Raw genomic sequence first — 57,671 nt, forward strand, 5'->3', positions numbered from 1 at the left:
GCAGGCGAGCAGGCGCCCTTGTGGCGCCGGGTGCTCTCCAGATCCTGGCATCTGGTTGCTGCGGTCTATTTTCTGGCTGCCTGGGCGGTTTCTTCGATCCGTATCCTGCTCGATCTTCCTGATGCGACCGGTCTTGTGGTCGCGCCTCTGCAGGCGCTGCTTATGGCGATCATCGCCTATGGTCTTCTGGTTCTTCTGATTGATCGCGTGTTGCTGCCGCGTCTCGACACGCCCAAGGTTCAGGCCTCACTCGCCGCCGACATCGAACGGGCGGAAGCCACGGAAGGCGAGGACGACCTGGATCCCCAGGTCACTCAGGCCCAAGCCCAAGCAGAAGCGGCCGACATGGAAGCGCATCGCTCGCCTTTCCGCCATCTGCTCGATCATGGTGCGTCCATCCTTGCCTGCTTTGGCGGTCTCGTGATCCTTGCCCGGCTTTGGGGCGTTTCGATCACCGATGGATCGACCTATGTCGGTGGGATGATTGAAATCCTGCTGATCATCTTCCTCGGCTACATGGCCTACAAGGCGGTCGAGGTGGCGATTGACGGGCGTATTGCCAAGGAAGGGCCCGGTGAGGAAAAGGATGAGGAAGCCGAAGTTGGCGGCGTGGGCGAAAGCCGGATCGCAACCCTTCTGCCGATCTTCCGCAACTTCCTGCTGATCACGATCGTGGCGATTGCGGCGATGGTGGTTCTGTCCGAGATGGGTGTGAACATTGCCCCGCTCTTCGCCGGTGCCGGCGTGGTCGGGCTTGCAATCGGTTTTGGCGCGCAGACGCTCATTCGCGATATCTTCTCAGGCGCCTTCTACCTGCTTGATGATGCCTTCCGGCGCGGTGAGTACATCGATATTGGCAGTGCAAAGGGCGTGGTCGAGAAGATCTCGATCCGTTCCATGCAGTTGCGGCATCACCGCGGCGCGCTGACGACCATTCCTTTCGGCGAGATCCAGCACGTTGAAAACTTCTCTCGCGACTGGGCGATGATGAAGCTGGCCTTCCGCGTCACCTATGACACGGACGTCGAAAAGATGCGCAAGATCATCAAGAAGTTCGGGCAGGAGCTTCTGGATGACGAATACTATGGCCCGATGTTCCTCCAGCCGCTGAAGTCCCAAGGCATTCTGGCGATGGAAGATTCTGCGATGATTGCGCGGGTCAAATTCATGACCAAGCCTGGCAAACAATTCGAACTTCGCAAGGTCGTTTATGCCGGGTTGCAGGACCTCTTTGAAAAGAACGGCATCAAGTTCGCGCACAAGCAGGTCACCGTGCGTGTGGCGACTGGTGATGAAGAAGAGGGGCCACAGCCGGGCGATGCTGCCGCCAGGGCTGCTGCTGCAGGCGCTGCGGCGGCCGGTGCTCTGGAAGAGGCAGTTCAGGACGGCGATGACCCCGCCGATCAGCTCTAGTCGATAGCATTTCGTTGAAACGTCAAGCCGTCGCCTGGGTCTTGCCAGGCGGCGGTTTTTTATTGCTAGCCCTGCCAGAACGGCTTTGCGAGTTCACGGCGCAGGCTTTGCCGATCATAACCGGCGTCCTTCAGGACGCTGTCTGGCTGCCCCTTGAGTTCGCGTTCCAGTTTTCTTCGGCTTTGCCAGCGTTGATGCCAAAGGGCCAAACGCGACCTGGGGGGCTGGGCTCTTCCAGCTTCTCTAGCGTCTTCTGGATTGCCGGTTGTGTGAGAAAAAGTTGACGGGTTGTCACTGCTGGCGACAAGCGTCAGGTGAGTTTGTGATTGGGGCTGAGCGTGCTTGAAGCTCAGATTTCTATCTGTTTTTATGGCTGTGAGTTGCATTTTCTTTTCCTCTCTGCACGTATCATGTCAGGAGAGCGGGTTTTGCAAAACCGAATTAATCTCGCCAATATGTGAGGAAAACGAACCGATGGGACGCAGGCTCCTGCCACCACTATCTGCTTTGCCTGCCTTTGAGGCCGTCGCGCGGCTTGGCTCGATGAAAGCTGCGGCTGATGAATTGGGCCGGACCCATGGCGCGGTCAGCAAGCAGGTAGCTCATCTGTCGGAGGACCTCGGCATTCCGCTTTTCGCCAAGGAGGGGGTTGGTGTCGTTCTCACCAAGGAAGGACGAGACTTCGCGGCCACTGTTGCTGACATCCTTGATACATTGGCCGAGAGCCGCTCACGGTTTCAGCGGCGTGCAGATGATGCGGTCATTGAGATTGGCATCAGTGCGACCTATGCGATGCGCTGGCTGATGCCGCGCATGCCGGATCTCTATCAGTCCGTGCCCGGCATCGAACTGAGCTTTCGCATGACTGGGCGCGAACAGGTTCCCAATCGCGAGCTCGATCTGATCCTGACCTGGGACCGGTTGAACTGGTCGGATGGGTTTTACGAGGACCCTCATATACGTACGCTAGGAGACGTTTCGTTCGGTCTTGTTCATGCGCCTGCGGTGGTGCTTGAAAAGACATCGGCCGGGTATCACTGCGACACGCGTTTTCTCCAGGAGATCGCACCGCACACCTGGGCGGGCTGGGAGGAAATGACAGGCATCCGCGTTTCGGCTGAGCACGACCAGGCCTTTCCGCATCTTTTCCTTGCGATCGAGGCGGCGGTGGCCGGCCTTGGGGTTGCGCTTGTGGAGAAGCGATTGGTGGCGGAGGAACTGTCCTCGGGACGCCTTGTCGCTCCTTTCGGGTTCCACCGTATCGAGCGCGGGTTTGGTGCGATCATAACGGGCCGAGGCCGGGATCGCAGCAAGGTTCAGGCACTTTTGGACTGGCTTGAGCGTCAAGACTGAGCGTGTTTTAGGTGCGTCTAACCTTTTCTAGAGCCTTTCCTGCTCAAATGATCCCGTGCTGCACCGAGGCGATGTAGGTGCTTTTCCGCGTGCCTTGCGATGAGCGCGGGCCATTGTTCCTGATGCATGCGCTTGAATTGAGTTATTTTATCGTATAAAGATATCTTTATATCAAAATTCGACTTAGCAGACTTGGACGGCTTGATGATCGATCAGGACACTTTATCGGTTGAGGCGACGCTGGCATCGCTGCGTGCAGTGGGGGAGGCGACGCGCCTGCGCCTTGTTGCTCTGCTCGGGCAGAGTGAGTTGACCGTCAAGGACGCGACCGCGATCCTCGGTCAAAGCCAGCCCCGCATCTCCCGACATTTGAAATTGCTGGCGGAAGCCGGGCTGATCCTGCGGTTTCCGGAAGGGTCTTGGGTCTACTACCGCCTGGCGGACGGACCTGCAGCGGATTTTGCCCGCGATCTGGTCAAAAGGATCTCGGCAACTGACCCCGTATTGACCGCAGACCGTGAGCGCTTCCAGGCAATTCGCAAAGCGAAGGCAGAAGAAGCTGCGGCCTATTTCGCGGCGAAGGCCGCGACCTGGGATACGGAGCGTTCTCTCCATGCCGCCGACAGCGACGTCGAAAAGGCTTTGCTCCGCGTTTTGGGCGAGCGCCCGTTTCAGAGCTTTCTGGATTTGGGAACCGGGACCGGACGGCTGCTGGAACTGCTTTCCGACCGCTATGTCTCTGCGCTTGGAATTGATGCTTCCCATGACATGCTTTCCGTCGCTCGCGCCAATCTGGCGCGCATCGGTCTGAGCAATGCTCAGGTTCGCCACGGCGATATCTATGCACTGAATGTTCCGCCGCGGTCCTTTGACGTGGTGGCGATCCATCAGGTGCTACACTTCCTTGACGACCCGGCGCGTGCGCTTGCGGAGGCAGCAAGAGCGCTGCGGCCTGGTGGCCGGCTGCTGATCATCGACTTTGCGCCGCACGAACTTGAGTTCCTGCGGGAAACCCATGCGCATCGACGTCTTGGCTTTGGCCATGACCAGATGAAGCGTTGGCTGGAAGCTCTGGATCTGGAGATGGAGCAGGTCACCGACCTGGCCCCCCAGTCCGACGAAAACACCAATTTGACTGTGACACTGTGGCTTGCCCGGGATCCGCGTATCGTGACGGACCTGCCGGTGGCCGAACCGACCCGAGAGGTTGCCTGAGCATGACACATACATTGACCAAACGGCGTTCGCGCCAGGCGAGCGTTGCGCCGATCACTGCGTCTTTCGAGTTCTTTCCGCCCAAGAGCGAAAAGATGGCCGAGTCGCTCTGGACGACAGTTGGGCGTCTTGCGCCCCTCGCGCCGTCCTTCGTTTCCGTGACCTATGGAGCGGGCGGGTCAACGCGGGAGCGGACTCATAAGACTGTCGAGCGCATTTTGAATGAAACGGACGTCCTGCCGGCGGCGCACCTGACTTGCGTCGGTGCCTCCAAGGCTGAGGTCGACGCCATCATTCAGGATTACTGGGACATGGGCGTGCGCCATCTGGTTGGTCTGCGCGGTGATCCGCTCGAGGGCATTGGTGCAATCTACCGTCCGCATCCGGAAGGCTACGCCTATGCGTCTGATCTGGTCGCGGGAATCAAGTCGATCGGCGACTTCGATGTTTCGGTGTCCGGCTACCCGGAACGCCATCCGGAAAGTGCGGGCTGGGACGTTGAAATCGACAATCTGAAGCGCAAGGTGGATGCAGGCGCAGACCGGATCATCACCCAGTATTTCTTCGACAACGACCTGTTCGAGACTTATCTGGAACGGATCGCGAAGGCCGGCATCAGCATTCCGGTTATTCCCGGTATCGTGCCGATCCATAATTTTGAGCAGACGATGGTGTTCTCGGCCAAATGCGGAACATCGATCCCTGACTGGCTGGCGCGGCGCTTTGCCGGCCTGCAGAATGATCCCGACACGCGCAAGCTCGTGGGAGCTGCCGTGGCTTGCGAACAGGTCATGGACCTGGTCGACCGGGGTATTTCCGACTTCCATTTCTACACCATGAACCGCGCCGATCTGACGTATGCGATCTGCCACATGCTCGGCATGGGCAATCATGCTCCTGAACAACAGGCCGCCTGATCGGACCGGAAGGGTATTCTCGTGAAAAAAACTGATGTGTTTGATCGCCTGACCGAGGCAGCGGCTTCTCGTATTCTGGTCCTTGACGGCGCCATGGGCACCGAGATCCAGCAGCTGAAATTCGATGAAGCGGCCTATCGCGGTGCGCGCTTTGCCGACTGGCCTTCGGATGTGAAGGGCAACAACGACCTGCTGAGCCTGACCCAACCGGACGCAATCCGGCAGATCCACGTTGATTACCTCAACGCGGGCGCCGATATCGTTGCCACCAACACGTTCTCCTCGACCACCATCGCCCAGGCCGACTACGGCATGGAGGAGCTGGCCTATGAACTGAACGAAGTCAGTGCGCGGCTCGCTCGTGAGGCCTGCGATATCGTTGAAGCGAAGGATCCTTCACGCAAACGCTATGTGGCAGGTGGCCTCGGACCGACCAACCGGACGGCGTCAATCTCTCCGGATGTGAACAATCCGGGCTATCGGGCCGTGAGCTTCGATGATCTGCGCATTGCCTATGCGGAGGCGGTACGTGGTCTGATTGCAGGTGGTGCGGATCTGATCCTGGTCGAGACTATTTTTGATACGCTGAACGCCAAGGCGGCGCTTTTTGCGATTGACGAAGTGTTCGATGAAGTGGGCAAAAAGCTGCCGGTGATGGTCTCGGGCACGATCACTGATTTGTCGGGACGTACCTTGTCTGGCCAGACGCCGGAGGCGTTCTGGAACTCGGTTTCTCATTCCGAACCACTGACCATCGGGCTCAACTGCGCACTCGGTGCCAAGGAAATGCGCGCACACGTGGCCGAGCTCGGACGGGTTGCGGACACGCTGGTCTGTGCCTATCCGAACGCCGGCCTTCCCAATGAATTCGGCGAATATGATGAGAGCCCTGAGCATATGGCCGGGTTGATCCGGGAGTTCGCAGAAGCGGGGCTGGTCAATGTGGTCGGTGGCTGCTGCGGCACGACCCCTGCGCACATCAAGGCGATCGCGGAAGCCGTTGAAGGACTGGCGCCGCGTGCGATCCCGGATGTGCCAAGGCACATGCGGCTGTCCGGCCTTGAGCCTTTCGTGGTGACGCCGGAAGTCAATTTCGTCAATGTGGGCGAGCGTACGAATGTCACGGGCTCTGCACGGTTTCGCAAGCTGATCAAGACCGGCGACTACAACACTGCGCTGGATGTGGCGCGCGACCAGGTGGAGAACGGCGCGCAGATCATCGACGTCAACATGGACGAAGGGCTGCTCGATTCCGAGGAAGCCATGGTCACCTTTCTCAATCTGATCGCTGCTGAACCGGACATCGCCCGCGTTCCGATCATGATTGACAGTTCCAAGTGGACCGTGATCGAAGCCGGCCTGAAGTGCATTCAGGGCAAGGGTGTCGTCAATTCCATCTCCATGAAGGAAGGCGAAGAGGCTTTCATCGAGCAGGCAAAGCTCGTGCGCCGGTATGGTGCTGCGGTCGTGGTCATGGCGTTCGATGAACAAGGTCAGGCCGACACCTATGAACGCAAGATCGAGATCTGCGAACGGTCCTACAAGATCCTGACCGAGAAAGTCGGCTTGCCGCCCGAGGATATCATCTTCGACCCGAATATCTTTGCCGTCGCGACCGGCATCGAGGAACACAACAACTACGGCAACGACTTCATCGAGGCGACCGGCTGGATCCGTCAGAATCTGCCGCACGCTCATGTCTCCGGCGGGGTCTCCAACCTGTCATTCTCTTTCCGCGGCAACGAGGGCGTACGCGAGGCCATGCACTCGGTGTTCCTCTATCATGCCGTTGCGCAGGGCATGGACATGGGGATCGTCAACGCCGGACAGCTGGCCGTCTATGACAAGCTCGAGCCGGAATTGCGTGAGTTGTGCGAGGACGTTGTCCTCAATCGGTCGCCGGAAGCGACCGACAGGCTTCTGGATGCTGCCGAGCGCTGGAAAGGCGAGGGTGGCAAGAAACGGGAAGCTGACCTGACCTGGCGGACCTGGGGCGTTGCCAAGCGTCTTGAGCATGCGCTGGTCAACGGCATTGACGATTATGTCGTCGAGGACACCGAGGAAGCCCGCCATAATTTCGACCGGCCACTGCATGTGATCGAAGGTCCGTTGATGGACGGCATGAACGTGGTTGGCGACCTTTTCGGCTCCGGTCAGATGTTCCTGCCGCAGGTGGTCAAGTCTGCTCGCGTCATGAAAAAAGCCGTCGCGCATTTGATGCCCTTCATGGAGAAGGAAAAGGAAGAGAAGGGCCTTGAGGGCCATTCTTCCGCTGGCAAGATCCTGATGGCGACGGTGAAAGGCGATGTCCACGATATCGGCAAGAACATCGTCGGCGTGGTTCTCCAGTGTAACAACTTCGAGGTGATTGACCTTGGGGTGATGGTATCGGCTGCCAAGATCCTTGAAACGGCGAAGGAAGAGAAAGTTGACATTGTCGGTCTCTCCGGCCTGATCACGCCCTCTCTCGATGAAATGTGTCATGTGGCGGCCGAGCTTGAACGTGAAGGTCTCGATGTTCCGCTCTTGATCGGCGGAGCGACGACCAGCCGTATTCACACGGCGGTCAAGATTCACCCGAACTACGAGCGTGGCCAGGCGATCTATGTGACTGATGCCGGCCGTGCGGTCGGTGTTGCGTCGAGGCTCATGAGTGAAGGCCAGCGCGCGCCTTACTTTGCCGAGGTGCGCGAGGAATACGTCAAGATCGCCGAGGATCACGCAAAGAGCCGTGGCGGCGCGCAACGTGTTTCCATCGAAGTAGCACGTGACAACCGTCTGCAGCCGGATTTTGCCGCTCATGCGCCGGTCAAGCCGTCCTTCCTCGGAACGAAGTCGTTCGACTACTTCCCTCTCGAAAAGCTTGTTCCTTTGATCGACTGGACGCCGTTCTTCTCGACCTGGGAAATCAAGGGCCGGTATCCGGATGTTCTGACGGACAATCGCTATGGCCCTGCGGCGAAGGCGCTTTACGACGATGCCCGTCGCATGCTGGATGAGATCGTCGAGAAGAAACTTCTGACGGCACGCGGTGTCGCAGGCTTCTGGCCGGCAGCAGGCCGTGGGGATGATATCGTCCTTTTCGCGGACGATGCGCGGTCACAGGAGCGGGCGACCCTGCACAGTCTGCGCCAGCAGATGAGCCGCACGTCAGGCGGACGGGCCAATGTCGCGCTGAGTGATTTCATTGCGCCTGAAGCGAGCGGAGTTGCTGATTATATCGGCGGTTTCGCGGTGACAGCGGGTCATGGCGAAGAAGAGCTGGCCGCGCGGTATGCCCGCGAGAGCGACGACTATAACAAGATCCTCAGTCAGGCTCTTGCCGATCGCCTTGCCGAAGCCTTTGCCGAGAAGCTGCATCAGATCGTGCGCAAGGAACTTTGGGGGTATGCCGCCGATGAGACGCTCTCAAATGAAGAGCTCATCGCAGAAAAATACCAGGGCATACGTCCGGCCCCGGGCTATCCCGCGCAGCCGGATCACACGGAGAAAGCGACCCTGTTCGAGCTTCTCGATGCGGAAAAGGCGACGGGCATCCGTCTTACGGAAAGCTATGCGATGGCACCTGGATCTTCCGTGTCAGGGCTGTATTTCGCGCATCCGGAAAGCCATTACTTCGGCGTTGGCAAGATCGAGCGGGATCAGATCGAAGACTATGCAATGCGCAAGGGATGGGATGTTGCCCTCGCCGAGCGCTGGCTGGCTCCGATCCTGAACTATGACCCACGTCGGCTTGAAGCGGCCGAGTGATCGTAGAAATACGATGGAACGAACGCAGTGTTCACCAATCCGGTCCTAGTGGGTTCGGATTGGTCATACTATTTCCAGGACGAAGCGGTGCATGGCACCTGCGCTAGTCCATGGAGATACGAATGTCCGCAAATTCCAAGACAATCTTGAAGATCGATGCATCGGCGCGCAAGGAAGGGTCCATGACCCGCGAACTGGCCGATGAGCTTGTTGCACGCCTTGTCGAAGCTCGCCCTCAAGACAAGGTCATTACGCGCGATGTGGCGGCAGGCCTGCCTTTTCTGGATGAGGCGTGGATCGGAGCGAACTTTACCGACGCCGCCGAACGCAGCGATGAGCAAAAGCAGAAACTCGCGCTTTCCGACACATTGATCGAAGAGCTGCGCAGTGCGGATGTTCTGGTCATTGGCGTACCGATCTACAACTTCGGTGTTCCTGCGACACTGAAAGCCTGGATCGACCATATTGCCCGTGCGCGTGAGACGTTCCGCTATTCGGAAGCGGGTCCGGTCGGCCTTTTGGAAGGCAAGAAAGCCTATGTGATTGTTGCATCCGGCGGCACCAAGGCAGGGTCCGAGATTGATTTTGCAACAGGGTACATCAAGCATGTGCTTGGTTTTGTCGGGATCACGGATGTGACGCTGATCGCAGCCGACCAGCTGATGGAAAACGCTGCCGACAAGCGCGCCGCAGCGTTGGGTCAGGTGCGCGAAGTTGCAGCTGCAGCCTGATCGCATGTGAGCAGAAGGTTGCCGTTCAAGGTTGGCACTTCCGCCCGATCAATAAAAAAAGGCAGTGACGGTTCTTCCGTCACTGCCTTTTTGTAAAAACTACACGCCACTTTTTTTACTGAGAAACAGGTTCTGTCTCAGGTGGCTCTTGATGTGACCGCTTTCAAACGATCCCCAGCACGATCGCGCCCAAAAACGCGAATGCGGCGAAGAATGCGAGCATGTTTATGTTGCGTGTCAAGGTCATGTTGGCCTCCCAATAACCGCTCCAACCCGACAGCGATATTAGGCGAATGCAGGGTTAACACGAAAGCGAAAAAGTTGCTGCACTGCAAAGCATACGCATTTTTCATGTCCCAGATTGCGCAATTGTCGTAATATTCTATTTTAAATCAGTATCTTACTGTGTGTGTCGGTCTTGTGAATATCTGCCGACGGCTCAGCTTCTTGAAATATTCATTGAAAAATACGGGCGTTCATTTTTGGCATTCACTTGCCAAACCAGAGATATTGTCACTTTTAACTATTAGTTATCTGAGAGGGATTATGCTTCCTTAAGGTAGTCTATTGTTAAATATAAGATGTTAGGCATTTTAGTGAAAGTCAGCTGAACGAGAGGGTGCGGATGCTGAGCTTAAGCAAGCTGGCGGAACTTGCCAAAGATGGCAGTAAGGGGGGACGGAAGAGTCTGGTCAGTGCATTGATCGACTTGTTTGTCTCGCCTGAACGCGAGCACGCCGAGCAGGTCAGCATCATGTTCGGCGAGATCGTCATGAGCGTTCTCGACCAGCTGGAAGAAGAAACGCGGATGGCACTCGCCCAAAGGGTCGGTACGCTGCCTACGGCGCCCCGCGATCTGGTTGTCAAACTGGCCGCTGATGAGTTCAAGATTGCGGAGCCGGTCTTGAAAGAATCCCCACTCTTGACCGAGGAGGAGCTGGAAGCGATTGCCCTCGACGGATCAATGGAACACCTCGAGGCGATTGCGACACGCGATGTCCTGGATGAAAAAGTGACCAACGTTCTGGTGGATCGCGGCAATCGCAAGATCTTGGAGAGCGTCGCCAATAACGAAAACGCGCGGATGGCTGACCAGACCTTCCTGAGGCTTGTTGAGAAAGCGCGGGCGTGTCCCGAAATCCAGGAAGCGCTCATCCAGCGTCAGGACATGCCGGCCGAGTCCGCCAAATGCCTTTTGAGTTTCCTCAGTGCAGAATTGATGGAAAGGGTCAAGGCGCTCGGCGGCGACAATGTGCTCGCCGAAGTGATGGCGGAACGCGCCGCCGAAGAAGTGAAGGCGCGCGCCAGCCACCTTGAAGCCAGCCGGAATGAAGCGGCTGAAATCATCGATGCCGTTGCCAACAAGAAGAAGACCCTGGACGAGGCCGTTTCCCAATTTGCCCGGTCGGATCGGGCTGCGGAACTAGGTATTCTGCTTGCCAAGGTGGGCGAACTTCCGGCTGCCGCTGTGTCACGGCTGATCTACAGCCCATCGGACAAGCCGCTGATCATTGTTTGCAAGGCCCTTTCGGTTTCGGATGCGGCTTTCAAGGACATTCTGACCATGCGGGCGAGAAAGCTCCAAAGTGGTGGCCTTGAGCTTAACGATGCGATCAATCGCTACGCGGCCGCATCTGTCGCCGGTGCAAAGCAATCGCTCGAGGCGATCCGTGCGACTGGTGCGAACATGGCCAAGAAGGACGAGCCAGAAGTTGTCGAGGAGCGCGGTGCCTTCATGCGCAGCAAGAAAAAGCCGAAAGCGGATTAATCCGCGACCCCCTTCCTCAGTTGCGTTGCAAGCTGGCAGTCATGGCCGCCGCTGACATCAAAAATCCACCACCGATGCGATTGACCAGACGCATGAATGCAGGTGACCGCATCCGGTTGCCGACTGCAGATGCGGCGAGCGCATATACGGCTGCATTCAAGACTCCAAGCACCACGAAGGTCGCACCGAGCAGGAACAATTGCGGAGCGACGGCTGCATCGGGCGCGATGAAGTGGGGCAAGAAAGCCATGAAGAAGACGATGCCCTTCGGGTTCAAGGCTGTCACCACATAGGCATGCAGGAAAACCTTTCGCGCTGGCGCTTCAGCAACCTGATGCGGTTCCAGCGCTTCGGGTCGGTTGCGCCACATCTTGATGCCGATCCAGAACAGATAGATTGCTCCCACCCACTTCAAAATGTCGAACATATAGGCCGATGTCGCCAGGATTGCGCCAAGTCCGAGGAGGGAGGCTGCTGCAGCGGTCGCATCACCAAGACCTACGCCCAACACGCTGGCGGAGGCCGACTTGCGTCCCTGTGCCAGAGCGTAGCTGACAACCAGCATGATGGTGGGTCCTGGAATGGCCAGCACGATCAGGGTCGCGATGACATAGGCTGAATAAAGTTCGAGAGTCATGGTCGAAAAGCTTTGCGAAGTGGTTCAGTGTCGCGAAGAGTAACGTCTTCAGACCAAGGAGAAAATGGTGAATTGCGCAATGCGGCTTCGAGGCAACCGATTGCAAGAGCTATGGCAGGGCGCGTGGCTCCTGGGCGTCTTTTTCCTTGCAGCTCTTGTTTTTGCGGAGCCAGGGTCTGCAAGCGACGCTCCGGTTCCCGTTTCCAAGCCATCTCTGCCGACAGATCAAGATGATAAGCTTGCAGATGATGAGACTGTAAAGGCTGAGAACAGGCGCGAGAGCACTGCGAACGAGGCAGTGTGTGAGATCGAGCTTGCCGAGATCGAAATTGTCGAGAGCGTTGAGGGCGAAAATGGCTGCGGCGTTCCGGCTGCGGTCAGCCTGTTGGCGACCACCGGTTCTTCGCCGATCAGCTTGTTGCCGCCGCCCACCGTGGGATGCGCCTTTGCTGGCAAGTTTGCCGAGTTCCTTTCCGGGCCCGCTGTGAAGAAAGCGAGCAAGGAAGTTGGAAGCGATCTTACGGGGCTTAGGGTCGGGCCGGGATATGTTTGCCGGCGCCGGAACAATCTCCCCGATGGAAAATTATCTGAACATGCGAAAGGCAAGGCACTGGACATCACCACCTTCGTCTTTGCCGATAACGTGGAGGCGTCAATTGCAGAGGACTGGGGGAAGGACACGCCTGAAGGCCGTGCGCTGAAGCATCTTCATGCTGGCGCTTGCGAGGTCTTCACCACGGTTCTGGGGCCTGATGCCGACCCCAATCACAGTTCTCATTTCCATGTCGACACCGGATGTCATGGGCGTGACTGCACCTACCTGATTTGTCAGTAGGGGCCGTAGGAGAGCTGCGCACAAGAGCCCGCCGGAAGACCGGCAGGCCCTTGCTTCTGTCAGTGTCGGTAGGTGGGTCTACCTATCCCAGATATCGGGCCGGGGGCTGGTCACTGACAGAACTTCTGCTCACCGCGATAGGTTGTGTATGTTCCCGTCGACGGCTGGAAAGAGCGGAACTTGTCCGAGCAATAGCGGTACCAAGCGGGGCTCCAGGGCTGGAGGCCATAGCCAGCGCCATGAACGCGTCCAGGAGCTGGTGCCGGCGGATAATAGTTTCGTGCCGGGGCTGCATAGCTACGCTGGCTGGTCGCGCCGAGGATGATGGCGCCTGCGGCCAGGCCGATGATGCCGGCGGCGACGGCGGCGCCTGCATTATTGTTGTGCTTCTTTGGTGCATGGCCGCGATGAGGACGATGCTGGCCGTGGCCGCCAGAATGTTTGTTCCAGCCTTTGCGAGGGCCTGCTTCGGCCATGGAGATTGCCGGCAACAGCATGGCGCCGGAAAGGGCAACTGCGAGAATGCGCTTGGTCTTGGTCATGTCATGCTCCTTCGTCTTCTGGGCGGCGCCTTGGCGTCTTTGCCGTGCGCCTCTTGATCTGATGGAGGCACTATGACGTGCGGCCACTGAACCGGTTCTGAGACCGGCATTCATCTTCCGTTCAGGTTTGAATGCTGGGACGTTTCGCTCATCGCCTGGTCAGGATATCAAGGGACTGAGGGAGATTCGGCGCGCAGGAGAATGGACATGACCTCTGAAACGGGTGGCAAGAAGAAAGACGTGCTCCGGGAAACCGATGATGAGGCGAGGCGGCTTGCCAAGGATTTGATGCGCACTGCGCGTTTCGGAGCGATTGCGGCCCTCGAGCCTGAGAGTGGCCATCCCCTGGCAAGCCGGGTCGCCGTTGCAAGCGACATGGACGGGACGCCTTGCATCTTGATCTCGACTCTATCTGGTCATACGGCTGCGCTGCATGCCGACTCGCGCTGTTCTCTTTTGCTTGGAGAGCCCGGCAAGGGAGATCCGCTGGCACACCCTCGCGTGACCCTGTTTTGCCGCGCAGATCGGCTCGAACGGGGAGGTGCGGATCATGAGCGCGTCCGCCGCCGTTATCTGGCGCGTCACCCGAAAGCCGCGCTTTATGTTGATTTCGGCGACTTTGCCTTCTTTAGGCTGAAGGCTGAACGGGCGAGTCTGAACGGTGGTTTCGGCAAGGCCTATGCCTTGAATGAGGGCGACTTCATCTTGCCCGAAGAAAGTTGGTGCGATCTTGCTGGTGCAGAGGAAGGGGCCGTTGGCCACATGAATGAGGACCATGGCGACGCCATCAAGCTCTATGCCGAAGTTCTCTTAAAGCAGTCGGAAGCGAACTGGACGCTGACGAGCCTTGATCCGGAGGGGCTGGATCTGCAGGCTGGTGATCGGACTGCGCGGCTTTGGTTCGACGAGCCGCTCACCAATATGGTAGCGCTTCGGCCGGTCCTCGTGACCTTGGCGAAATCTGCGCGGGCGTTGCAGGAGGCCGGTGCGACTTCCTGAGCATTGATCTCAAGCTGCGCGGATGGTCGTTAGGAAACGATCCAGCTCGCCGTTCAGCATGTCTGACTGATGGGAAAGATTGGCAACCGTCGAGCGAACCTGTTCGGCGCTTGCGCTCGATTGGGTTGCCGCTGTGCTGACATCAGTGATGTTGACCGAGATATCTTCGCTGCCGGCGGCCACGCCGTTGGTGTTGCGAGCGATCTCGTCGGTCACTGCATTCTGCTCCTCGACTGCGGAGGCAATGCCGGTGACCTGCTGGTCGATGTTGGAGATGGCAGTCACGACCGTCTGGATGGAATTGAAGGTGTTTTCCGATCCACTTTGAAGTTGGGCCACCAGTTCGCTGATGTCCTCTGTCGCTCGGCCGGTCTGAGTGGCAAGGGCTTTGACCTCTGCGGCGACGACGGCAAAGCCCTTTCCGGACTCTCCGGCTCTGGCTGCCTCGATCGTTGCGTTCAGGGCCAGCAGGTTGGTCTGTTCGGCGATGTCGTTGATGAGTTTCACCACGTCACCAATCCGCTGGGCGGCCTCCGACAGATTTGTGACCGATGCGGTCGACGCCTCTGCCTTTTCACGGGTGACGGTGGTCTCGCTCATGGCCCGGGACACTTGCCGGCTGATTTCCTGAACCGAAGAGGACAACTCTTCGGTCGCCGAGGCAACGGTCTGGATGTTGGTCGATGCCTCATTGGCGGCCGCTGCGACCGTATTGGCGCGGTCAGAGGTCTGGATTGATGTCGCGGACAAGGAGTTGGCGGTTCCTTCAAGCTCGTGAACCGCAACTGAGATTTCATCGGAGACGCTTTTCACCGTGCGTTCCAGCTCGTCCGCCAGGCGCATGGTGGCCTCGCGTTTTTCCTGGACGATCCGTTCTTCCTCTTCCTTTGCTTCCAGGCGCAGGCGCTCGATTTCGATCATGGTCGCCTTGAACTTTTCGAAGGCTTCGGCGACCTGCCCAATTTCGTCCCGGCTTTTGACATGGACGCTGGCGCTCGTATCCCCTTTGGCCAGACTGGCGAGAGCCGATGCGACTGCGCGCAGCGGCCGGGCAATCCCGACTGCAGCGAAAACAAAGGCAATGACGGCGCCGACGATGGTCGAGAGGATCGAAAGGATTGCGAGTTGCTTGATGCCTTCCTTTTCATGGGCAACGGCGGTACGGGCAGATTCGCTTGTGGAATTTTCCAGCTCCTGCTGCAGGTTCACAAGGGCATGGTCCAGATTTTCTTCCTCGATCTCGATCTTGCGGGCCATGAGGCTGGCTTTTTCAAGGTCTCCCGCCTCGATCACCTCTATGATCTCTTCCACATGCCCTTCGTACACGGCGTGCTCGACTTCGATGGCTTTCAGCCTCGAGAGCACGGATTTGAACTTCTCGCGATCCTTAGAAGCCTTTGAGTTTTCAAGAGCACGCTCGGCGAGGTGTTCACTCTCGATGATCTCCTGGTCCACTTGCCGGGCGAGGCGCATGAACTCTTCTTCCGTATGAAGGAGAGCTGCATGGTCCCTGTTGTCCTTGACACCGGCCATGCGCAGCATCCGCTCGAGCAAGATGGCCTGTTGGAGTTGGTGCGAGGTCACGGCGCTGACCGTCTTGGTCAAGGGGATGTCATTTTCAGAGATCGAGCTCAGCTCCTGGCCGATGTTGTTCATCTGAACAATACCGATCGTGGCAACGGCTATCGTTGCTGTGCTGACAAGCCCAACCAGGGCAAGAATTTTGGTGGAAACGCTGCGAGGTTGAAAAATGCGCATTTGTTCAAAACCTTCTCGTGCAGTGACTTGAGGTCGCAAGTTTCACGCAAGGTAGAGATTGAACTATTTACAACTGATGAATCTAGCATGGGTAAAGATATCAATTACAGGAAATATTTACGTATTTTTATTAAAATTTCGAGAAGTTTTTAAGTTATCCTAGAGTAATTTTTGTATAATTTTGTGATATTTACAAATATTACTTATCGAAATTATGTGAGTGTTTTTATATTTCTATATAAAATATTTTTTATTTCATTTACTTGCGTATTTAATGGAGATTATTTGATGGTTTCAGTCGTCTATTTTATTATTTCGGGAAAATAGAAGTATTAATAGAGGATCGAGCGCAATTCTGGTACAATTTAATGCATACAGAATTGCGCCCAATTTCGTGTGTCGAACTATTGCGGGGAGGTCTTGCCCCAGCCGCCTGCGGTTGGCGTGATCACCGTGACGGCTTCACCGACCTCGAGAACGGTCTGGTCGCAGCCCTCAAGCTTTTCGACCTTGCCGTCCAGGCGCCGGACTTCGGTGCTGCCCAGTTCGCCGTTCTCACCGCCGGCCATGCCCTTCGGTTCGATCGTGCGATGTGACGCCAGGATCGCGCAGTCCATTTTCTCCAGGAAGCGAAGCGTGCGTCTGGTGCCGTCGCCGGCATGCCATTTGCCCTTGCCACCCGAGCCCTTGCGGATGTGGAAGTCTTCCAGCAGCACGGGGAAGCGGAACTCCAGCACTTCCGGATCGGTCAGGCGCGAGTTGGTCATGTGAACATGAACACCGTCGGTGCCGTTGAAACCCGGGCCTGCCGGAGAACCGGAGCAGATGGTCTCATAGTACTGATAGGTGTCGTTGCCGAATGTCAGATTGTTCATCGTGCCCTGGCTGTTCGACATGGCACCAAGGGCCGCAAACAGCGCATTGGTGACGTGCTGGGAGGTTTCCACGTTACCGGCAACCACAGCAGCCGGGTAGGAGGGACGCAGCATGCAGTCGTCCGGCAGGACGATGTTGATCGGCTTCAGGCACCCGGCGTTCATCGGGATGTCGCCTTCCACCATGACGCGGAAACAATAGAGAACCGCCGCGCGGGTGACAGGTTCCGGCGCGTTGAAGTTGTTCGGTTTCACAGGCGATGTGCCGGTGAAATCGACCGTTGCTTCGCGGCTTTCCTTGTCGACCGTGATCTTGACCTTGATCACAGACCCCTGGTCGGTCGGGTATTCATACTCACTGTCGGTCAGGGCGGAAATCACCCGACGAACGCTTTCTTCTGCGTTGTCCTGCACATGGTTCATATAGGCCTGAACGACATCCAGACCGAAATGACCGACCATCTTGCGCAGTTCCTGCGTGCCTTTTTCGTTGGCTGCGATTTGCGCCTTGAGGTCGGCCACGTTCTGGTGCGGGTTGCGTGCCGGATACTTGTGATCGGTCAGGAGGTGCACCAGCTCTTCTTCGCAGAAGCGCCCTTCATCGACGATCTTGAAGTTGTCGAACAAAACGCCTTCTTCATCGACGGTCGTGGCGCGCGGGGTCATTGACCCAGGTGCAGATCCGCCGACATCGGCATGATGCCCGCGAGAGGCTGACCAGAACAGGATCTCCTTACCGTTGTCGTCAAAGACTGGGGAGACCACGGTGATGTCCGGCAGGTGCGTGCCGCCATTGTAGGGGGCGTTCAGGGCGAAGACGTCGCCCGGTTTGATCTTGCCCTTGTTCAGCTTGATGACGGTTTCGACCGAACGGTCCATGGAACCCAGGTGCACCGGCATGTGCGGCGCATTGGCAACAAGGGCACCAGAGGCGTCAAAGACGGCGCAGGAGAAATCCAGACGTTCCTTGATGTTCACCGAATAGGCGGTGTTTTGAAGTGTCACGCCCATTTGTTCAGCGATGGACATGAAGAGGTTGTTGAAGACCTCCAGCATGACCGGATCTGCATGGGTGCCAATGGCGTCGGTGCGATCAAGCGGAACCACCCGGTTCAGGATCACGTGATCCTTGGCGTTGATTTCCGCTTCCCAACCCGGTTCGACCACGATGGTCGCATGCGGCTCCATGATCAGGGCTGGGCCGGCGACGCGAATGCCCGGCTTCAGCACATCACGGGAGTAGATGTTGGCGTCATGCCATGCGCCCTCGGAGAAGAAACGCGTGGCCTTTGTTGCTGCGACATCGCCCGAGGCCAGGCTGTGGTCCGGCTCGGCGATCCCAGCGCCGCCGCCGAAGGTTTCCACTTCAAGGGCTTCCACGACGACGGGCTTTTCCTCATAGGCAAAGCCGAACTGTTTCTTGTGAGACACTTCGAAGGCATCGCGCATCTCTGTAACGCTGCTCAGCGCAACGGGTAGAGGCGTGTCTGTTCCGTCATAGCGCAGATGTGCAATTGCACGGGTCTCGCGGCCGTCAGCGCTGATGCTTTGCGCTTCCAGCTCAGCCTCGGTCAGAGCCGCGAGTTCATCGCGCAGTTTGCCAAGTTCTGGGATCAGGGCCTCATCCAGCGTCTTGACCACAGCCTGCTGACGGTTGGCGCGAATGTCCGCCAGACCCATGCCGTAAGCCGAGAGAATGCCGGAAAACGGATGCAGGATCACAGTCTTCATGCCGAGGCTGTCGGCGACGCGGCAGCCAGCCTGTCCACCGGCTCCGCCGAAGCAGGTGAGGGCGTATTCGGTGACATCATAGCCACGCTGGACCGAGATCTTCTTGATCGCATTGGCCATGTTCTCGACCGCAATCTTCAGAAAGCCATCGGCTACATCCTCAGGTGTGCGGCCGCCGCCGATTTCCGAGGCCATGGCGGTGAATTTCGATGTGACCGCATTCTCGTCCAGCGGCTCGTCCCGGTTCGGCCCGAAGATCTTCGGAAAAAATTCAGGCGCAAGCTTGCCGGTCATCAGGTTGGCATCAGTGACGGTGAGGGGGCCGCCGCGGCGATAGCAGGCAGGGCCTGGGTTGGCACCTGCGCTGTCCGGACCGACCTGGAAGCGACCGTCCTTATAGTGCAGGATCGAGCCACCGCCGGCTGCGACCGTGTGGATCATCATCATCGGTGCGCGCATACGCACGCCGGCAACTTCGGTCTCGAAGGCACGCTCGTAGTCGCCGTCGTAGTGGCAGACGTCGGTTGAGGTGCCGCCCATGTCGAAGCCGATGATTTTGTCGAAACCGGCCATGCGCGAGGTTTCAACCGCGCCGACGACGCCGCCAGCCGGGCCTGAGAGGATTGCGTCCTTGCCCTGAAAGAGGTCCGCTGCGGTGAGGCCCCCGGAGGACTGCATGAACATGAGGCGCGGGCCTTCTCCAAGTTCATCTTGAACCTGTTTCACATAGCGGCGCAGGATGGGTGACAGATAGGCATCGACAACTGTTGTGTCGCCACGGCCGACCAGCTTCATGAGCGGCGAGACCTTGTGGGAAATGGAGATCTGCGGGAAGCCGATGTCACTGGCGATTGCGGCCAGCGTCACTTCATGGTCAGGATAAGCATAGGCGTGCATCAGGACAATCGCGATGGAGCGGATGCCATCGTCAAAGGCTGCCTGCATCTGCGTGCGGGCACTGTCTTCATCCAGCGGAGTCTCGGCTGTTCCTTCGGCGCGCACGCGCTCGGTGATCTCGTAGACTTTTTCGTAGAGAAGCTCGGGTTTGATGATTTCCTTGGCGAAGATGTCCGGACGGGCCTGATAGCCGATTTCCAGCGCGTCGCGGAAGCCTTTGGTGATGAACAGCGCGGTGCGTTCACCCTTTCGCTCGAGCAAGGCGTTGGTGGCGACGGTCGTGCCCATTTTTACCGTGGCAATCTGTTCGGCCGGAATAGGCGCTCCCATTGCGATGCCCATGAGTTCGCGAATGCCCTGGATCGCCGCGTCGCGATAGGCTTCCGGGTTTTCAGACAGAACCTTGTGCGGGTGGATGCTGCCATCAGGCGCGCGGCCAACGATATCGGTAAAGGTGCCGCCGCGATCAACCCAGAAATCCCACTTGGCCGTCATCTTGAAAACCCTCTTGTTATTTCCGGACGCGTTTTGATCCGGTTTTGGAATGTGATGAACTTGAGCCTAGAACAACGATTACAAAATGTCGATAAATTATCGATGTAAATTCTTGTTGGCCGTTTGGAGGTAAATTTGCCGATGGTTTAGAGGATCTTCAGAGCCGCCTCCTAAAATAGGTGCCATTGCGTGCGGGCCGGTGGTGAGGCCACAGATTTCGGAGCATATCAATGGCTGTGAACGACGATGGCAAGACAGGCTCTCAGTTAAAGAGCGCGCGTAGCGGTTTCGAGGTCGCCATCGAGCGGTTCCTGACCGGTGAGGCGGCCAAAGGCGTTGCGGCCTTTCTTGTTGTTGCGCTTGTGGTGCGGCTTCTTCTTGATATTGCGAACACCTACATCGGTACGGGGAAACCCTTCTTCGCAGATTTCATTTCCTTTTGGACGGCCGCGAACAGTGCGGTGAACGGCGATTTCCTGCTTCCCTATCATTTCGAGGAGTTTTCTGTCCGGCAGGTGGAGTTGTTCGAGCGGGGCCAGTTCGCGTTTTTCTACCCACCCACATGGTTGCTCTACCTACTGCCCTTTGGTTTGCTGCCCTATGAGGCGGCAGTCATCCTTTTTGAAGCCATCACGCTTAGCGCAGCGTGTCTCGTGCTTGCGCTGCTGGCACGTCGAATGAATGCGGTTTGGATGGTGTTTGTGTTTCCGGGCCTGGCATTCGGCGTACTGCACGGTCAAAACAGTCTTCTGAATGTTGCGCTTTTTGGGGGCGCACTTGCGGCGCTGGACCGGGGGCGGCCCATTCTAGCCGGAATCTTGATCGGCTTAATGGCCTACAAGCCGCACTTTGGCGTCTTGATCCCTTTTGCGCTTCTCGCCGGTCGTGAATGGCGTACCTTCTTCGCCGCTGGAGTTACCACGGTGGTGGTCGCATTTATCAGTTATGCGGTCTTTGGGCTGGCGACATGGCAAGCTTTTCTAGATCAGGCGCCTGAAGCCAACGCGTGGATGCTGGAAGCCAAGGTCAGCATGGCGAAATATGCGTCTGTGTTTGGCTGGTTGCGGCAATATGATGTCCCGGTTGATGTCGCCATGGCAGCTCAAGCTCTTGTCTCCGCCCTTGCTCTTGGCTCCGTGGTCTGGATCTGGTCGCGGAATGTGAGCATCAGCATCAAGGGGGCCGTTCTGGTGAGTGCTGCCTGTGTGGCCACGCCTTTCATTCTGGACTACGATCTCGCTCTTCTCGCCATTCCGCTGGTCCTGATCGTTCGCCAGGGTTTGGAAACCGGCTTTCTTCGCTTCGAACGCGAAGGTCTCTTGATCGCCTCTTTGTTGATGCTCACAACCAACGGCTGGGGCCTTGGCCTTGAGAAGACGCTTGCACCCCTTCCTCCGCTCCTGTTCTTCGCGCTCAGTCTGCGGCGCGCGGTGGTGTCAGTCACCACTTTCGGCGTCGAAGCGGAGCAGGGTGAGGCCACTCTCGCCCCAGCCGAATGAGCGCCAGCGGCCGGTTTCTTTAAACTGAGAGGGCATGCGCTCCTGAAGCTCGATCATTTCGGAACGACTGGCGTGGGCGAAGAGCAACCAGACCAGGGGCTGCAGGCTGTTCGCTGACAGGTCCTCCGGCTTGGCCAGCGGCTGAAAGGCCGCTTGGCTACGCAGGTAATAGTCGAGCGCGGGCGCGGAAAATCCCTTGTAGAGATAGAGTGCGTCTGTGTTCTTTCTCTCTGTGAGATAGATGGACGAAATCTCCCGCCATTCGGGACGGATCTTCTGGAGCAACGTGAAGCGCAGCGGATGGATGGTCAGTAATACGACCGCCGTAAGCAGTGCGACCGGCCCCAACCTTGGTAGGAAACGACAGGCACCGGCGCTGGCAAGCAGGATGAGTACAGGCCAGGCGGCAATCAGGTATCGATCGAAGAGGATGGGCCTCAGCGTGATCGACAGGCCATAAGCAATGATAAATGGAGCTATGGCGAAGGCAGCCAGGAGTGCTGCCGCTCGGTGATCCACATCTGTCTTCGCTGACTGTTTGCGCGTAGGGATCAGGACAAGAAGCGCGGTGGCGGCAAGCGCGAGGAAAAACGTCTCGGATCCCGCCATATCGCGCATCATGGTCTTGAGGAAAGGCCCGTCGGGGTAGGCTATCCAGAAGCCATTGTTGACTACATCCTTGGCCCGTACGGCGAGGACTGCGAGCCAGGGCAGGAACAGGAGACACGACGTGCAGAAGGAAGCAAATGTGCGGGTATTCGCATCCTGGTAGCCAAAGGACTGGGCCCTGACTGAGCGCACCTGCCAGAGAAGCAGTAGCACGCCGATGCCAGCCATCGAAAAGGCTGCATAGATGTGGCTGTAAAGAAAGAGCGCACCAAAGACGGCCGCGAGAATTGGCCAGCGTAGGCGATCTCCCTCAAGGGTTCGCACCAGAGCGATCAGAAACGCCAATCCGGCCATCGCGAAAAGCGCGTACATGCGCGCCTCGGTCGAATACCAGATATGAAAAGGCGAAATCGCGAGGATGGCCGCGGCAAGAAGGCCGGTGTTTCGGGTGAAGACCAGACGCCCAAGCTCATAGACCAGCCAAATCGACAGGATTCCGGCGATGGCTGAGGGGAGGCGCAGCGCCGTTTCGCTGTCTCCAATGATCGGCATCGTCAACCAGAGCAGCAGATTGTGCAGAGGCGGATAATTGTCGGCCGCGACCAATGCGATCAGCTCGCCAAGGCTTCCTTTTGATTGGCTCCATGACACAGCTTCGTCGTACCAGAGACTGGTGCGATCAAGGTCCCAGAGACGAAGGGCTGCGCCAACAGCGATGATACCGGCCAAGGCCATTTTTTGCAGGCCGAAATGCTCGCGCCCACTCTGCCCGTTGATTTCACTCTTCATGCTTCCTCCCCAAGGAAAGCGGAGAGTGGCAGAGGTTCTAGCGAATCAAAAGGGGCATTTCCTGCATGTCCGTCCAGGTAAGATTTCCCGCTTCATCCTGAAACAGGGTTGGGAAGTGGCCGGGCACTATGATCTTGCCGCGCCGCAGAACCTCCTGGATCGATGCCTTGCCACGTTTTTGCGGATCGATCTCCATGTCCGGGATGCCGCTGAGTGCTTCCCGGGCTGTCTTGAGTGCATCTGCGGCCAGAACCACCGGGCCGTCCTTTGTCTCCAGCTCAAGGGAGACATGCCCGGGTGCGTGGCCGGGCGTCGGGAACATTGTCACTCCGGGCAGAAATTCCTTTTCGCCGTCAACCAGATCAACTGAGCGCTGGGCGAGAAGGGCAGGCAGGTAGCGCGGCGTCGCGGGGTCATCGGCGAAAGGCGCCTCGATATAGTCTGCTTCATCTCGGCTCATCAAGATCGGAGCGTCCGGGAACAGGTCCATGTTCAGGACATGGTCGAAGTGGGCGTGAGAGAAGATGAGCAGATCAATGTCCGCAGGGCTCAGTCCGCGCGTGGACAGTGCGTTCAGCAGCAAGCCCCTCGTTGTTCCGTGGCCACAGTCGAACAGCGCGCGCTTGCCGCCGGCTTCCACGAGGCAGATCGAGGAAATGCCGAAAAAACCGCCTTCGAAGGCAAGGCTTGAGCCCGGTACGAGGACATCATAGGTGGCTGGCATCTGAGGTTCCTTCATTTCGCCGTGCAGGGCAGTTTAGGGTCATTGATGATAATTTGTCGATAAATTGTTGATGTTTGAGAATTGTGGGTCTAGCGTAGGGGATCACGTTGCGGTCCAAAAGGGTGGCGCGTGAGCAATGAGGACAAAGTCCCGCTTCCAAGAGGAGAATAACATGCTGCATTCACATCGTATTTCGGTGGCGGGCGCCCGTCTGGTCGCTGCCGCTGCCTTTGGTCTTGCTGGTCTGAGCCTTGCTTCTGCCGAGACCAAGTGGGATATGCCAACGCCTTATGGCGATAGCAACTTCCACACTCAGAACATCGCAAAGTTTGCCGAGGAAGTCTCGGACAAGACCGGTGGATCCCTTACGATCCAGATCCATTCTGCCGGATCCCTGTTCAAACATCCCGAAATCAAGAACGCTGTCCGTAAAGGTCTGGCTCCGATTGGCGAAGTGCTGATTTCGCGCCTGTCCAACGAAGATCCGGTTTTCGGCGTCGACAGCGTGCCTTTCATGGCGAACTCCTATGACGCTGCCTGGGACCTTTATCAAGCTTCCAAGCCAGTTCTGGAAGAAAAGCTCGCTGCCCAGGGCCTGCAGCTTCTCTACACCGTGCCGTGGCCGCCCCAGGGCATCTACGCCAAGAAAGACATCAACACGATCGATGACTTGAAGGGTCTGAAGTTCCGCGCCTATAACGCTTCCACAGAGCGTCTGGCCCAGCTTGCTGGTGCTGTTCCGACCCAGGTTGAAGTGCCTGATCTGCCGACCGCTTTCTCTACCGGTCGCGTAGAAGCTATGATCACGTCTCCTTCGACGGGTGCAAATGCCAAGGCCTGGGACTTCCTGGACCATTATTATGACACACAGGCCTGGCTGCCGAAAAACATGGTCATCGTCAACAAGAGTGCCTTTGATGGTCTAAGCGATGCGGAAAAGGCTGCCGTTCTGGAAGCCGCTGCCACCGCGGAAACGCGCGGCTGGGACGCCTCCAAGGCTGAAACGGCTTCCAAGACCCAGATCCTGAAAGACAACGGCATCGCCGTTGCTGCACCGTCTGATGCGCTGCAGGCTTCCATGAAGGAAATTGGCGCCACCATGGTTGGCGAATGGAAGGAAAGCGCTGGAGCGGACGGCGTCACGATCGTGGACGCTTTCTCCAAATAAGCTCTTTTCGAGTTGGCCGGTTCTTCGGGACCGGCCATTTTTCTATTCCCGCCGGCACTGGAGACCCTGCCGATGCGCGCCTTTCTTGACGGGCTTTACCGGCTCGCGGGCGGCCTTGCCGCCGCATGTCTTGTTACCATCGCTGTTCTGGTCGTTGCCCAAGTCATCGGCAGGTTGATCGACGGCGCCCGGAAGATCGTCGGGCTCGAGCCGTTCGGCTTGCTCGTGCCGTCACTGGCGGAGATCGCGGGCTTTCTACTGGTCGGAGCGTCTTTTCTCGCGCTGGCCGCCACTTTGCGGATGGGAGACCATATCCGCGTTTCCATCCTGCTGCAGAACGTGCCTGCAAGTGTTGCCAAGATTCTGGAGATCTGGTCGCTCGCAGTGGCGCTTGTGCTGATCTCCTATTTCGGCTGGCATGCAGGCTGGCTTGCCTATGACAGCTATGTCTACCACGAGGTTTCCTTCGGCATCATTCCGATCCCGCTGTGGATCCCTCAGGCAGTTATGACCTTCGGCATCAGTGTCTTCGCACTGTCTCTCGCAGACGATTTTCTGGCTGCGCTGACTGGCCGGGCTCCAAGCTATGCGAGCGCCGATCGTGGTGACGCCATTGAGGGAGTTGAATAATGGATCTCTCTCTCGTTGCTTTTTGCCTTGGCGTTGGAATGCTTGCGGCTCTTGCCACCGGTATCTGGGTTGCCGTGGCCCTGTTCTCCGTTGCACTTGCCGCGATGATGCTTCTGGTCTCTGCTCCTACCGGTCCCGTTTTAGCGACCACTGTCTGGGGCGCTGCCAACTCCTGGGACCTGACAGCCTTGCCCATGTTCATCTGGATGGGGGAGATCCTGTTTCGATCCCGCCTTTCGGAGGACATGTTTGCAGGCCTGTCGCCTTGGATGCGCAATCTGCCCGGGCGTCTCCTGCATGTGAATATTCTCGGCTGCGGGATCTTCGCTGCGGTGTCGGGATCCTCCGCCGCGACAACAGCGACAATCGGGAAAATGTCCCTGCCGGAGCTCAAACGCCGCGGTTATGATGAAGTCATGGCCATCGGCACGCTTGCTGGCTCCGGTACGCTCGGTCTTTTGATCCCGCCTTCGATCATCCTGATCGTTTACGGGGCCGCCACCGAGCAATCCATTGCAAGACTGTTCATGGCAGGCGTTCTGCCGGGCGCCATGCTTTGCGTGCTCTTCATGGGCTATGTTGCGGTCTGGGCGCTGCTGAACCGATCGAAAATGCCAGAGCGGGAGGAGCAGATGCCCTTTCTGGAAAGGCTCAAGGCCACTCGGCGCCTGTTTCCCGTCATCGGCCTGATTGCAGGAGTGATCGGCTCCATTTACGCGGGCCTCGCGTCACCGACAGAGGCCGCTGCGATCGGCGTGCTTCTCTCTCTCGTGTTGTCCTGGGCGTCAGGAACACTGTCACGGGAGAGCTTCACCAGCGCGCTGATGGGGGCGACACGAACCTCCTGCATGATCGCGTTTATTCTGGCAGGCGCTGCCTTCTTGACCGTCGCCATGGGCTTTACTGGCATTCCACGCGAACTGGCCGGCTGGATCGGATCACTTGGTCTTTCGCCTCTGCAGCTGTTGGTCGCCCTGACGGTTTTCTTTGTGGTTCTCGGCTGCTTCCTTGATGGCATTTCCGTTGTCGTTCTGACCACCTCGGTGATCCTTCCGATGGTGGAACAGGCCGGCATGGACCTGATCTGGTTCGGCATCTATCTGGTACTGGTCGTCGAGATGAGCCAGATCACGCCGCCGGTCGGCTTCAACCTGTTTGTTCTGCAAGGCATGACGGGACACAATATCTTCAAGGTTGCGAAGATGGCGCTGCCGTTCTTCCTGCTTATGATCCTGGCCGTCGTGCTGATTGTCGCCTTTCCGGGACTTGCTCTGTGGTTGCCTGAAACCATGCTATCCAACTAGCAAGAATGAGGAGATTCGGCAGCTTCTGACGCCGGATGTAAGAAGACGAAGAGGTTCGAGGCATGAGTGAGGACAACACGCAGGAGCGGCAAGGTATCGGGCCGGTGGTGTCAGCAGCTCACTTGGCTTCCGGCGCCATGCCTGCGCTGTCGGAGATCGAGTTCGCTGTCACGATGATGGTGAATGCCTATCACCGCTGGATGGTGCGCTGCATGGCCGCCAGCGGCTCCGAGGGCCTCAACGCGCTGGATGTTCAAGTGCTGCATTCCGTCAATCACCGCGGACGGGCCAAGACACTCTCCGATATCTGCCTCGTGCTGAACATCGAAGACACGCATACGGTCACCTATGCGTTGAAGAAGCTGGAAAAGGCCGGGCTTATCGAGACCGGGCGCCGTGGCAAGGAAAAGACCGCCGGGATCACGAAGGCGGGGGTCGAGGCATGCCTTGAGTACCGGCGCCTGCGAGAAGCACTCCTGGTCGAGCCCATGAAGGCTCTTGGTCTGGATGAAACCGAGCTCTCCAAACTTGCTGCCACATTGCGGCTCGTCTCCGGCAATTATGATCAAGCAGCCCGCGCAGCTGCGGCCATGTAGGTTCGTTTAGCTCCAGGGACGACACAGTTTCTCTTCGAAACAAGGGAGAGCACATCTTCTTTGTGATTGTATTCTACAAGAATTCTTGTATTATCGAATTATGAGAGATGATCTGGCCGTCGAGAGCCTTTCAGCACTTGCCCAGGAAGATCGCCTGGCCGCGTTTCGCCTGTTGGTGAAGGCGGGGCCAAAGGGACTTGCGTCTGGAGAAATCGCCGAAAAACTGGCGATCGCGCCGACGCGAATGTCCTTTCACCTCGCGACGCTTGAGCGAGGCGGGCTTGTGGTCAGTCGCAGAGAAGGCAGGCGGATCGTCTACTCGGTATCTTTTGACAGGATGCGCGGACTTCTTGAATTCCTCACCGAGGACTGCTGCGCCGGACATCCTGAAATTTGCGGCGTGTCTCGCCGCCTCAATGAAGAGGACTGCTGACCCGATGGCCATCACCATCTACCACAATCCGAAGTGCGGAACCTCGCGCAACACGCTTGCCATGATCCGTGAGGCCGGCGAAGAGCCAACGGTGATCGAATACCTCAAGACACCGCCAAGCCGGGATGAACTTGTGGACCTGATCAAGCGCATGGGTATTTCCGTTCGCGATCTCCTGCGCCAGAAGGGCACGCCTTATGACGAGCTGGGCCTTTCGGATGACAAATGGTCCGATGATCAGCTGATCGATTTCGTGATGGAACATCCGATCCTGATCAATCGTCCGATCGTGATCTCGGACAAGGGCGTTGCGCTTTGCCGTCCGTCAGAAAAAGTCCTCGAGTTGCTGCCGGAAGGTTCGGTCGGGACTTTCACGAAAGAGGACGGTCAGGTCGTGAATGGCGAGGCTGGTCAGTGAGTGATTGGACGAACGACAAGCAAGACCTCCCGGCGCTGAATTCCGATTTGCTGCCGGGCGTTGATGAAGAGCGGCTTTTGGCGCCTGCGACGGCAGACCATGCCCCGCGTGTGCTCATGCTCTATGGCTCGTTGCGAGAGCGGTCCTACAGCCGGCTTTTGACGCAGGAGGCCGCCAGGCTGCTGACGATGCTCGGCGCAGAGGTGAAGATCTTCGACCCGTCAGGCCTGCCGCTTCCAGATGATGAAGGCCCCGAACATCCCAAGGTGCAAGAACTTCGGGACCTTTGCGCATGGTCGGAGGCACAGGTCTGGTGTTCTCCCGAGCGCCACGGAGCCATGACCGGGATCATGAAGGCGCAGATCGACTGGATCCCCTTGAGCCTCGGCGCGGTGCGTCCGACCCAGGGCAAGGTACTGGCGCTCATGCAGGTGTCCGGCGGCTCGCAGTCGTTCAATGCGCTCAATCAGATGCGCGTTCTGGGTCGCTGGATGCGCATGGTGACGATCCCGAACCAGTCTTCCGTTCCCAAGGCGTTTCTGGAATTTGAGGAAGATGGCCGGATGAAGCCATCAGCGCTCTATGACCGCGTCGTAGACGTCATGGAAGAGCTGATGAAGTTCACCGTGCTGCTGCGTGGCCGATCGGACTATCTGGTCGACCGCTATTCGGAGCGCAAGGAAACAGCAGCCGAGTTGTCCAAGAGGGTCAATCAGCGGTCCATCTGATCTGTGTGGGCCATTGCGCCATCGCTGAGGTGATCACGCGGTGGCGCTGCCCCGTGGACGCGAGCCAAGGTCAGGGTCAGGTTCCACGGACTCTGGTTCGTTCGCCGCCTGGCGTGCAGCGGGCTCAGGCACATCGGCCGGCGCGCTGACTTCCATCCGCTTCAAGGGCGCTGGGATCGAGGATGTTTCCGACCAGCGCGCACGGTGGGTTTCATGCGCCTTCACGGTGTCCGGGCGGCCGAACAGGTAGCCTTGGACCAAGGTACAGCCGGCGGCGCGCAGCAGCGTGACCTGCTCCTGGTTCTCGACGCCTTCAGCCGTGATCGTGACATCAAGCGAGCGCCCCAGGCCGATGATCGACGTCACGATCGCGTCGGTTCCCGTATCCTTGCCGAGGTTTTTGATGAAGCTGCGATCGATCTTGATCTTGTCGAAGGGAAAGCGGCTCAGATAGCTGAGCGAGGAGTAGCCTGTGCCGAAGTCATCCATGGCGATGGACACACCCATGGAGCGAATGTGGTTCAGCGTTTCGACAACCGCGTCCGTATTGGCGATCAGCAGGCTTTCGGTGATTTCGATTTCCAGCCGTGAGGGATGCAACCCGCTCTCCTGCAGGGCCTGCGCGACCTTCAATTCCGTGATGCCGGGGCTGAACTGCGCGGCGGAGACATTCACCGCAACGCGCAGGCTCTCGTCTTCCCACTGGGCTGCTTCCTTGCACGCATGGAAAAGCACCCAGTCGCCGATCGCTTCGATGAGGCCGGATTCCTCGGCGACGGGAATGAACAGCTCGGGAGAGATCTGACCCTTTGTCGGATGCTCCCAACGGATCAGGGACTCATAGGCTTTCAGCTTGTTATCGATCAGCGAGTATTGGGGCTGAAAGAGCACCTCGAATTGGTCCAGACGCAGCGCCTTCGTCAGACCGTCCTCGATTTCCTTGCGCTTTTGGGCATCTGAATCCATCTCCGCCGTGTACCAGGCAAATTGCGACCGTCCGGAGAGCTTGGCCCGGTAGAGCGCCAGATCGGCGCAATGCAGCAGCCGGGAGGAGCGCCAGCTGCCGTCGCTCGCGCGGGCAATGCCGATGGAAAGGGAAATCCGCATTTCCTTACCGTCAATGATGCAAGGTTCTTTGGTCGCCGCGATCAAGTCGGAGGCAAGTTTGGTCAGGCGGGCGACGTCGGAGACGGACTTGATCATCACCGCGAATTCATCACCGGACAGGCGCGCGACGAGATGGTCCGAGAAGACGGATCTTAACCGGTCGGCGATCACCTGAAGGAAAATGTCACCGGTGCCGTGGCCGTGTGTGTCGTTGACTTCCTTGAACTTGTCGACGTCGATCAGCATCACGCCCATGTTGCTTGCCTTCGCATGCACAAGGCGGAGCGCTTCGGTGAGCTTGGCGCTGAAGACAGCCCTGTTGGGCAGGCCTGTCAGCGGATCATGATGCGCGAGGAACTCGATGTCGCGCGTGGTCTTTACCTGGTCACGGAACCGTATCCACAACAAGAGACCTGCGATCAGGAAGGACGCGACGCAAAGCGTGGCGGTGATGTAGCCGATGATCTTGGTGATCATCTCAAGACTGGCGATCTGTGGCTCGTGGTCGGCCACGAGGATCATGGCGCCATCGAGCTTGCCGTCGGCGATATGTGGAACGATCACAAAGGACCGTGTGTCCACTAGGCCCGACCAGTTCCTGTAAAGGTGGGTGAAGGGCCTTGTCTCATTCGGCAGTTCCTCCAGCGTCTGGCGCAGAAGGTTCTCCGGCAGGCCTGAGGCCTTCACGAAGGTGGCCAGCGGTTCGGATAAAGCCTCGCCGGACCGAAGGTCGTCTCTTCCGGCGACAAAGATGCTGTCGATGAGTGAGGGGGCCAGTGCGCCTGCAAGGGATGCGTTCAACATCGCGGACGGCATAACGTCCGGTGTTTCCGTTGAAACCGGCTCTTTCGTCTCCTGCGAGGTCACAGCCTCTTTGGTCCCTGGGCCGGAGAGACGCATCCCGAGTGTGGGGTCTGGCATCGGGCCCGGCTTTGAAGCGACCTCTTTCGGCTGAATTTCGGCATTGCGCTTCTGAATCAGAGCGTCGAACTCTTGTGATCGCCCGGATGCAGCGATGGCAGGTGAGATCTGAGCGAGCGCATTGTTTACATTGCTCGTGACGAGCCAGTCATTCAGGGCACGATTGACCCCATAGACGCCAAGCGCGAGCCCGACAATCAAAGATGCCGTGACAAGGAATAGTGCAATGTTCCTGCGCTGTGAGACCTGTCTCATGCGAGCTCAAACTCTGTAAAAAATGACAATTGATGAAAACCTACATGTGATAGGTTTAGTCATCGTGAATCTCCATGCCGACATTCCGTGGTATCTCTTGCTTTCGCGGCGATTTGACCGGAGTTTGTGGCTGCGCTTCCAATCCATTGGTTCTCTGGGTAAGACTGTGGCTGTAAACAGAGACCGACGTATGATTCCGCCTTCCTCCAGCGCATGCCTTTTTGAGAACCCGGTCAGGAGTATTCCTTGAGCGTTTGGAGCAGTCTTGCCAGCATTGTATCAGCGATCGGCACGGGCGGCGCCCAGGTTGTCGACCGTCTGGTTCAGCTCGTCCTGGCAAAGCCCGAGGGCGCCAATACGGTTGGTTTCACAGTCGCCATGATCGCGCTTTCGGCCAAGATGGCGAAGGCGGATGGAGTGGTCACTGCAGACGAGGTGCTGGCCTTTCAGGAACTTTTCGATGTTCCCCAGGGAGAAGAGCGCAATGTCGCGCGGCTGTTCAACCTGGCGCAGGAGGATGTCGCCGGTTTTGATGTCTATGCCAAAAAGCTGGCGGACCTGTTTCCCTATGACAGGATCACTCTGATCGACATTCTCGATGGGTTGTTCCACATCGCCAAGGCCGATGGTGTCGTTCATGAGACCGAGATCGCCTATCTGGCGCGCGTTGCGGAAGTGTTCGGTCTCGATGAACGCGAATTCAAGCGGCTACTGGCACGCCATGTGCGCGAAAGCGGCGACCCTTATGCGGTGATCGGTCTTGGTCCGGAGGCCAGCGACGCTGAGCTCAAGACGCATTATCGCAAGGAAGTCCAGGAAACTCATCCCGATCGCCTGATCGCCCGGGGGGTGCCTGAGGAATTTGTCCGCATCGCAAATGACAGGCTCGCCGCGTTGAATTCGGCGTGGTCCCAGATTTGTGCCGAAAGAGGCCTATGAGTGTTGCCACCGATACGGGCGTGACCGCCCGGGTCCATCCGTCTCCTAATCACGGAGAACGTGCGCCCGGTTCGCAGATCGACATGTTGATCCTCCATTACACCGGCATGCAGGATGGAGACAGCGCGCTTCGACGGCTGTGTGATCCGCGCAGTGAAGTCTCTGCGCATTACTTTGTCTACGAGGATGGCAGCATCCTCCAATGCGTGCCCGAATCCCGTCGCGCCTGGCATGCAGGCAAGAGCAGCTGGCAAGGCCAGGCAGACATCAACTCCAGATCCATCGGCGTGGAGATCGTCAATCCGGGGCATGAGTGGGGCTATCGCGACTTCCCCGATGTCCAGATTGAAGCGGTTGCGGATCTGTGCGCCGACATTTGCCGCAGGCACGATATCCAACCTCGAATGGTCCTCGCGCATTCCGATGTTGCGCCCGGCCGCAAGGAGGATCCAGGTGAGAAGTTCCCCTGGGCCTCACTCGCTCTTCGTCGGGTCGGTCACTATGTCGAGCCCGCGCCGATCACAAGCGGGCTGTTCATGCAATTGGGCGAGAGCGGTCAGCCTGTCGAAGCCGTTCAGTCCATGCTGGCCCTTTATGGATATGAGGTCGGCATCAGCGGGTCTTTTGATCAGGCCACCCAGGCAGCCGTCACTGCGTTTCAGCGCCATTTCCGTCCCGCGAAGGTCGACGGTGTCGTCGATCAATCAACCGTAGAGACCTTGCACAAACTTCTGAGCGCGCTTCCGGCGCTTTGAAGTCATCAAGCCTTCGCTGGAACCATATCGCAGGTCTCGCGTTTGGTTTCGGTGGGCTCGTTCTTGTGCAATTGGTGAGCGCGGTCTCTCAGGCGTCCTGTTCGCGTTACCTGCAGCAGCTTCACTGACTGCGTCCGCGCAGGCTTCATTTTCGCGAGACTTTGAATCAAGTTCAAAAAGACGTTTCATTCAATCATCGCACTTTGGCCTCTTCTGGACAGGTTCCTGCTGTATTTCGGCCGCAATCTGCATGATCTGCTAAGAAATTGCCCGAAACAGCAGTGTTTTTCTGTAATAATTTGAAACATTTCGTGATCTGTGGCGGCTGATTTTCGTCCCATACGCGGGCCATTCCTCCTCCCCACAAACGAACCCATTCCATCACCAAGAAAAATAAGGGCTCGACGCAATGTTGAAGTCGACGAAGACGCTCGTAAGAGCAGCCTGCCTTATCCTCTCCACGCTGGCTGCTATCGGTCACGCCAATGCATCTGCGGGTGCGATTGTGCGCCCGGAGCCGATCGTAAAGAAGAAGGCCGTCAGCAAAGACGATGTGCCTGTCGCTTTTGATGTGAAACGCAGCAGCGGTGACATCATCCGCTCGGTCAACGCGGGCAAGTCGGTCACTGAAGACGCCAAGGAAACGAAGACAGCCAAGACCAAGGCCGTCTCCAAGACACGCCACAAGAAGACCGCGTCAAAGCGCACCAAAAGCACGAAGAAGACCGTTTCGTCACGCAAGTCTTCCTACACCCGCATGATCCAGGCAGCTGCACGCAAGCACGGCGTGCCAATCAAGATTGCCAAGGCCGTTGTTCAGGTCGAAAGCAACTTCAACCCAAGTGCCCGGGGCGGTGCAGGTGAAGTCGGCCTTATGCAGATCAAGCCGGCAACGGCACGCGGCATGGGCTATCGCGGCTCAACCCGGGCTCTTTATGACCCGGAGACCAACCTGGAATGGGGCATGAAGTATCTTGCTGGCGCTCACAAGCGTGCATCGGGTGATGTCTGTGGCACGATCCTGCGTTACAACGCTGGCCACTATGCCAAGCGCATGAACCCGATCAGCCGTCGTTACTGCTCCAAGGTCAAGACCATCCTGGCCTCCAGCTAAGGGTTTGGACTTCGAGTCCTTTGGGCTCATGAACCACGCAAGACAATCGGAAACGGAAAACCCCGCGCAGCAACGCGGGGTTTTTGCATTTCTGGCAGGTTCGCGAGACGCGATCGTCTTATCAGGCGAACTTGCGCTTGGCAGCCTGAAGAGAGGCGGGAACAGGCTGATCCGGCTTGACATATTGGTCCGCCAGCGGCTGACCAATCGCGGTTGCGACCGGAAGAACACCTGCCCAGACATCAAGCTCAAGGTCTTCCTCGTCGTCGGCGGGCGGTCCAGACCGGACCTTGGTCGCCACGTGTTCGATTTCAACCGCGAGAATTCCTGTCGCCTTGAGCTCTTTGGCGAGCATGGGGCGGCTTTCGTCCCAGCGTCCCGGGAGCATGTGATCGGTTATCGCGGCCATAGCTTCTTCTTTTTCAGCATCGCTGTGGACCTGCCGAGCCGTCCCATGGACCACTGCGCTACGGTAGTTCATCGACAGGTGAAACGCTGCGCGTGCGACAACGAGACCATCCAGCAATGTCACAGCCATGGTCACTGGCGCGCCGTCCTGCTGGCTCTTGACGATACGGGTTGTGCTGGCGCCATGAATGTAGAGTGTGTGCCCTTTGCGGGCGTAAACCATGGGAATCACCATAGCCCTGTCATCTGCCAGGAAACCGAGGTGCCCGATCAGTCCTGCGTCCAGAATGGAAAATGCGAGACCCTGATCATAGCTGCCGCGGTTCATCTGCCTGATCTTGGCGTAGGAAGGCCGATCTGATGTGCGTCCCTTGGGGGACTGCTCGCTGGATACCTGTTCGACGGGCTCTGGCTGGCTGGGACTGTCCATGAGTGTCTCCGATAAGTGGCTTGAACTTGTCAGACTCTCATTTGTGGCATAACCTGGTTCTGTCATAGATCCGGATTTTAAAAAATGAAGGTACCAGATTTACTGGAAGGGGTGTTGAGCCTCGACCGCTCCAGCTCGCTTTCTCTGAGCCAACAGATTTACCGCCGTATTCGCGAGGCAGTGGGGAACGGTCAGTTGAAGCCGGGGATGCGTCTGCCATCTTCCAGGAAGCTTGCCAATCGGCTTGAGGTCTCGCGCAATACGGTGAATGCGGCCTTTGAGTTGCTGCAGGCAGAAACCATCATAACCGTCGAGCCTGGATCTGCTCCGACGGTTTCCGGCGGAGTGCAGATTGACGGTGCGCCGGCACAGGTTGGCGAAGCACCTGTTCGTGGCAAGCTTTCGGCAAGAGGGCGGTTGCTTGCCCAGCACCTGCGCGGTGACAGCTGGGCTTTCCGGCACGGTGCCTTGCAACCTGGCGCACCAGCGCTGGACGCGTTTCCACACGATCTTTGGGGCAGATATCTGCGCCGCGCGGCGCGCTCCAGTCCGTGTGCTGAACTTCTCTATGAGAACGCAACAGGCCATCCGGCCCTAACGCGTGTTCTGGCCGACTATCTGGCAAGTGAACGAGGGGTGAGGACAGAACCGGATCAGATTCTGGTAACGAGCTCCATGCAGGCGGCCCTTTCCGGATTGGCGCAGGCGCTTGCAGACCCGGGCGATCACGCCTGGATGGAGGATCCCGGTTATATCGGCGCCCGATCTGCGTTCCATGGAGCGGGATTGAAAATCTGCGGCATCCCAGTAGACCGGGAGGGGGCCGTCATTGAAGCCATGACGGGTCGGCGTCCGTCTCCGCGTCTTGTCTATGTCACGCCCTCGCACAGTTACCCATTTGGCAGTCGTATGCCGCTGTCCCGCCGTCTTCAGCTGATCTCTGCTGCGCGCGAGATGGGAGCAATTGTTCTCGAGGACGACTACGACAGCGAGTTCCTGTTTGAGGGTCGACCGATCGCAGCCTTGCAGGGGCTGGCAAGTTCCGGAGAGGTGATCTATCTGGGCACTTTCTCCAAGAGCTTTCTTCCCGGTCTCAGAATTTCCTATTGCGTCCTGCCGAAGCCGCTGGTCGAGGGCGTTCGGTCCGTGTTCCGGCAAACGGGGCGTTTGTCGAACGTTCATGCACAGATTGCCCTTGCCGACTTCATGTCGTCAGGCGAGTACAGGGCGCATCTCAAACGCATTCGGGATCTCTATCAACAACGCGGCCTTGCCTTGGTCGAGGCGTTGCGGGGACGCCTTGGCAACAGGATCGAGGTGGATACTCCGACGGGAAATGTTCAGGTCGCGGTTCGCTTCCGTTCAGAAATAGATGATGAGAAGCTTGCAAGAGACCTTCAGGCCAGGGGCTTTGCTGTCTCGCCATTGAGTCCCTGTTTTGTGGAGCGCGCGCCCGAAAAAGGGCTCGTCATCGGCTTTGCTGCGGCAACCGTGCCACAGATCTCGCAGTTTACCGATCTTCTGGCGGACCATCTCGGGGGCAGCTGAATTTGCTCATGTGTCTCCGAGCTTGCTTGACCTCGTTCCCAATCCCACATAAGGCAGCGAAGCCAGTCGGCCGGACAGCCGCTGCCGCAAGTGCCGAAAGGCCGCGGGGGAGGAAAGTCCGGGCTCCAAGGAAACACGGTGCCGGGTAACGCCCGGCGGGGGCGACCCTAGGGAAAGTGCCACAGAAAGCAAACCGCCCCGAATGCAGGTCTTGAATCTGTTGGCGGGGTAAGGGTGAAAGGGTGGGGTAAGAGCCCACCGCGCGGCCGGCAACGGACGCGGCACGGTAAACCCCACCGGGAGCAAAACCGAATAGGGGCGACGCGGGCTCAGAAGCGATTTTGAGACCAGGCCGGTTTCCGGGCCAGTCGCTCGGGTAGGTTGCGAGAGGCGTTCGGCAACGGACGTCCCAGATGAATGGCTGTCACGTATGAGGCTTCGGCCTCGTGCCATACAGAACCCGGCTTATAGGCCGACTGGCATTTTTCATCCTGAGATCGCCGCCCAATCCGTCTTGAGACTCAGTTCTCTGTCCACAGATTTGCATGGCTGTCCAAGGCCCTGTCGGAACTCTCCATGGGGAGTTTTACGAGGCTGAGGACTCCGATTCTCCTTTATTGTCAAGCCTTCGTTAACCATAGGCATGTCATAACTGACGCATGGGCATTAAAGGGTGCGTCGGACGGTTTGAATCCGGTCGATTCCATTGACCTCCCATGAAATCCCATGTTATCCCATAAAGACCCAGAACGGGGAGCGGCGTCCCGTATCGTGTTGGCGCCGACGGATCAGATGTGAACCGTCTCAGGCCCAAGGCCTTTCTCTTCGTGTTTTGGATGATTTTGGGGTTCGTCAGGCTGTTTCAGCCTGTCCAAAGGGGAATTCATGGCCGGCTTCGTGTCGCACTTTACCAACCGGCTGGATGCCAAGGGTCGCGTGTCGATCCCTGCACCCTTCCGTGCGGTTCTGGCGCGCGACGGATTTGAGGGCCTCTATTGCATTGCCTCTCCCCACAATCCGGCCATTGATGCCGGCGGCAATGAACTTCTCGGCGAAATCCAGAACCGCCTTGACGCCTTCGCGAAACTGTCTCCCGACCATGACGATCTTGCCATTGCGCTCTTCGGCGCGAGCGAGACGCCAAAGATCGACAGCGATGGCCGCATGATGATCTCCGACCTGGTGCGCGAGAAGACAGGGGTGACTGATCACGTCACGTTCGCCGGGCTTGGCTACAAGTTTCAGATCTGGGAACCGGAAAAGTTCCGCGAGTACCGCGCAGAGGCCACCAAGCGCGCGCTCGCAATGTTGTCGGGTCCAGTTCCCCCGACGCACCTGCCAGGAGGGCCGACATGACGGCGCGCAGCGAACAGGACATTGCTCCCGACGCTGGCGGACCAGCGCGCCATGTGCCGGTCCTCCTCGAGCCGGTTCTGGAGTATCTGGCGCCCAAGCCTGACGAAGTGATCATCGACGGAACATTCGGAGCTGGCGGCTACAGCCGTGCTCTGCTGGAACGTGGTGCGCGGGTGATCGGCATCGACCGGGATCCGGATGCAATAAGGGACGGGCAGGATCTGGTTGCTGCCTCAAACGGCAAGCTGACGCTGGTTCCCGGACAATTCGCCGACCTCGACCAGCACGCGCGGGCATGCGGTTTCCGGGGTGTCGATGGTGTTGTCCTCGATCTTGGTGTTTCATCGATGCAGCTCGATCAGGCCGAGCGCGGATTTTCCTTCCTGCGCGACGGGCCGCTCGACATGCGGATGGAGCAGGCAGGGCCGTCGGCTGCAGAAGTGGTCAACGAGCTGCCGGTGCGCGACCTGATCCGGATCATCGGCCTGCTCGGTGAAGAAAAGCGGGCAACCAGTGTGGCGCATGCCATCGACAATGCGCGCAAGGAAAAGCCCTTCACACGAACCATCGAGCTCTCGGCCTTGATCGAGAAGGTGCTCGGCCGCAATCCGAAGAAGGCTCAGATCCATCCTGCGACCCGGACGTTCCAGGCACTGCGGATCTATGTGAATGGCGAATTGCACCAGGCGGCCAAGTCGCTCGGTGCGGCAGAGCAGATCCTGAAGCCAGGCGGGCGTTTGGTGCTCGTGAGCTTCCACTCTCTGGAAGACCGGATCGTAAAACGCTTTTTCGCAGATCGCAGCAAGACGCGGGGCGGTGGCTCGCGCCACATGCCCGAAGAGGATGTGCCGCCGGCCACATTCGAAATGCTGACGCGCAAGGCGGTTGATCCGACGCCAGCAGAGGCGGAAGCCAATCCACGCGCACGGTCCGCAAAGCTCAGGGCCGGAAGGCGCACGGATGCGCCCGCCCGCACACTCGATATTCACTCCGTTGGCGTGCCGCGGCTCGCCGCGTTTCACGGGCTAGGGGGCTGACCATGGTTCGTTACATCAACATCTTTTTTATACTTCTTGTCGTCGTCGGCGCAGCTGCGGTTTACGATATGAAACTTGCGGCGAAGAAATCGGCGTCTCATGTGGCCGAACTGCAGCGAGAGATCGATGCAGAGCGGGAGGCGATCCGCCATCTGAAGGCGGAGTGGAGCATGCTCAATCAGCCCGAGCGTCTTCAGCGCCTTGTCGAACGCTACAACGAGTACCTGCAGCTTCAGCCGCTCGATGTTCATCAAATTGTTTCGCCGGAAGAGTTGCCGGCACGGCCGGTCATGCTTGAACCGATCGGTGGAGAAGATCCTCTGGGGGGCTATGCCGGCTCTTCCTCGGTGATCAGGTGAGGACGCGCTTATGACGATGACAGCGGAAACCACCTCCTTCCTGCAAGTGCGGCAGCGCCGCCCTCGCGCAACGGTTGGTTCGATCTCCTCCGGGGCTGTGAAGTCCAGGGTCTATGTGGCCATGGCGGCCTTTGTCTTTGTCTATCTGGCCATTGGCGGACGGCTGGTGCTGCTGGCGCAGATGGATGAGGCGCCATCTTCTGCCTGGATCTCCGCGCAGGATTCTGTTGCCGCGTCGCGCCCGGATCTGATCGACCGCAACGGTGAAATCCTCGCAACCGACATCAAGACCGCTTCGCTCTATGCCGAGCCGCGCCGCATTCTGGACGTCGATGAAGCCGTCGAAGGCTTGATGAAGGTTTTGCCTGAACTCGATGCGAATGTGGTGCGCCGGCGACTGGACAGCCGCGCTGGCTTCGTTTGGCTGAAGCGCGAATTGTCGCCGGGCCAAGCGGATGCGGTTCATGATCTCGGGTTGCCGGGCATTGGCTTTCTATCGGAAAGCCAGAGGTTCTATCCCGGCGGTCCGACTGCCGGTCATATCGTCGGGTCGGTGAATGTCGACAACGCCGGGCTGACCGGTATCGAGAAATACATCGATGGCGAGTGGCTTGGTGATCTTCAGGATCTCGGATTTGCCTCCGATCGCTCGATGGAACCTGTTCAGGTGGCCATGGACCTGCGGGTTCAGCACGTCGTACGCGACGAATTGATGAAGGCGATGGATCGCTACAAGGCGATCGCCGCCGTTGGCATTGTTCTGGATGTCAAAACCGGCGAAGTCGTCGCCATGTCCTCGCTGCCAGATTACGATCCCAACAACCGGTCGCAGGCGCTTGAGCAGGATCGTCTGAACCGCGCCACCGGCGGTGTGTTCGAGATGGGGTCGGTGTTCAAGACCTTCACCACGGCGATGGCGCTCGATTCGGGCAAGGTCGGCATCAACGACAGCTTCGATGCAACGCGCCCGATCCGTGCCGGCGGGCGTACGATCACGGATTTCCACGGGAAAAATCGCATCCTGTCGGTGCCCGAGATCTTCATCTATTCATCGAATATCGGCACCGCGAAGATGATGCTGGCCACCGGCATCGACAAGCAGCAGGAGTTCCTGGGCCGCCTGGGATTGACCTCTCGCCTTCAGACCGAGCTGCCGGAAAACGCCAGGCCTCTGCTGCCGCCGAAATGGAATGAACTTGCTGCCATGACCATCTCCTTTGGCCACGGCATTTCGGTGACGCCGATGCAGACGGCAGTGGCAGCCGCAGCGCTCGTCAATGGCGGTACCTTGTTGCAGCCGACGTTTTTGCCGCGTTCCCAGGAAGAAGCTAAGGAACTGGGAAAACAGGTGATTTCGCCAGAGACAAGCCGCATCATGCGCTATCTCTTCCGCCTCAATGTTCTTCGCGGTTCCGGCCGTCGTTCGGACGTTCCGGGCTACACGGTTGGCGGCAAGACCGGGACCGCGGAGAAGATCGAGAACGGACGTTATGTCTCCGACAAGCGGCGGAATTCCTTCCTGTCGGCCTTCCCGATGGATGACCCGCGCTACGTTGTTCTGACCGTGATTGACGAACCAAAGCCGGAGCGCAGTGGCGTTGGTGCCACCGCCGGCATGAACGCCGCTCCGATGGTCGGGGCCATCATTCGCCGTGCCGCGCCAATGCTCGGCGTCATGCCGCGCTTCGGCGAGGGAGAAGAACCGATCGAAATATCCTATTAAGGGCGAGGAAAGACCGGCGGGGTCGCAGCCGAAATCCGGTCTTTCCAACATCGCTTGAGACGACGCACAAACCGGACTGACGTATGATATGCAACTTGAACAACTCGCCTCGGGCCTGACGGTCGCGGAAGCATCCTGTCCGGAGGAATTCGGCGGGCTTTCCATTTCCGGGCTGACGGCCGACAGCCGGCAAGTGAAGCCGGGCTACCTCTTTGCCGCCCTCAAGGGCGTGCAGGTTGATGGTGCCCAGTTCGTGCCCAAGGCTGTCGAGCAGGGCGCGGTTGCCATCCTTTGCGCGCAAGACAGCGTTGACCAGCTTCGCAGCGAGTTGCCGGACACTGTCGTCGTTCTCGGTAGCGAAGAGCCGCGTCATGCGCTCGCGCTGATGGCGGCACGTTTCTACAACAAGCAGCCCAAGGTCACCGTCGCTGTCACCGGCACCAGCGGCAAGACCTCCGTCGCCCATTTTGTGCGTCAGATTTTCCAGTCGGCCGGCCACGCGGCCGCGAGCCTTGGAACCATCGGTACTGTGACGGCCGATGGACGCGTCTATGGCGGACTGACGACGCCGGACCCGGTGGCGCTTCACGCCGAGCTGAACCGTCTGACTGAAGAGGGCGTCACCCATGCGGCTCTCGAAGCCTCCAGTCACGGCCTTGACCAGCACCGCCTCGATGGTGTGCGCATTGCGGCTGCCGGGTTTACCAACCTTGGCCGTGATCACATGGACTACCATCCGACGATCGAGGACTACCTCGGCGCCAAACTGCGGCTGTTCAAGGATCTTCTGCCGACAGGCGGTACAGTGGTCGTTGATCCGGGTGAGAAATACGCTGATCGTGTGATCGGGGTCGCGGAGGCTCGTGGGCTGCAATTGCTGACGGTCGGTGAAACGGGCAAGGATCTCAAACTGACCGGCTTGCGCCAGTCTGGCTCTGCTCAGGTTCTGACCCTTGCGACGCCACGCGGTGATTACACCGTCACGCTGCCGCTGATCGGGCGCTTCCAGGTCTCCAATGCGCTGGTTGCAGCCGGGCTTGCCATTGCGGTTGGCCATGAGACCGGGCCGGTCCTGCGGGCGCTTGAGAACCTCAAGGGAGCGCCGGGACGTCTCGAATTTGCCGGACACACCCAAAACGGTGCCCTGGTCGTTATCGACTATGCGCATAAGCCGGATGCTTTGGAAAACGTGCTGGCGGCCCTGCGTCCAGTTACGGAAGGGAAGCTGTCAGTTGTGATTGGCGCAGGCGGTGACCGGGATCCCGGCAAACGTCCGCTGATGGGCAAGGCCGCTGCGGAACGGGCTGACTTCGTCATCGTCACCGATGACAACCCGCGCAGCGAGGACCCTGCGGCGATCCGAAAGGCGGTTAAGGAAGGGGCTCCCGAAGCACTGGAAATCGATGATCGGGGCGAGGCTATCTTCGAGGCGATCAAGCGGCTTCAGCCGGGGGATGTTCTGTGTGTGGCCGGAAAAGGCCATGAAACGGGCCAGATTGTCGGCGAGACCATTCTTCCCTTTTCCGATCACGAAGCCGTGGCTGACGCCATCGCCAAGGGAGGCAACGAATGAGCGAGCCGCTTTGGAACCTGACAGACTTTCTGGACGCTACAGGCGGTGAGATGCTTGGAGAGCCTGGTGAAGCGATTTCCGGTATCTCCATTGACAGCCGCACCTTGCAGCCTGGTGAAGCCTTTGTCGCAATCAAGGGCGATCGTTTCGACGGCCATGATTTCGTGGGAACCGCGCTCGAGGCTGGAGCATCCCTTGCTCTTGTTGCTGCCGAACGTCTTGATGATCTGCCAACTGACGGCCGCTATGTCGTGGTCGAGGATCCGTTGGAAGCCCTTCGCCAGCTTGGTGTGGCGGCAAGAGCCCGAACCGAGGCCCGGATCGTTGCGATCACGGGCTCTGTTGGCAAGACCGGGACCAAGGAAGCCTTGCGCTTGTGCCTTGAGCGGTCCGGCAAGGTCCACGCATCAGTTGCTTCTTTCAACAATCACTGGGGCGTGCCTCTGACGCTTGCCCGGATGCCGGCGGATACGGAATTCGGCGTGTTTGAAATCGGTATGAACCATGCGGGCGAAATCACACCGCTGGTGCAAATGGTACGGCCGCATACAGCGATCATCACCACGGTTCAGCCTGTGCATCTGGAGTTCTTCGGTTCCGTTGAAAAGATTGCGAAGGCCAAGGCTGAGATCTTTTCGGGGCTGGAGCCGGGTGGGGTCGCCATCCTGAACAAGGACAATGCCCAATTTGATCTGCTTTCCTTTCTGGCCACAGCAGCCGGCGTCGCGAAGGTGAAGACCTTTGGCGAAAAGGCTGATGCGGACACGGTTCTGGAAAAATCTTCGCAGCAGGTCGGTGGATCAAGCGTTCAGGCGCGTATTCTCGGCCAGGAAATCACCTACAAAATCGGAGCGCCCGGACACCATCACGTGAAGAACAGCCTAGCTGTTCTGACCGCGGTGGTGGAACTGGGCGGAGATCTCGCTCTGGCCGGTCTTGCCTTGTCCGAGATGCATGCGCCGAAGGGGCGCGGCGAGGTGACGACCCTGCAGACCCCGGGCGGTTTCATCGATCTGGTGGATGAGAGCTACAACGCCAATCCGGCGTCCATGCGCGCCGCACTTGCGGTGCTCGGCGAAACTCCGGTCAAACGGCCCGGGCGGCGTATCGCGGTCATCGGCGATATGCTCGAGCTGGGTGCCGACACAGACGCGCTGCACGCCGCACTCGCCGAACCTCTTGAGGACGCCGGGATTGATCTTGTGCTCTGCGCCGGGGCGCATATGCATGCGCTGTGGGAGGTCTTGCCCAAGGCGATGCGCGGGATCTACTCCGATGAGGCTTCCGGTTTGGAAGAGACACTGCTTGCAGACGTTCGCCCTGGCGACGTCATCATGATCAAGGGATCACTCGGAACCCGCATGGGACCGTTGGTCGAGGCCTTGAAAAGGGAATTTCCGCCAGCGGACGAAACCGAGGCGGCTTGAGGACGGCTGAATGTTTTATTTTCTCGGCGAATTCGCCGACCAACTCTCTGCTCTGAATGTTTTCAGGTACATCACCTTCCGAACCGGTGGTGCCATCATGACGGCGCTGCTGTTCGTGTTTCTGTTCGGGCCCAAGATCATTTCAAGTCTGCGGATGCGCCAGGGCCACGGCCAGCCCATCCGTGAGGACGGCCCCGCAGGCCATCTCCTGACGAAAAAGGGCACGCCGACAATGGGGGGTCTCATGATCCTGTCCGGGGCGCTGGTTGCGGCGCTGTTGTGGTCGGATCTGTCGAACCCCTACGTCTGGATTGTCATCGCCGTGACCGTCGGCTTCGGTGCCATCGGCTTTTACGATGACTATCTGAAGGTGACGAAGTCTTCCGACAAGGGCTTTGGCGGCCGGGCGCGGCTTGGCCTCGAGTTCATCATTGCCGGCGCGGCGGCCTTCGCCGTTACTGTTCTGGACAATGAGCCGTTCTCCACATCGATCGCCTTTCCGTTTCTGAAGGACCTGACACTCAACCTCGGGATCTTCTTCATTCCCTTTGCAGCCTTCGTCATGGTCGGGGCCGGCAATGCGGTGAACCTGACCGACGGGCTTGATGGTTTGGCGATCGTTCCTGTCATGATCGCCTGTGCGTCCTTTGCCTTGATCGCCTATCTGTCGGGCAATGCGGTTTTTGCCAACTACCTGCAGATCCATCATGTTCCGGGAACAGGTGAACTGGCGGTCATCGCCGGGGCTGTGATCGGCGCGGGGCTCGGTTTCCTCTGGTTCAATGCGCCGCCGGCGGCGATCTTCATGGGGGACACCGGTTCCCTTTCGCTTGGCGGCATGATTGGTGCGATTGCGGTGGCCACCAAGCACGAGATCGTCCTGGCGATCATTGGCGGTCTGTTCGTTCTCGAAGCGGTCTCGGTCATTGTTCAGGTTGTTTCGTTCAAGCTGACCGGAAAGCGGGTTTTCCGCATGGCGCCGATCCACCACCATTTCGAATACAAGGGCTGGACGGAATCCCAGGTCGTTATCCGCTTCTGGATCATTGCCGTGGTGCTTGCACTGATCGGCCTTGCCACGCTGAAGCTGAGGTAAGTGCTGATGATCCCGCTCACGTCGTTTTCAGGCAAAAAGGTTGCGCTCTTCGGTCTCGGTGGATCGGGGATGGCAACCGTTCGTGCGCTGAGTGCGGGTGGTGCCGATGTTACGGTCTGGGATGATGCAGAACCCCGTGTGGAAGCCGCGGTTGAAGCCGGCTTTACGGCTGAGGACCTGCGTGAGGCCGATTGGTCCAGCTTTGAGGCCCTGGTGCTCGCACCAGGGGTTCCGTTGACTGATCCGGCGCCGCACTGGACTGTCGACCGGGCGCGGGACGCGGGCATCGAAGTCATCGGCGATGTAGAGCTTTTTTGCCGCGAGCGGCGGAAGATCTGTCCCGAAGCACCTTTGATTGCCATTACCGGGACGAACGGCAAATCCACAACGACCGCGTTGATCGCGCATTTGTTGCGTACTCTCGGGTTCGACACGCAGATGGGCGGCAACATCGGAACGCCCATCCTCGATCTGGAGCCGCCAACACCGGCGCGCCGCTACGTGATTGAATGTTCGTCCTATCAGATCGATCTGGCACCGAGCCTTGATCCGACCATTGGCGTCCATCTGAACCTGTCACCCGATCATCTCGACCGGCACGGCACGATGGAGAACTACGCCGCCATCAAGGAACGTCTGATCGCCGGTTCGAAGATTGCTGTTGTCGGTGTCGATGATCGCATGTCCGCTGAAATTGCAGATCGGCAGGATCTTGCGCGGATGCCGGTGCGCCGGATTTCCGGCGAGATGGAACTGCCGGACGGCGTTTTCGCCAAGGGTTCGGCGTTGATCGAGGCCAATGACGGTGCCCAGGTCAAGGTCGCCGACCTTGGCGGGATCGACAGCCTGCGCGGGCAGCACAACGGCCAGAACGCAGCGGCTGCCTTTGCATCGCTCAGCGCTCTTTGCATCGAAGGCGAGCGGATCGCAGAAGCCTTCCGGAGTTTCCCGGGGCTGCATCATCGTATGGAGCTGGTTGCGCGCTCCGGGCGAGTTCTGTTCGTCAACGATTCCAAGGCGACCAACGCAGACGCTGCGGCGCGAGCGCTCGACAGTTTCGAACGAATCTACTGGATCGCGGGCGGCAAACCGAAGGCCGGTGGCATTGCCCCGCTTGATGAGTATTTCGGCAAGATCGCCAAGGCCTACCTGATTGGTGAAGCTGCCAAGGATTTCGCCAAGACCCTGAAGGGCAAGGTAGACACCAAGATCAGCCGCACGCTGGCAAAGGCCGTCGTCCAGGCGGCTGCAGATGCCTCCGCCGACGGAGCGTCCGAAGTTGCTGTTCTCCTGTCTCCCGCTTGCGCGTCCTTTGATCAGTTCCCGAATTTTGAACTGCGCGGGGAAGCCTTCTCCAAGGCGGTGCTCGAGCTCGACATGGTCCGAAAAAGCCGAGAGGTCGCCTGATGGTTAGCCGTGCAGATCGCAGCCGCGTCGCCGAATGGCTCTGGACAGTGGATCACTATCTGCTTGCGGCCTTCTTTCTGCTGATGTTCGGCGGTGTGGTCTTGTCCTTTGCGGCCAGTCCACCGGTGGCCGAACGGCTCGGCGTCGAAACCTTCTTTTTTGTCAAACGCCAGGCGATCTACCTGATCCCGGCGATCGGCATCATGCTGGCGGGGTCCTTGATGACGCCGCGCATGGTTCGGCGGATGGCGCTGGCGGTGTTTGTCGTATCGGTGGTGATGCTGGTCGCGACGCTGTTTCTCGGCATGGAAGCCAAGGGATCCCGCCGTTGGATCTACATTGCCGGTTTCTCGCTTCAGCCTTCGGAATTTCTCAAACCCGCATTTGTCGTGCTGATCGCCTTCCTGTTGTCTGAGTCCGGCCGGCGCCGGGAAGTGCCAGGTGTGTTGTTCGCCGTGCTCCTGTTTGCAATATGCGCGGCGTTGCTGATTGCTCAGCCGGATTTTGGCCAGACCATGCTGCTCGGACTGGTGTGGGCCGGGCTTTTCTTCCTCAACGGCTTGCCCTGGTTCGCAATCGCGGGACTTGGCATCGCGGGCATCAGCGGTCTCATGGCGGCCTATTTCTTCCTGCCGCATGTGACCAACCGGGTGAACCGGTTTCTGGATCCCAGTTCAGGCGATACTTATCAGGTGGATACGGCGATTGAATCCTTTCTGGCGGGCGGCTGGTTCGGACGCGGGCCGGGCGAGGGGACCGTGAAGCGGATCCTGCCGGACAGCCACACGGATTTTATCTTTGCGGTTGTCGCGGAAGAGTTCGGGATCATCGTCTGCCTGTTTCTCGTTTCTGTTTTTGCGTTCATCGTGATCCGCGGGCTGTCCCATGCGAGCCGGGATCAGGACGCCTTTGGCCGCCTTGCGACGGCGGGCTTGGTCGTTCTCTTCGGGCTTCAAGCCACCATCAACCTCTCCGTCAATCTCAATCTGATGCCGCCCAAGGGGATGACCCTTCCGTTCATCTCCTATGGCGGCTCTTCGCTGATGTCTTCTGCAATGGTTGCCGGGGCCATTTTGGCCCTGACCCGCAAGCGACCCCGCCCCTCGCGCGGAGATGTCGTGACTGTCAGTCGTCTGTCCCCGTCGAGCCTGATGTAAGGACACAAGCAGGAAGCCGATGACCAAGACTATTTTGCTAACAGCGGGCGGCACTGGCGGCCACCTCTTTCCTGCCCAGGCGCTTGCCAGCGAACTTGGTCGTCGCGGCCATATTGTTGAACTGGCAACGGATGAGCGCGCCGACAAATACGGCGATGCGTTTCCCGCGCGAAAGGTGCATATCGTTGCCTCCGAGACGCTTCGCGGCAAATCTCCCGTCGCACTCGCGAAGACGGCACTCAGCCTGTTTCAGGGAACGCTGCAAGCACGCGGGATCGTCAAGCGATTGAAACCGGATGTCGTGGTCGGCTTTGGCGGTTATCCGACCTTTCCGCCCATGTTCGCCGCGCGGCTGACCGGAACACCCTCCATCCTGCACGAAGCCAATGGCGTCATGGGCCGGGCCAACAAGATGCTGGCACGTGGGGCGACCGCAATCGCGACGAGCCTAAAGCTATCTGGTCTTCATTCGGCTCTCTTGGCCAAATGCGTCCAGACCGGAAATCCCGTTCGTGATGCGGTGGTCGAGGTTGCACAGGCGCCTTATCCGGAATTGGATCCTGAAAGCCCGTTCCACCTTCTCGTGTTTGGTGGATCTCAGGGCGCAAGGTTCTTTTCTGACGTGCTGCCGCCGGCGTTGGAGAAACTGCCAGATGCTCTGCGGCGCAAGCTGAAGCTGGTGCAGCAGTGCCGTCCTGAAGATCTGGCCCGTGTCGGCAAAGCCTATGCGGACATGAAGGTGGACGCAGAGTTGCAGTCCTTTTTCAAGGATATGCCAAAACGGATTGCAGACAGCCATCTGGTGATCAGCCGCTCGGGAGCCTCCACCGTGAGTGAACTGGCCGTCATCGGCCGGCCAGCAATTCTGATCCCATTTCCTGGAGCGCTTGATCAGGACCAGTTGGCCAATGCAGAGACGCTCGCGGCCGTGGGCGGTGCCTGGCCGATCCGACAGTCGGAGCTGACACCCGAAAAGCTGGCAGATGAAATCGCGCGCCTGATGAGCGCGCCAGATGTTTTGAAACAGGCGGCAGAGGCCGCTGTTGGCGAGGGCAGACCGGATGCCGTCGGCCGTTTGGCCGATCTGGTGGAGCAGGTCGCCGCGGGTGCAAATACGTTCAAAGGAGACGGCACATGAAAATGCCGCAGGATATCGGGCCGGTGCATTTTGTCGGCATCGGGGGCATCGGCATGAGCGGCATCGCCGAAGTGCTGAAGACGCTTGGCTATACGGTTCAGGGTTCGGACATGGCTGAAAACGCCAATGTTTTCCGCCTGCGTGAGCACGGCATCAAGGTGATGGTCGGTCATGCTGCCGAGAACCTCGGCAATGCGGAAGTTCTGGTGGTGTCTTCTGCGATCAAGAAGGACAATCCGGAGCTGGTTGCCGCACGCGAACGCTTGATCCCTGTCGTGCGCCGGGCCGAGATGCTTGCCGAGCTGATGCGATTCAAACAGGCCATTGCAGTTGGCGGAACACATGGAAAGACCACAACCACATCCATGATTGCGGCGCTTCTGGATGCGGGCAGTCTTGATCCCACCGTGATCAACGGCGGCATCATCAACGCCTATGGTACCAACGCGCGCATGGGCGATGGCGACTGGATGGTGGTCGAAGCCGACGAAAGTGACGGCACCTTCGTCAAGCTGCCGGCGGATGTGGCGGTGGTGACGAACATCGATCCTGAGCATCTGGATCACTACGGCGACTTCGCCGGCGTTCGTGCGGCCTTCAGCCAATTTGTCGAGAACGTGCCTTTCTATGGCTTTGCGGCCATGTGCCTTGACCATCCTGATGTGCAGACCCTGATCGGCCAGATCGAGGATCGCCGCATCGTCACCTATGGCACGAACCCCCAGTCAGATGTCCGGTTCACGGATGTCTCGATGGACGGTGGCAAGTCCACATTTTCAGTTGCGATCCGCGACCGGCGCAGTGGCGAGACCGTCGCGCTGGAAAATCTGGTTCTGCCGATGCCGGGGCTGCACAATGTTTCGAACGCAACGGCGGCCATCGCTGTGGCCTCACAGCTGGGCGTCGGGCCTGACGATATTCGCAAGGGGCTGGCCGCGTTCGGCGGGGTCAAGCGGCGCTTCACGCATACGGGCATCGCAGGCGGGGTCGACGTCTTTGATGACTACGCCCATCATCCGGTGGAAATCCGCGCGGTGCTGCACGCGGCCAGGGAGTCGGCCAAGGGCAAGGTGATTGCCGTCGTTCAGCCGCACCGCTATTCACGGCTGGAAAGCCTCTTCGATGATTTCTCAAGCTGCTTCAACGATGCGGACACGGTGATTGTCGCGCCTGTGTATGCAGCAGGGGAACAGCCTATCGAGGGCGCTGGCCATCTGGATCTCGTGTCCGGTCTAAAGACGCGTGGACACCGTTCTGTGTATGCGATCGAGGGGCCGGAAAAGCTGGCTGATCTGGTGCATGAAATGGCAGCACCTGGCGACTACGTCATTTGTCTTGGGGCAGGGAACATCACTCAGTGGGCCTATGCCTTGCCGGATGGTCTCAGGCGCTTGCAGGGGGGCGGTGCGTGAGTTTTCCCGACCTCCTCGAACTTCACCCCGGCCTTGGCGAGGGCATTCGCGGCAAACTGACCGCCAATCAGCCGCTGTCGGCGGTGACCTGGTTCCGCGTCGGCGGCCCGGCGCAGCTCCTGTTCCAGCCTGCAGATGAAGCTGATCTTGCGACCTTCCTGTCGCGGCTTCCAGAAGACATTCCTGTCCTGCCGGTTGGCCTTGGTTCCAATCTGCTGATCCGGGACGGGGGCCTTGAGGGCGTGGTGATCCGTCTCAGCGCCAAGGGGTTTGGCAGCATCGAAGAAGTCGGAAACCATCGTCTGAAAGTCGGTGCAGCCGTGCCCGACAAACGGCTCTCGGAGGCTGCGGCAAAGGCCGGGCTTGGCGGCTTTGCCTTCTACACGGGAATTCCGGGCGGTGTCGGAGGCGCCTTGCGCATGAACGCAGGCGCTCATGGCACGGAGACGCGCGACCGCATGGTTGAGCTCATCGGCATCGACCGGCAGGGGCAGCGCCATGTGTTGAGCAATGCGGACATGAACTATGCCTATCGGCATTCCGAGGCGCCGAAGGACATGATCTTCACCGAAGCGGTCTTCGAGGGCGAGGCCGTATCGGAGGAGGTGATCCGCCAGGAGATGGACGAGGTCGTCGCGCATCGCGAGCGCGCCCAGCCGATCCGCGAAAAGACCGGGGGATCGACCTTCAAGAACCCGCCGGGCACTTCTGCCTGGAAAGAGGTCGATGCTGCGGGTTGCCGAGGTCTGACCGTCGGCGGTGCGCAGATGTCCGAGATGCACTGCAATTTCATGATCAACACGGGTCAGGCCACCGGCGCCGACCTTGAGCGTCTCGGCGAGACCGTGCGCAAACGCGTGTTCGAGCATTCGGGCATTCGTCTCGAATGGGAAATCAAACGGCTTGGCCATTTTGGTGAAGGCGATGCGATCGAGCCCTTTTTGGGTGCATACAAGGAGCAAGGCTGATGTCCGGCAAACATGTTGCTGTCCTGATGGGCGGCTGGGTCCATGAGCGGCCTGTCAGCCTTTCAACCGGAACAGAGTGTGCCGACGCCCTTGAGAAGGCGGGCTATCAGGTCAGCCGGATCGATGTGGACCGTAATATTGCGGCTGTTTTGAAGGAACTGGCGCCCGACGTGGTGTTCAACGCGCTTCACGGTCCTTTCGGCGAAGATGGATGCATTCAGGGCGTTCTGGAGGTGCTTGATATTCCCTACACCCATTCGGGTGTCATGGCCTCGGCGCTGGCGATGAACAAGGTCAAGGCCAAAGCGGTCATGTCGTCGGCCGGTGTTATGGTTACTCAACACTTAATTGTGAATCGTCACGATGTGGGTAATCAGCACCCCATGGACCCTCCATATGTGATCAAACCGATCAACGAAGGATCGAGTTTTGGTGTGCTCATCGTGAAGGAGGATCAGGCCCATCCACCACAGGAGCTGACCGGCTCGGATTGGCCGTATCCCGACGTTTTGATGTGCGAACGCTACATCCCCGGGCGGGAGCTGACCTGTGCCGTAATGGGGGATCGGGCCCTTGGTGTGATCGACATCGTCCCCACCGGTCCAGGCTTCTATGACTTCGATGCGAAATATGCGGATGGAGGATCAAAACACATCCTTCCTGCAAAAATTTCACCGATTGTTTACCAAGAAGTACAGACACTGGCACTGAAGGCGCATCAGGCTCTTGGTTGCCGTGGTGTTTCGCGAGCGGACTTCCGATTCAACGAGCGGGAAGACGGCACTGGCGAGCTGATATGCCTCGAAGTGAACACACAACCAGGCATGACGCCTACTTCTCTGGTGCCCGAACTTGCGGCGCATGAGGGGATCGGTTTCCAGGATCTGGTCAGTTGGATGGTAGAGGAAGCAAGTTGCTGTCGCTAAGGCGCAAATACGAACGAGACGAGCTCACTCCGATGGAGGCCGAACTGGCTCCGCGGGGACGTGGCGTGTCACGTTTGCATCGGCAGCCAGTCTGGCGCGCGGCGGGTCGTTTGGCCCAGCTGCCGAGCTGGACCGGTTCTGCGGCGGCGCTCGCCTTTTTGTCCCTCACCATCGGTTACGGTATCGTCCTTGGCGGGTATGGCAGGGAAGTGTCTGACGCACTTCTGTCTGCAGGAGGCCTCGGCATCGAGACCGTGAAGCTTTCCGGCCAGCGTGAAACCAATGAATTTCAGATCCTCGAAGCGCTCGAGATTCAGGAAGGGTCGTCTCTGGTTCTCTTTGATGCCGAGGCTGCGCGCGAGCGTCTGACCGATATTGCCTGGATCAAGCACGCTTCGGTCATGAAGCTTTATCCAGGAACGCTGCAGATCAAGCTCGACGAGCGGATTCCCTATGCGCTTTGGCAGCGCGGAGAACTCGTCTCTATCATCAATGAGCAGGGTGACGTGATCACCGATGAAGTGGATGGACGTTATGCCAATCTGCTTCTGGTGGTGAACCATGGCGCACAGCGCAGGGCCGGTGAGATCATGGCCGCGCTTGATACGGTGCCTGAACTTCGCTCGCGCGTCCGGGCTGCCTTTCTGGTTGGACAACGCCGCTGGGATCTGATGCTGGAAAACGGCATTTCCATTCGCCTGCCGGAAAATAACGTCGAAACTGCCCTGGCCGATGTGGTCGAGATGGATGCAGAGTCCGGTCTTCTGGCACGCGACATAGCCGCCGTCGACATGCGCCTTGCCGACCGGGTGGTTGTGCGGCTTTCAGACGATGCGATTGCACGCAGAAAGGCCGGTAGCGGCAGTGATGAGAAATTGGTGAAACTGGAGCGAGATACATGAGCCGCTCCGGATCCTCCCTTTACCTTCCGCGCATGCGTCCGCTTCCCGGACGCCGCGCCGTTGTCATGTCTGTGCTCGACGTCGGCTCGACCAAAGTGTGCTGCCTGATTGCGAAGCTGACGCCGCGCGAAGATTCCGACATTCTGGCTGGCCGGTCTCATTCCGTCGAAGTTCTTGGCTACGGCTACCAGCGCTCACGTGGCATCAAGTCCGGCGTCGTGGTCGATATGGATGCCGCCGAACAGGCAATCCGGCTTGCGGTGGACTCGGCTGAGCGCATGGCCGGCGTGACGGTTGAGTCCCTGATCGCCAATGTGAGCTGTGGCCGCCTTCAAAGCGAGATTTTCTCCGCAGGCGTTCCGCTTGCCGGCGACGCGGTCACGGAAGCCGACATCCAGCGGGTTCTTTCGGCCGGGTCTTCCCATTCGGTGACCGAAGGCCGGGCAGTGACCCATGCCTTGCCGATTTCCTACTCGCTCGACGGCAACCGCGGCATGCGCGATCCGCGCGGCATGATGGGCCAGAAGCTGGGCGTCGACATGCAGGTGGTGACGACCGAAGTCGCACCTGTCCGCAACCTCGAGCTCTGCATCAACCGTGGCCACCTTCACGTCGAAACCATGGTCGCAACGCCTTTCGCAAGTGGTCTGTCGACCCTTGTCGATGACGAGACCGAACTCGGCGTTGCCTGTATCGACATGGGCGGCGGGACGACGACACTGTCCGTCTTTGTCGAAGGCCACATGGTGCACCTTGATGCCATCGCCGTTGGTGGACACCACGTTACAACAGATATCGCACGGGCCTTTGCCACGCGCCTGCAGGACGCAGAGCGGCTGAAGACCCTGCATGGATCGCCTCTTGCCAGTTCATCGGATGACCGTGACATGCTCACGGTCCCGGCTCTGGAAAGCGACAGCGATCTGCCAAACCAGATTCCCCGCTCGGCGCTGACACGTGTCATTCGTCCGCGTGTGGAAGAAATCCTCGAACTTGTGCGTGATCGCCTGACTGCCTCCGGCTTTGCCGGCCGGGTTGGCAAGCAGATCGTTCTGACCGGCGGTGCCAGTCAGCTCACGGGTTTGAGTGAAGTTGCGCGCCGGGTCCTGGGGCGTAACGTTCGTCTTGGCCGGCCGCTTGGCGTTGCCGGTCTCCCGGAGGCTGCGAAGGGCCCGGCTTTTGCCGCAGCCGTTGGCCTCCTGATCTACCCGCAAGTTGCCCAGATCGAGCAGTTCGAGCACAGGAACCGCAGATCCGGGTGGACAGGGCAATCTGGCTATCTGGCCCGTGTTGGCCAGTGGATCAGGGAAAGCTTCTGACGAAATGAGCGCAGGACAGGAACCGCCGGTAACGGCTGACGAGATTAGGGAAGAAGAGGGACATCCCGTTACGGGAGCCCCAGAGGGTCGCGAGGACAACATGACCATCAACCTGAAGATGCCCGACATTCAGGAGCTGAAGCCGCGTATTACGGTTTTCGGCGTCGGCGGAGCGGGCGGCAATGCCGTCAACAACATGATCACTGCAGGCCTCCAGGGTTGCGACTTTGTCGTCGCCAACACGGATGCACAGGCGCTGGCCATGAACCACTCGGAACGTCTCGTCCAGATGGGCGTGGCTGTGACCGAGGGTCTCGGTGCCGGCTCCCAGCCGGAGGTCGGTTCGGCAGCCGCTGAAGAGGTGATCGACGAAATCAACGATCATCTTTCCGGTTCGCACATGGTGTTCATCACCGCCGGCATGGGCGGTGGCACCGGTACAGGGGCAGCCCCGGTTATTGCCCGTGCGGCTCGCGAGCAGGGCATCCTGACCGTTGGTGTTGTCACCAAGCCGTTCCAGTTCGAAGGTGCGCGCCGCATGCGCATCGCGGACAGTGGCATCGAAGAGTTGCAGCGCAACGTCGACACGCTGATCGTGATCCCGAACCAGAACCTGTTCCGTATCGCCAATGCGCAGACGACCTTCGCGGACGCCTTCGCCATGGCCGACCAGGTGCTCTACTCCGGTGTTGCCTGCATCACCGACCTGATGGTCAAGGAAGGTCTCATCAACCTCGACTTTGCTGATGTGCGCTCGGTCATGCGCGGCATGGGCAAGGCGATGATGGGCACCGGCGAAGCCAGCGGCGAGAACCGCGCTCAGCAGGCAGCTGAAGCGGCGATTGCGAACCCGCTGCTCGACGAGTCCTCCATGAAGGGCGCAAAGGGTCTGCTGATCTCCATCACGGGCGGCAACGACCTGACGCTGTTCGAAGTGGATGAAGCTGCGACCCGTATCCGCGAAGAAGTGGATTCGGACGCGAACATCATTCTCGGCGCGACCTTTGACGAGAGCCTTGACGGCATCATCCGCGTTTCCGTCGTGGCGACCGGTATCGACCGGGAGGCCGAAGCGGAGTTCCTGGGAAAGTCTGAGATCAAGCCAGCGATCGCGCCCAAGCCGGTCGAGATGGCTGCTCCGGCCGCTGCGCCTGTCGCAGCCAAGCCGCGGGTTGAGGATGTTGCAGCCCGTGCGGTTGCCAGCCTTGAACGCGAACTTGCGATCCCTGCGCCGGTTGCAGCCGAGAGCGATCCGGAAGTCGAGATCAAGCCGTTTCAGCCTTCTGAAGAGCTGATGAACGAGAAGACACCTCTCGTGAATGTCGAGGAAGAGACGCCGGCACCTAAAATGGATGCCGAGCCGATCAGCAAGCCTTACATTCCGCCGGTGGCCGAGCAGCACAGCCCGGCTCCGCGGATGCCTCGGGTCGAGGATTTCCCGCCGATTGCTCAGCGTGAGATCCTGTCCCAGCAGGCGCCTGCCGCCGCTCCGGCTCCGGCACAAGCTAAGGCAGCCCCTGCAGCTCAGCCCGCAGCCACATTCGACGGCGAGTTCGACGAGCATGATGACGAGCGTCGCCCGATGGGCCTGCTGCGCCGTCTTGCTAGCGGTCTCGGCCGGAAGGATGAGCTCGATGAGGAGCATGAGGCTCTGCACCATGAAGAGCAGCCGCATATGACTGCTCCGGCTCCGGTTCAGGCTGCGCGCCCGGCACCTGTTGCTGCAGCGCCGGCACCGCGTCCCGCCCCACGGCCTGCTGCACATGGTGCTGCCGGTCAGCTGGACACAACCGGACGTGCGAGCCCGAAGGCTCCGGCACCGATGGATGATGATCAGCTTGAGATTCCGGCCTTCTTGCGGCGTCAGTCAAACTGATTCCCTGCCAGATCCGGACCTGACAAATCAGACGGCTCGATGCGAATGTATCGAGCCGTTTTTGTTTCTATAATTTACGCATAGAAAACAAGTGCTTGCATCTGTAACAAGCGTTACAAAGCGTAATAAAGCTTTATTTCAAGTCAGGCTGTCTTGTGGGTATGTTCTGCCCAACTCGTGATCGTTAACAAATCGTAAGGGTTTCAAAACTCCACCGAATTGTTGACGAGGTCTCAGACAAACCGGGCAGCCATATGACACAGCACATCGATCGCCAGACCACCCTTGCAGATCAGATCACTCTGACAGGTATCGGTGTTCATTCGGGGAAACCGGCATCGATCACGCTAGTGCCAGCAGACGCAGGGACCGGTATCGTGTTCCAGCGGACCGACGTGGAAAACGCACGCGAAATGCCGGCGCTCTGGAAAAACGTGACACAAACGTCTCTGCAGACAGTCCTCGGCGATCCTTCCGACAACGGCATGTCCACGGTTGAGCATCTCATGGCTGCGCTCAGCGGTCTTGGCGTTGACAACCTTCTGATCGAGATTGATGGCCCTGAAATGCCGATCATGGACGGCAGCAGCGCAGCTTTCGTGGAAGCGATCGACCAGGTTGGGCTGAAACGTCTGGATCGTGGCCGCCGGTACCTGCGGGTCAAGAAGACGGTTCGCGTCGACAACGGCAGCGCCTGGTGTGAGTTGCAGCCCTACAACGGCATCCATTTCGACATCACGATTGATTTTGACACGCCGCTGATCGGCAAGCAGCAGTTCGCTTCCGACATGAAGCCGGATGTGTTCCGCTCGGATCTTTCGCGCGCACGCACCTTCGGCAACGTCAAGGACGTCGAGCAGCTCTGGAAGATGGGCTTTGCCCTTGGGTCCTCGCTAGAGAATTCCGTCGCGATTGCGGACGACAAGGTCCTCAATCCGGAAGGCACCCGCTGGTCGGACGAATTTGCCCGTCACAAGGCGCTTGATGCGGTGGGAGACCTGTCGCTTGCAGGACTGCCGATCCTGGGCCTCTATCGCTCCTACAAGGGCGGCCACAAGATGAACCACGCGATCCTCGTCAAATTGTTTGAAGACAAGGACGCGTTCGAAATCGTGGAGGCGCCTGCTTTTCGCGAAGCTGGCCATGCCGAGACTGTAGGGCTTGCAGCGGCCGCATTTGGTCCGGACGTTTCCTGATCGGGCTCATAACTGCGCTCTCACCTTGCGTTCATCAGACTGCCGTTTTTCGTGCTTGCCACAAAAAAGCTCAAAAAAAGCGACACATGGCTGTTCTGGGGCGTGACGGAAGCAGTCGATTTCCGCTAAACACCTTCAGTCATAATTGCCAAATGAACCTGTCGCGAAGCTTGCGGGCCGATTGAACAGGCGAGGAGTGCTTGGGGTGAAATTGATGAATTGGCGCCAGAAGGATGAACAGGTTGCCCTGGAAACAGGCCAACCGACGATCGGCATCCTGAAGATCGCGGCGCTTGCGATTCCCCTGGCTCTTGCAGCCTGTTCGTCGAAAGACGACCTTGATGATCTGGCGCTGAACGATACGCCGCCGGAGGTTCTCTACAACGAAGGCCTTGCGCTGCGTGCGCAGGGCAAGCTGGCCCCGGCCAGCAAGAAGTTTGAAGAACTCGACAAGCTCTATCCCTATTCCGAGTACGCCAAGAAGTCCCTGGTCAACATGGCCTATGTG

At 58.8% G+C, this 57,671-nt stretch carries 47 protein-coding genes and 1 other RNA gene (2 of these 48 cut by a window edge); 40 read left to right on the forward strand and 8 right to left on the reverse strand.

Annotated features, from left to right (window positions below; genetic code table 11):
* The 7 genes from IG617_RS08060 to IG617_RS08090 all read left to right on the forward strand — a co-directional run.
* On the forward strand, positions 1–1,413 hold the 3' portion of the coding sequence (locus IG617_RS08060) for a mechanosensitive ion channel family protein (RefSeq protein WP_209008355.1). Its footprint begins 948 nt before the window's first position; only the last 1,413 of its 2,361 coding nucleotides appear in the window; the start codon falls outside the window, past its left edge; the stop codon is at positions 1,411–1,413.
* 474 nt (positions 1,414–1,887) lie between these two features.
* Positions 1,888–2,766 carry a LysR substrate-binding domain-containing protein gene (locus tag IG617_RS08065; RefSeq protein WP_192108724.1) on the forward strand — a complete coding sequence of 293 codons (879 nt, stop codon included), beginning with the start codon at positions 1,888–1,890 and terminating at the stop codon, positions 2,764–2,766.
* A gap of 204 nt (positions 2,767–2,970) precedes the next feature.
* Positions 2,971–3,981 carry an ArsR/SmtB family transcription factor gene (locus IG617_RS08070; protein ID WP_192108725.1) on the forward strand — a complete coding sequence of 337 codons (1,011 nt, stop codon included), beginning with the start codon at positions 2,971–2,973 and terminating at the stop codon, positions 3,979–3,981.
* 2 nt (positions 3,982–3,983) lie between these two features.
* The gene (gene metF, locus IG617_RS08075) at positions 3,984–4,898 is read left to right on the forward strand and encodes a methylenetetrahydrofolate reductase [NAD(P)H] (protein ID WP_192108726.1); all 915 of its coding nucleotides are present in this window, start codon (positions 3,984–3,986) and stop codon (positions 4,896–4,898) included.
* A gap of 21 nt (positions 4,899–4,919) precedes the next feature.
* Positions 4,920–8,648 (forward strand): methionine synthase, encoded by a 3,729-nt coding sequence (gene metH / locus IG617_RS08080; RefSeq protein WP_192108727.1) that lies wholly within the window; start codon positions 4,920–4,922, stop codon positions 8,646–8,648.
* 122 nt (positions 8,649–8,770) lie between these two features.
* A complete protein-coding gene (locus IG617_RS08085) occupies positions 8,771–9,379 on the forward strand; it encodes an FMN-dependent NADH-azoreductase (RefSeq protein WP_192108728.1) in 609 nt (202 codons plus the stop codon).
* Between the two features lie 625 nt (positions 9,380–10,004).
* Positions 10,005–11,147 (forward strand): DUF2336 domain-containing protein, encoded by a 1,143-nt coding sequence (locus tag IG617_RS08090; protein ID WP_192108729.1) that lies wholly within the window; start codon positions 10,005–10,007, stop codon positions 11,145–11,147.
* 16 nt (positions 11,148–11,163) lie between these two features.
* On the opposite strand, the gene IG617_RS08095 is transcribed toward IG617_RS08090, so the two are convergent.
* The gene (locus IG617_RS08095; protein WP_192108730.1) at positions 11,164–11,784 is read right to left on the reverse strand and encodes a LysE family translocator; all 621 of its coding nucleotides are present in this window, start codon (positions 11,782–11,784) and stop codon (positions 11,164–11,166) included.
* A 64-nt stretch (positions 11,785–11,848) separates the two neighbouring features.
* On the opposite strand from IG617_RS08095, the gene IG617_RS08100 reads away from it, so the two are divergent.
* Entirely contained in the window at positions 11,849–12,619 is a 771-nt protein-coding gene (locus tag IG617_RS08100; protein ID WP_192108731.1) for an extensin-like domain-containing protein, read from the forward strand.
* Between the two features lie 110 nt (positions 12,620–12,729).
* Here IG617_RS08100 and IG617_RS08105 read toward each other — a convergent pair whose 3' ends face one another.
* Entirely contained in the window at positions 12,730–13,161 is a 432-nt protein-coding gene (locus IG617_RS08105) for a BA14K family protein (RefSeq protein WP_192108732.1), read from the reverse strand.
* A 207-nt stretch (positions 13,162–13,368) separates the two neighbouring features.
* On the opposite strand from IG617_RS08105, the gene IG617_RS08110 reads away from it, so the two are divergent.
* Positions 13,369–14,160: a HugZ family pyridoxamine 5'-phosphate oxidase gene (locus IG617_RS08110; RefSeq protein ID WP_192108733.1), complete on the forward strand. Its 792-nt coding sequence runs from the start codon at positions 13,369–13,371 to the stop codon at positions 14,158–14,160.
* A gap of 9 nt (positions 14,161–14,169) precedes the next feature.
* On the opposite strand, the gene IG617_RS08115 is transcribed toward IG617_RS08110, so the two are convergent.
* Both IG617_RS08115 and IG617_RS08120 read right to left on the reverse strand, forming a co-directional pair.
* Positions 14,170–15,918 (reverse strand): methyl-accepting chemotaxis protein, encoded by a 1,749-nt coding sequence (locus tag IG617_RS08115; RefSeq protein ID WP_192108734.1) that lies wholly within the window; start codon positions 15,916–15,918, stop codon positions 14,170–14,172.
* A gap of 404 nt (positions 15,919–16,322) precedes the next feature.
* Positions 16,323–19,916, reverse strand: coding sequence for a hydantoinase B/oxoprolinase family protein (locus IG617_RS08120; protein WP_192108735.1), 3,594 nt, complete (start codon positions 19,914–19,916; stop codon positions 16,323–16,325).
* A gap of 230 nt (positions 19,917–20,146) precedes the next feature.
* Here IG617_RS08120 and IG617_RS08125 point away from each other — a divergent pair, with 230 nt between their 5' ends.
* A complete protein-coding gene (locus IG617_RS08125) occupies positions 20,147–21,415 on the forward strand; it encodes a glycosyltransferase family 87 protein (RefSeq protein WP_192108736.1) in 1,269 nt (422 codons plus the stop codon).
* On the opposite strand, the gene IG617_RS08130 is transcribed toward IG617_RS08125, so the two are convergent.
* Together IG617_RS08130 and IG617_RS08135 are read right to left on the reverse strand one after the other, a co-directional pair.
* Positions 21,353–22,813, reverse strand: a complete 1,461-nt coding sequence (locus IG617_RS08130) for a glycosyltransferase family 39 protein (RefSeq protein ID WP_192108737.1) — start codon at positions 22,811–22,813, stop codon at positions 21,353–21,355. The two genes, IG617_RS08125 and IG617_RS08130, sit on opposite strands and share 63 nt — an antisense overlap.
* 37 nt (positions 22,814–22,850) lie before the next feature.
* On the reverse strand, positions 22,851–23,537 hold the full coding sequence (locus tag IG617_RS08135; RefSeq protein ID WP_192108738.1) for an MBL fold metallo-hydrolase: 687 nt from the start codon (positions 23,535–23,537) through the stop codon (positions 22,851–22,853).
* A gap of 172 nt (positions 23,538–23,709) precedes the next feature.
* On the opposite strand from IG617_RS08135, the gene IG617_RS08140 reads away from it, so the two are divergent.
* The 7 genes from IG617_RS08140 (at position 23,710) to arsH (ending at position 28,814) form a co-directional block, all read left to right on the forward strand.
* Positions 23,710–24,705: a TRAP transporter substrate-binding protein gene (locus IG617_RS08140; protein ID WP_192108739.1), complete on the forward strand. Its 996-nt coding sequence runs from the start codon at positions 23,710–23,712 to the stop codon at positions 24,703–24,705.
* A 72-nt stretch (positions 24,706–24,777) separates the two neighbouring features.
* Positions 24,778–25,335, forward strand: coding sequence for a TRAP transporter small permease (locus IG617_RS08145; protein ID WP_192108740.1), 558 nt, complete (start codon positions 24,778–24,780; stop codon positions 25,333–25,335).
* Positions 25,335–26,639, forward strand: a complete 1,305-nt coding sequence (locus tag IG617_RS08150) for a TRAP transporter large permease (RefSeq protein ID WP_153768232.1) — start codon at positions 25,335–25,337, stop codon at positions 26,637–26,639. The genes IG617_RS08145 and IG617_RS08150 overlap by 1 nt, the downstream gene beginning before the upstream one ends.
* Before the next feature lie 62 nt (positions 26,640–26,701).
* Positions 26,702–27,235 carry a winged helix DNA-binding protein gene (locus tag IG617_RS08155; RefSeq protein ID WP_192108741.1) on the forward strand — a complete coding sequence of 178 codons (534 nt, stop codon included), beginning with the start codon at positions 26,702–26,704 and terminating at the stop codon, positions 27,233–27,235.
* A 100-nt stretch (positions 27,236–27,335) separates the two neighbouring features.
* On the forward strand, positions 27,336–27,668 hold the full coding sequence (locus IG617_RS08160; protein ID WP_192108742.1) for an ArsR/SmtB family transcription factor: 333 nt from the start codon (positions 27,336–27,338) through the stop codon (positions 27,666–27,668).
* Positions 27,669–27,672: 4 nt separating this feature from the next.
* Entirely contained in the window at positions 27,673–28,086 is a 414-nt protein-coding gene (gene arsC / locus IG617_RS08165) for an arsenate reductase (glutaredoxin) (RefSeq protein WP_192108743.1), read from the forward strand.
* 35 nt (positions 28,087–28,121) lie between these two features.
* Complete coding sequence (gene arsH / locus IG617_RS08170) at positions 28,122–28,814, forward strand: arsenical resistance protein ArsH (RefSeq protein WP_192109128.1); 693 nt, start codon at positions 28,122–28,124, stop codon at positions 28,812–28,814.
* Positions 28,815–28,847: 33 nt separating this feature from the next.
* Here arsH and IG617_RS08175 read toward each other — a convergent pair whose 3' ends face one another.
* Positions 28,848–31,097 carry a putative bifunctional diguanylate cyclase/phosphodiesterase gene (locus IG617_RS08175; RefSeq protein ID WP_209008356.1) on the reverse strand — a complete coding sequence of 750 codons (2,250 nt, stop codon included), beginning with the start codon at positions 31,095–31,097 and terminating at the stop codon, positions 28,848–28,850.
* Positions 31,098–31,343: 246 nt separating this feature from the next.
* Here IG617_RS08175 and IG617_RS08180 point away from each other — a divergent pair, with 246 nt between their 5' ends.
* The 3 genes from IG617_RS08180 to IG617_RS21625 all read left to right on the forward strand — a co-directional run bounded on the left by IG617_RS08180 (position 31,344) and on the right by IG617_RS21625 (position 33,905).
* Positions 31,344–32,036 (forward strand): J domain-containing protein, encoded by a 693-nt coding sequence (locus tag IG617_RS08180; RefSeq protein ID WP_192108744.1) that lies wholly within the window; start codon positions 31,344–31,346, stop codon positions 32,034–32,036.
* Positions 32,033–32,791 carry an N-acetylmuramoyl-L-alanine amidase gene (locus tag IG617_RS08185; RefSeq protein WP_192108745.1) on the forward strand — a complete coding sequence of 253 codons (759 nt, stop codon included), beginning with the start codon at positions 32,033–32,035 and terminating at the stop codon, positions 32,789–32,791. Before IG617_RS08180 ends, IG617_RS08185 begins: the two co-directional genes overlap by 4 nt.
* Positions 32,792–33,383: 592 nt before the next feature.
* Positions 33,384–33,905, forward strand: a complete 522-nt coding sequence (locus IG617_RS21625; protein ID WP_420826145.1) for a lytic transglycosylase domain-containing protein — start codon at positions 33,384–33,386, stop codon at positions 33,903–33,905.
* A gap of 121 nt (positions 33,906–34,026) precedes the next feature.
* On the opposite strand, the gene IG617_RS08195 is transcribed toward IG617_RS21625, so the two are convergent.
* The gene (locus IG617_RS08195; protein WP_192108746.1) at positions 34,027–34,743 is read right to left on the reverse strand and encodes a pyridoxamine 5'-phosphate oxidase family protein; all 717 of its coding nucleotides are present in this window, start codon (positions 34,741–34,743) and stop codon (positions 34,027–34,029) included.
* Between the two features lie 84 nt (positions 34,744–34,827).
* Between IG617_RS08195 and pdxR the strand changes: the two genes are divergently transcribed.
* The 20 genes from pdxR to IG617_RS08295 form a co-directional block, all read left to right on the forward strand.
* Positions 34,828–36,291, forward strand: coding sequence for a MocR-like pyridoxine biosynthesis transcription factor PdxR (pdxR, locus tag IG617_RS08200; RefSeq protein WP_192108747.1), 1,464 nt, complete (start codon positions 34,828–34,830; stop codon positions 36,289–36,291).
* A gap of 62 nt (positions 36,292–36,353) precedes the next feature.
* An RNA gene (gene rnpB, locus IG617_RS08205) (RNase P RNA component class A) lies at positions 36,354–36,775 on the forward strand.
* Between the two features lie 401 nt (positions 36,776–37,176).
* Positions 37,177–37,647 carry a division/cell wall cluster transcriptional repressor MraZ gene (locus tag IG617_RS08210; RefSeq protein WP_192108748.1) on the forward strand — a complete coding sequence of 157 codons (471 nt, stop codon included), beginning with the start codon at positions 37,177–37,179 and terminating at the stop codon, positions 37,645–37,647.
* Positions 37,644–38,684 carry a 16S rRNA (cytosine(1402)-N(4))-methyltransferase RsmH gene (rsmH, locus tag IG617_RS08215; RefSeq protein ID WP_192108749.1) on the forward strand — a complete coding sequence of 347 codons (1,041 nt, stop codon included), beginning with the start codon at positions 37,644–37,646 and terminating at the stop codon, positions 38,682–38,684. The genes IG617_RS08210 and rsmH overlap by 4 nt, the downstream gene beginning before the upstream one ends.
* 2 nt (positions 38,685–38,686) lie before the next feature.
* Entirely contained in the window at positions 38,687–39,043 is a 357-nt protein-coding gene (gene ftsL, locus IG617_RS08220; RefSeq protein WP_153768242.1) for a cell division protein FtsL, read from the forward strand.
* 10 nt (positions 39,044–39,053) lie between these two features.
* Positions 39,054–40,766, forward strand: coding sequence for a peptidoglycan D,D-transpeptidase FtsI family protein (locus IG617_RS08225; protein ID WP_192108750.1), 1,713 nt, complete (start codon positions 39,054–39,056; stop codon positions 40,764–40,766).
* 88 nt (positions 40,767–40,854) lie between these two features.
* Positions 40,855–42,339, forward strand: coding sequence for a UDP-N-acetylmuramoyl-L-alanyl-D-glutamate--2,6-diaminopimelate ligase (locus IG617_RS08230; RefSeq protein ID WP_192108751.1), 1,485 nt, complete (start codon positions 40,855–40,857; stop codon positions 42,337–42,339).
* Positions 42,336–43,766, forward strand: coding sequence for a UDP-N-acetylmuramoylalanyl-D-glutamyl-2,6-diaminopimelate--D-alanyl-D-alanine ligase (locus IG617_RS08235; protein ID WP_192108752.1), 1,431 nt, complete (start codon positions 42,336–42,338; stop codon positions 43,764–43,766). Before IG617_RS08230 ends, IG617_RS08235 begins: the two co-directional genes overlap by 4 nt.
* Before the next feature lie 10 nt (positions 43,767–43,776).
* Complete coding sequence (gene mraY / locus IG617_RS08240; RefSeq protein WP_153768246.1) at positions 43,777–44,862, forward strand: phospho-N-acetylmuramoyl-pentapeptide-transferase; 1,086 nt, start codon at positions 43,777–43,779, stop codon at positions 44,860–44,862.
* Positions 44,863–44,868: 6 nt separating this feature from the next.
* Entirely contained in the window at positions 44,869–46,269 is a 1,401-nt protein-coding gene (murD, locus tag IG617_RS08245; protein ID WP_192108753.1) for a UDP-N-acetylmuramoyl-L-alanine--D-glutamate ligase, read from the forward strand.
* Positions 46,269–47,426 (forward strand): FtsW/RodA/SpoVE family cell cycle protein, encoded by a 1,158-nt coding sequence (locus IG617_RS08250; RefSeq protein ID WP_192108754.1) that lies wholly within the window; start codon positions 46,269–46,271, stop codon positions 47,424–47,426. The genes murD and IG617_RS08250 overlap by 1 nt, the downstream gene beginning before the upstream one ends.
* A gap of 19 nt (positions 47,427–47,445) precedes the next feature.
* Positions 47,446–48,564 carry an undecaprenyldiphospho-muramoylpentapeptide beta-N-acetylglucosaminyltransferase gene (gene murG, locus IG617_RS08255; protein ID WP_192108755.1) on the forward strand — a complete coding sequence of 373 codons (1,119 nt, stop codon included), beginning with the start codon at positions 47,446–47,448 and terminating at the stop codon, positions 48,562–48,564.
* Positions 48,561–49,976: a UDP-N-acetylmuramate--L-alanine ligase gene (gene murC, locus IG617_RS08260; RefSeq protein WP_192108756.1), complete on the forward strand. Its 1,416-nt coding sequence runs from the start codon at positions 48,561–48,563 to the stop codon at positions 49,974–49,976. The genes murG and murC overlap by 4 nt, the downstream gene beginning before the upstream one ends.
* Positions 49,973–50,944, forward strand: a complete 972-nt coding sequence (gene murB / locus IG617_RS08265; protein WP_192108757.1) for a UDP-N-acetylmuramate dehydrogenase — start codon at positions 49,973–49,975, stop codon at positions 50,942–50,944. Before murC ends, murB begins: the two co-directional genes overlap by 4 nt.
* On the forward strand, positions 50,944–51,870 hold the full coding sequence (locus IG617_RS08270; protein ID WP_192108758.1) for a D-alanine--D-alanine ligase: 927 nt from the start codon (positions 50,944–50,946) through the stop codon (positions 51,868–51,870). Before murB ends, IG617_RS08270 begins: the two co-directional genes overlap by 1 nt.
* Positions 51,871–51,935: 65 nt before the next feature.
* Complete coding sequence (locus tag IG617_RS08275; RefSeq protein ID WP_209008358.1) at positions 51,936–52,772, forward strand: cell division protein FtsQ/DivIB; 837 nt, start codon at positions 51,936–51,938, stop codon at positions 52,770–52,772.
* Positions 52,769–54,091 (forward strand): cell division protein FtsA, encoded by a 1,323-nt coding sequence (gene ftsA, locus IG617_RS08280; protein WP_153768253.1) that lies wholly within the window; start codon positions 52,769–52,771, stop codon positions 54,089–54,091. The genes IG617_RS08275 and ftsA overlap by 4 nt, the downstream gene beginning before the upstream one ends.
* A gap of 100 nt (positions 54,092–54,191) precedes the next feature.
* Positions 54,192–55,967 carry a cell division protein FtsZ gene (gene ftsZ / locus IG617_RS08285; protein WP_192109132.1) on the forward strand — a complete coding sequence of 592 codons (1,776 nt, stop codon included), beginning with the start codon at positions 54,192–54,194 and terminating at the stop codon, positions 55,965–55,967.
* Between the two features lie 254 nt (positions 55,968–56,221).
* Complete coding sequence (lpxC, locus tag IG617_RS08290) at positions 56,222–57,163, forward strand: UDP-3-O-acyl-N-acetylglucosamine deacetylase (protein WP_192108759.1); 942 nt, start codon at positions 56,222–56,224, stop codon at positions 57,161–57,163.
* Between the two features lie 214 nt (positions 57,164–57,377).
* A protein-coding gene (locus tag IG617_RS08295; protein ID WP_192109133.1) for an outer membrane protein assembly factor BamD crosses the window boundary here: on the forward strand, positions 57,378–57,671 show its 5' portion. The gene runs 579 nt beyond the window's last position; only the first 294 of its 873 coding nucleotides appear in the window; it begins with the start codon at positions 57,378–57,380; the stop codon falls past the right edge of the window.

This window comes from Roseibium polysiphoniae (genome assembly GCF_014842925.1).
Classification (GTDB): domain Bacteria; phylum Pseudomonadota; class Alphaproteobacteria; order Rhizobiales; family Stappiaceae; genus Roseibium; species Roseibium polysiphoniae.

Coding starts and splice junctions, on each gene's coding strand:
- IG617_RS08105 (WP_192108732.1), bottom strand. CDS start 13,161: ATGACCAAGACCAAGCGCATTCTCGCAGTTGCCCTTTCCGGCGCCATG.
- pdxR (WP_192108747.1), top strand. CDS start 34,828: ATGAAGGTACCAGATTTACTGGAAGGGGTGTTGAGCCTCGACCGCTCC.
- IG617_RS08085 (WP_192108728.1), top strand. CDS start 8,771: ATGTCCGCAAATTCCAAGACAATCTTGAAGATCGATGCATCGGCGCGC.
- IG617_RS08130 (WP_192108737.1), bottom strand. CDS start 22,813: ATGAAGAGTGAAATCAACGGGCAGAGTGGGCGCGAGCATTTCGGCCTG.
- IG617_RS08185 (WP_192108745.1), top strand. CDS start 32,033: ATGAGTGTTGCCACCGATACGGGCGTGACCGCCCGGGTCCATCCGTCT.
- IG617_RS08175 (WP_209008356.1), bottom strand. CDS start 31,097: ATGAGACAGGTCTCACAGCGCAGGAACATTGCACTATTCCTTGTCACG.
- mraY (WP_153768246.1), top strand. CDS start 43,777: ATGTTTTATTTTCTCGGCGAATTCGCCGACCAACTCTCTGCTCTGAAT.
- IG617_RS08160 (WP_192108742.1), top strand. CDS start 27,336: ATGAGAGATGATCTGGCCGTCGAGAGCCTTTCAGCACTTGCCCAGGAA.
- IG617_RS08230 (WP_192108751.1), top strand. CDS start 40,855: ATGCAACTTGAACAACTCGCCTCGGGCCTGACGGTCGCGGAAGCATCC.
- ftsA (WP_153768253.1), top strand. CDS start 52,769: ATGAGCCGCTCCGGATCCTCCCTTTACCTTCCGCGCATGCGTCCGCTT.
- IG617_RS08145 (WP_192108740.1), top strand. CDS start 24,778: ATGCGCGCCTTTCTTGACGGGCTTTACCGGCTCGCGGGCGGCCTTGCC.
- IG617_RS08120 (WP_192108735.1), bottom strand. CDS start 19,916: ATGACGGCCAAGTGGGATTTCTGGGTTGATCGCGGCGGCACCTTTACC.
- murC (WP_192108756.1), top strand. CDS start 48,561: ATGAAAATGCCGCAGGATATCGGGCCGGTGCATTTTGTCGGCATCGGG.
- murD (WP_192108753.1), top strand. CDS start 44,869: ATGATCCCGCTCACGTCGTTTTCAGGCAAAAAGGTTGCGCTCTTCGGT.
- rsmH (WP_192108749.1), top strand. CDS start 37,644: ATGACGGCGCGCAGCGAACAGGACATTGCTCCCGACGCTGGCGGACCA.
- IG617_RS08270 (WP_192108758.1), top strand. CDS start 50,944: ATGTCCGGCAAACATGTTGCTGTCCTGATGGGCGGCTGGGTCCATGAG.
- IG617_RS08065 (WP_192108724.1), top strand. CDS start 1,888: ATGGGACGCAGGCTCCTGCCACCACTATCTGCTTTGCCTGCCTTTGAG.
- IG617_RS08070 (WP_192108725.1), top strand. CDS start 2,971: ATGATCGATCAGGACACTTTATCGGTTGAGGCGACGCTGGCATCGCTG.
- metF (WP_192108726.1), top strand. CDS start 3,984: ATGACACATACATTGACCAAACGGCGTTCGCGCCAGGCGAGCGTTGCG.
- IG617_RS08095 (WP_192108730.1), bottom strand. CDS start 11,784: ATGACTCTCGAACTTTATTCAGCCTATGTCATCGCGACCCTGATCGTG.
- IG617_RS08150 (WP_153768232.1), top strand. CDS start 25,335: ATGGATCTCTCTCTCGTTGCTTTTTGCCTTGGCGTTGGAATGCTTGCG.
- IG617_RS08235 (WP_192108752.1), top strand. CDS start 42,336: ATGAGCGAGCCGCTTTGGAACCTGACAGACTTTCTGGACGCTACAGGC.
- IG617_RS08110 (WP_192108733.1), top strand. CDS start 13,369: ATGACCTCTGAAACGGGTGGCAAGAAGAAAGACGTGCTCCGGGAAACC.
- ftsL (WP_153768242.1), top strand. CDS start 38,687: ATGGTTCGTTACATCAACATCTTTTTTATACTTCTTGTCGTCGTCGGC.
- ftsZ (WP_192109132.1), top strand. CDS start 54,192: ATGACCATCAACCTGAAGATGCCCGACATTCAGGAGCTGAAGCCGCGT.
- IG617_RS08115 (WP_192108734.1), bottom strand. CDS start 15,918: ATGCGCATTTTTCAACCTCGCAGCGTTTCCACCAAAATTCTTGCCCTG.
- IG617_RS08090 (WP_192108729.1), top strand. CDS start 10,005: ATGCTGAGCTTAAGCAAGCTGGCGGAACTTGCCAAAGATGGCAGTAAG.
- IG617_RS08125 (WP_192108736.1), top strand. CDS start 20,147: ATGGCTGTGAACGACGATGGCAAGACAGGCTCTCAGTTAAAGAGCGCG.
- IG617_RS08195 (WP_192108746.1), bottom strand. CDS start 34,743: ATGGACAGTCCCAGCCAGCCAGAGCCCGTCGAACAGGTATCCAGCGAG.
- IG617_RS08135 (WP_192108738.1), bottom strand. CDS start 23,537: ATGCCAGCCACCTATGATGTCCTCGTACCGGGCTCAAGCCTTGCCTTC.
- IG617_RS08155 (WP_192108741.1), top strand. CDS start 26,702: ATGAGTGAGGACAACACGCAGGAGCGGCAAGGTATCGGGCCGGTGGTG.
- IG617_RS08100 (WP_192108731.1), top strand. CDS start 11,849: ATGGTGAATTGCGCAATGCGGCTTCGAGGCAACCGATTGCAAGAGCTA.
- lpxC (WP_192108759.1), top strand. CDS start 56,222: ATGACACAGCACATCGATCGCCAGACCACCCTTGCAGATCAGATCACT.
- murG (WP_192108755.1), top strand. CDS start 47,446: ATGACCAAGACTATTTTGCTAACAGCGGGCGGCACTGGCGGCCACCTC.
- IG617_RS08250 (WP_192108754.1), top strand. CDS start 46,269: ATGGTTAGCCGTGCAGATCGCAGCCGCGTCGCCGAATGGCTCTGGACA.
- IG617_RS08225 (WP_192108750.1), top strand. CDS start 39,054: ATGACGATGACAGCGGAAACCACCTCCTTCCTGCAAGTGCGGCAGCGC.
- arsC (WP_192108743.1), top strand. CDS start 27,673: ATGGCCATCACCATCTACCACAATCCGAAGTGCGGAACCTCGCGCAAC.
- IG617_RS08210 (WP_192108748.1), top strand. CDS start 37,177: ATGGCCGGCTTCGTGTCGCACTTTACCAACCGGCTGGATGCCAAGGGT.
- IG617_RS08140 (WP_192108739.1), top strand. CDS start 23,710: ATGCTGCATTCACATCGTATTTCGGTGGCGGGCGCCCGTCTGGTCGCT.